Annotated in this window: 51 protein-coding genes (2 of these 51 only partly in view); 26 read left to right on the top strand and 25 right to left on the bottom strand. The window is 66.9% G+C overall.

The features are described 5' to 3' along the window. Positions 1 to 2,029, bottom strand: the 5' portion of a protein-coding gene (locus tag AC06FB_RS06695) for an alpha/beta hydrolase family protein (RefSeq protein WP_065182372.1). It extends 50 nt beyond the left edge of the window; the window shows 2,029 of its 2,079 coding nt (coding positions 1-2,029); its start codon is at positions 2,027 to 2,029; its stop codon lies beyond the left edge, outside the window. A 232-nt stretch (positions 2,030 to 2,261) separates the two neighbouring features. Then, a complete protein-coding gene (locus tag AC06FB_RS06690; RefSeq protein ID WP_053516183.1) occupies positions 2,262 to 4,226 on the bottom strand; it encodes an OPT family oligopeptide transporter in 1,965 nt (654 codons plus the stop codon). Positions 4,227 to 4,426: 200 nt separating this feature from the next. Between AC06FB_RS06690 and AC06FB_RS06685 the strand changes: the two genes are divergently transcribed. Beyond that, positions 4,427 to 5,575 carry an acetyltransferase domain-containing protein gene (locus AC06FB_RS06685; protein ID WP_346480667.1) on the top strand — a complete coding sequence of 383 codons (1,149 nt, stop codon included), beginning with the start codon at positions 4,427 to 4,429 and terminating at the stop codon, positions 5,573 to 5,575. Between the two features lie 88 nt (positions 5,576 to 5,663). Next, positions 5,664 to 7,418 (top strand): peptide MFS transporter, encoded by a 1,755-nt coding sequence (locus tag AC06FB_RS06680; RefSeq protein ID WP_346480666.1) that lies wholly within the window; start codon positions 5,664 to 5,666, stop codon positions 7,416 to 7,418. A gap of 45 nt (positions 7,419 to 7,463) precedes the next feature. Here the strand turns inward: AC06FB_RS06680 and AC06FB_RS06675 are convergent, their stop codons facing one another. Both AC06FB_RS06675 and AC06FB_RS06670 read right to left on the bottom strand, forming a co-directional pair. Further along, a complete protein-coding gene (locus AC06FB_RS06675) occupies positions 7,464 to 9,452 on the bottom strand; it encodes an alpha/beta hydrolase family protein (protein ID WP_478053487.1) in 1,989 nt (662 codons plus the stop codon). Between the two features lie 163 nt (positions 9,453 to 9,615). Continuing rightward, the gene (locus AC06FB_RS06670; RefSeq protein WP_053516190.1) at positions 9,616 to 10,251 is read right to left on the bottom strand and encodes a LysE/ArgO family amino acid transporter; all 636 of its coding nucleotides are present in this window, start codon (positions 10,249 to 10,251) and stop codon (positions 9,616 to 9,618) included. Between the two features lie 138 nt (positions 10,252 to 10,389). On the opposite strand from AC06FB_RS06670, the gene AC06FB_RS06665 reads away from it, so the two are divergent. The 3 genes from AC06FB_RS06665 to AC06FB_RS06655 all read left to right on the top strand — a co-directional run bounded on the left by AC06FB_RS06665 (position 10,390) and on the right by AC06FB_RS06655 (position 12,438). Then, positions 10,390 to 11,295: a LysR family transcriptional regulator ArgP gene (locus AC06FB_RS06665; protein WP_053516191.1), complete on the top strand. Its 906-nt coding sequence runs from the start codon at positions 10,390 to 10,392 to the stop codon at positions 11,293 to 11,295. A 67-nt stretch (positions 11,296 to 11,362) separates the two neighbouring features. Further along, positions 11,363 to 11,947 carry a hypothetical protein gene (locus AC06FB_RS06660; protein ID WP_053516192.1) on the top strand — a complete coding sequence of 195 codons (585 nt, stop codon included), beginning with the start codon at positions 11,363 to 11,365 and terminating at the stop codon, positions 11,945 to 11,947. Between the two features lie 44 nt (positions 11,948 to 11,991). Then, positions 11,992 to 12,438, top strand: a complete 447-nt coding sequence (locus tag AC06FB_RS06655) for a GNAT family N-acetyltransferase (protein WP_065182375.1) — start codon at positions 11,992 to 11,994, stop codon at positions 12,436 to 12,438. Positions 12,439 to 12,465: 27 nt separating this feature from the next. On the opposite strand, the gene AC06FB_RS06650 is transcribed toward AC06FB_RS06655, so the two are convergent. Together AC06FB_RS06650 and AC06FB_RS06645 are read right to left on the bottom strand one after the other, a co-directional pair. Next, entirely contained in the window at positions 12,466 to 12,873 is a 408-nt protein-coding gene (locus tag AC06FB_RS06650; RefSeq protein WP_478053486.1) for a hypothetical protein, read from the bottom strand. Positions 12,874 to 12,938: 65 nt separating this feature from the next. Next, the gene (locus AC06FB_RS06645) at positions 12,939 to 14,054 is read right to left on the bottom strand and encodes a PAAR domain-containing protein (protein ID WP_080375221.1); all 1,116 of its coding nucleotides are present in this window, start codon (positions 14,052 to 14,054) and stop codon (positions 12,939 to 12,941) included. A 214-nt stretch (positions 14,055 to 14,268) separates the two neighbouring features. Between AC06FB_RS06645 and mqo the strand changes: the two genes are divergently transcribed. The 12 genes from mqo (at position 14,269) to AC06FB_RS06585 (ending at position 27,876) form a co-directional block, all read left to right on the top strand. Beyond that, the gene (mqo, locus tag AC06FB_RS06640) at positions 14,269 to 15,966 is read left to right on the top strand and encodes a malate dehydrogenase (quinone) (protein ID WP_478053485.1); all 1,698 of its coding nucleotides are present in this window, start codon (positions 14,269 to 14,271) and stop codon (positions 15,964 to 15,966) included. 266 nt (positions 15,967 to 16,232) lie between these two features. Further along, on the top strand, positions 16,233 to 18,422 hold the full coding sequence (locus AC06FB_RS06635) for a TonB-dependent siderophore receptor (protein WP_053516245.1): 2,190 nt from the start codon (positions 16,233 to 16,235) through the stop codon (positions 18,420 to 18,422). A gap of 131 nt (positions 18,423 to 18,553) precedes the next feature. Beyond that, positions 18,554 to 20,197 (top strand): malonate decarboxylase subunit alpha, encoded by a 1,644-nt coding sequence (mdcA, locus tag AC06FB_RS06630; RefSeq protein WP_065174588.1) that lies wholly within the window; start codon positions 18,554 to 18,556, stop codon positions 20,195 to 20,197. Between the two features lie 10 nt (positions 20,198 to 20,207). Then, positions 20,208 to 20,528, top strand: coding sequence for a malonate decarboxylase acyl carrier protein (mdcC, locus tag AC06FB_RS06625; RefSeq protein ID WP_053516201.1), 321 nt, complete (start codon positions 20,208 to 20,210; stop codon positions 20,526 to 20,528). Next, entirely contained in the window at positions 20,525 to 21,433 is a 909-nt protein-coding gene (locus AC06FB_RS06620) for a biotin-independent malonate decarboxylase subunit beta (protein WP_478053484.1), read from the top strand. Before mdcC ends, AC06FB_RS06620 begins: the two co-directional genes overlap by 4 nt. Then, positions 21,430 to 22,140, top strand: a complete 711-nt coding sequence (mdcE, locus tag AC06FB_RS06615) for a biotin-independent malonate decarboxylase subunit gamma (protein WP_478053483.1) — start codon at positions 21,430 to 21,432, stop codon at positions 22,138 to 22,140. The genes AC06FB_RS06620 and mdcE overlap by 4 nt, the downstream gene beginning before the upstream one ends. Then, on the top strand, positions 22,133 to 22,774 hold the full coding sequence (gene mdcG / locus AC06FB_RS06610; protein ID WP_053516207.1) for a malonate decarboxylase holo-[acyl-carrier-protein] synthase: 642 nt from the start codon (positions 22,133 to 22,135) through the stop codon (positions 22,772 to 22,774). The genes mdcE and mdcG overlap by 8 nt, the downstream gene beginning before the upstream one ends. Continuing rightward, positions 22,771 to 23,628 carry a triphosphoribosyl-dephospho-CoA synthase MdcB gene (gene mdcB / locus AC06FB_RS06605; protein ID WP_478053482.1) on the top strand — a complete coding sequence of 286 codons (858 nt, stop codon included), beginning with the start codon at positions 22,771 to 22,773 and terminating at the stop codon, positions 23,626 to 23,628. The genes mdcG and mdcB overlap by 4 nt, the downstream gene beginning before the upstream one ends. Then, the gene (gene mdcH, locus AC06FB_RS06600) at positions 23,625 to 24,545 is read left to right on the top strand and encodes a malonate decarboxylase subunit epsilon (protein ID WP_065182382.1); all 921 of its coding nucleotides are present in this window, start codon (positions 23,625 to 23,627) and stop codon (positions 24,543 to 24,545) included. The genes mdcB and mdcH overlap by 4 nt, the downstream gene beginning before the upstream one ends. 106 nt (positions 24,546 to 24,651) lie before the next feature. Next, entirely contained in the window at positions 24,652 to 26,007 is a 1,356-nt protein-coding gene (locus tag AC06FB_RS06595; RefSeq protein WP_053516216.1) for an SLC13 family permease, read from the top strand. 59 nt (positions 26,008 to 26,066) lie between these two features. Further along, on the top strand, positions 26,067 to 26,786 hold the full coding sequence (locus AC06FB_RS06590) for a GntR family transcriptional regulator (protein WP_065174583.1): 720 nt from the start codon (positions 26,067 to 26,069) through the stop codon (positions 26,784 to 26,786). A gap of 142 nt (positions 26,787 to 26,928) precedes the next feature. Further along, entirely contained in the window at positions 26,929 to 27,876 is a 948-nt protein-coding gene (locus tag AC06FB_RS06585) for a nucleoside hydrolase (protein ID WP_322522842.1), read from the top strand. A 4-nt stretch (positions 27,877 to 27,880) separates the two neighbouring features. Here the strand turns inward: AC06FB_RS06585 and AC06FB_RS06580 are convergent, their stop codons facing one another. From AC06FB_RS06580 to AC06FB_RS06560, 5 genes are all read right to left on the bottom strand, one after another. Further along, positions 27,881 to 29,161 (bottom strand): MFS transporter, encoded by a 1,281-nt coding sequence (locus AC06FB_RS06580; protein ID WP_065182383.1) that lies wholly within the window; start codon positions 29,159 to 29,161, stop codon positions 27,881 to 27,883. A gap of 115 nt (positions 29,162 to 29,276) precedes the next feature. Further along, positions 29,277 to 30,404, bottom strand: a complete 1,128-nt coding sequence (locus tag AC06FB_RS06575) for a metallophosphoesterase (protein WP_322522843.1) — start codon at positions 30,402 to 30,404, stop codon at positions 29,277 to 29,279. Positions 30,405 to 30,515: 111 nt separating this feature from the next. Then, on the bottom strand, positions 30,516 to 32,054 hold the full coding sequence (locus AC06FB_RS06570) for a TerC family protein (RefSeq protein WP_065174578.1): 1,539 nt from the start codon (positions 32,052 to 32,054) through the stop codon (positions 30,516 to 30,518). Between the two features lie 44 nt (positions 32,055 to 32,098). Beyond that, entirely contained in the window at positions 32,099 to 32,323 is a 225-nt protein-coding gene (locus tag AC06FB_RS06565; RefSeq protein ID WP_053516228.1) for a helix-turn-helix domain-containing protein, read from the bottom strand. A 13-nt stretch (positions 32,324 to 32,336) separates the two neighbouring features. After that, positions 32,337 to 32,804, bottom strand: coding sequence for a DUF2975 domain-containing protein (locus tag AC06FB_RS06560; protein WP_065174736.1), 468 nt, complete (start codon positions 32,802 to 32,804; stop codon positions 32,337 to 32,339). 259 nt (positions 32,805 to 33,063) lie between these two features. Between AC06FB_RS06560 and AC06FB_RS06555 the strand changes: the two genes are divergently transcribed. Together AC06FB_RS06555 and AC06FB_RS06550 are read left to right on the top strand one after the other, a co-directional pair. After that, the gene (locus AC06FB_RS06555) at positions 33,064 to 33,381 is read left to right on the top strand and encodes an ArsR/SmtB family transcription factor (RefSeq protein ID WP_196768758.1); all 318 of its coding nucleotides are present in this window, start codon (positions 33,064 to 33,066) and stop codon (positions 33,379 to 33,381) included. A gap of 11 nt (positions 33,382 to 33,392) precedes the next feature. Further along, complete coding sequence (locus AC06FB_RS06550; protein WP_322522845.1) at positions 33,393 to 34,787, top strand: DUF2867 domain-containing protein; 1,395 nt, start codon at positions 33,393 to 33,395, stop codon at positions 34,785 to 34,787. Positions 34,788 to 34,856: 69 nt separating this feature from the next. On the opposite strand, the gene AC06FB_RS06545 is transcribed toward AC06FB_RS06550, so the two are convergent. The 5 genes from AC06FB_RS06545 to AC06FB_RS06525 all read right to left on the bottom strand — a co-directional run bounded on the left by AC06FB_RS06545 (position 34,857) and on the right by AC06FB_RS06525 (position 39,650). Continuing rightward, the gene (locus tag AC06FB_RS06545; RefSeq protein ID WP_478053481.1) at positions 34,857 to 35,357 is read right to left on the bottom strand and encodes a GNAT family N-acetyltransferase; all 501 of its coding nucleotides are present in this window, start codon (positions 35,355 to 35,357) and stop codon (positions 34,857 to 34,859) included. Positions 35,358 to 35,371: 14 nt separating this feature from the next. Beyond that, positions 35,372 to 35,515 (bottom strand): hypothetical protein, encoded by a 144-nt coding sequence (locus AC06FB_RS06540; protein ID WP_322522847.1) that lies wholly within the window; start codon positions 35,513 to 35,515, stop codon positions 35,372 to 35,374. A gap of 127 nt (positions 35,516 to 35,642) precedes the next feature. Next, positions 35,643 to 37,373 (bottom strand): GGDEF domain-containing protein, encoded by a 1,731-nt coding sequence (locus tag AC06FB_RS06535; RefSeq protein WP_322522848.1) that lies wholly within the window; start codon positions 37,371 to 37,373, stop codon positions 35,643 to 35,645. A gap of 101 nt (positions 37,374 to 37,474) precedes the next feature. Continuing rightward, positions 37,475 to 38,500: an AI-2E family transporter gene (locus AC06FB_RS06530; RefSeq protein WP_322522849.1), complete on the bottom strand. Its 1,026-nt coding sequence runs from the start codon at positions 38,498 to 38,500 to the stop codon at positions 37,475 to 37,477. Between the two features lie 142 nt (positions 38,501 to 38,642). Next, the gene (locus AC06FB_RS06525; RefSeq protein ID WP_164151775.1) at positions 38,643 to 39,650 is read right to left on the bottom strand and encodes a LacI family DNA-binding transcriptional regulator; all 1,008 of its coding nucleotides are present in this window, start codon (positions 39,648 to 39,650) and stop codon (positions 38,643 to 38,645) included. A gap of 95 nt (positions 39,651 to 39,745) precedes the next feature. On the opposite strand from AC06FB_RS06525, the gene AC06FB_RS06520 reads away from it, so the two are divergent. Genes AC06FB_RS06520 through AC06FB_RS06500 form a run of 5 tightly spaced genes read left to right on the top strand, consistent with a single transcriptional unit; the run spans position 39,746 to position 44,381 of the window. Beyond that, positions 39,746 to 40,798, top strand: a complete 1,053-nt coding sequence (locus AC06FB_RS06520; protein WP_478053480.1) for a sugar phosphate isomerase/epimerase family protein — start codon at positions 39,746 to 39,748, stop codon at positions 40,796 to 40,798. Between the two features lie 27 nt (positions 40,799 to 40,825). After that, entirely contained in the window at positions 40,826 to 42,043 is a 1,218-nt protein-coding gene (locus AC06FB_RS06515) for a nucleoside permease (protein ID WP_262100211.1), read from the top strand. A 12-nt stretch (positions 42,044 to 42,055) separates the two neighbouring features. Then, positions 42,056 to 43,180 carry a Gfo/Idh/MocA family protein gene (locus tag AC06FB_RS06510; protein WP_478053479.1) on the top strand — a complete coding sequence of 375 codons (1,125 nt, stop codon included), beginning with the start codon at positions 42,056 to 42,058 and terminating at the stop codon, positions 43,178 to 43,180. 19 nt (positions 43,181 to 43,199) lie between these two features. Further along, positions 43,200 to 44,066: a sugar phosphate isomerase/epimerase family protein gene (locus tag AC06FB_RS06505; RefSeq protein ID WP_065182392.1), complete on the top strand. Its 867-nt coding sequence runs from the start codon at positions 43,200 to 43,202 to the stop codon at positions 44,064 to 44,066. Between the two features lie 18 nt (positions 44,067 to 44,084). Then, positions 44,085 to 44,381 (top strand): c-type cytochrome, encoded by a 297-nt coding sequence (locus AC06FB_RS06500; protein WP_053516691.1) that lies wholly within the window; start codon positions 44,085 to 44,087, stop codon positions 44,379 to 44,381. Positions 44,382 to 44,394: 13 nt separating this feature from the next. Here AC06FB_RS06500 and AC06FB_RS06495 read toward each other — a convergent pair whose 3' ends face one another. From AC06FB_RS06495 to AC06FB_RS06475, 5 genes are all read right to left on the bottom strand, one after another. Continuing rightward, positions 44,395 to 45,138, bottom strand: coding sequence for a 3-keto-disaccharide hydrolase (locus tag AC06FB_RS06495; protein ID WP_065182393.1), 744 nt, complete (start codon positions 45,136 to 45,138; stop codon positions 44,395 to 44,397). Positions 45,139 to 45,181: 43 nt separating this feature from the next. Further along, entirely contained in the window at positions 45,182 to 45,757 is a 576-nt protein-coding gene (locus AC06FB_RS06490) for a gluconate 2-dehydrogenase subunit 3 family protein (protein WP_053516689.1), read from the bottom strand. Further along, on the bottom strand, positions 45,757 to 47,442 hold the full coding sequence (locus AC06FB_RS06485; RefSeq protein ID WP_164151768.1) for a GMC oxidoreductase: 1,686 nt from the start codon (positions 47,440 to 47,442) through the stop codon (positions 45,757 to 45,759). The genes AC06FB_RS06490 and AC06FB_RS06485 overlap by 1 nt, the downstream gene beginning before the upstream one ends. Before the next feature lie 29 nt (positions 47,443 to 47,471). Further along, positions 47,472 to 48,362: a hydroxypyruvate isomerase family protein gene (locus tag AC06FB_RS06480; RefSeq protein ID WP_478053478.1), complete on the bottom strand. Its 891-nt coding sequence runs from the start codon at positions 48,360 to 48,362 to the stop codon at positions 47,472 to 47,474. 201 nt (positions 48,363 to 48,563) lie between these two features. Next, positions 48,564 to 49,103 (bottom strand): single-stranded DNA-binding protein, encoded by a 540-nt coding sequence (locus AC06FB_RS06475; RefSeq protein ID WP_459062744.1) that lies wholly within the window; start codon positions 49,101 to 49,103, stop codon positions 48,564 to 48,566. A gap of 315 nt (positions 49,104 to 49,418) precedes the next feature. Between AC06FB_RS06475 and AC06FB_RS06470 the strand changes: the two genes are divergently transcribed. Then, entirely contained in the window at positions 49,419 to 50,450 is a 1,032-nt protein-coding gene (locus AC06FB_RS06470) for a LacI family DNA-binding transcriptional regulator (protein WP_253118922.1), read from the top strand. Between the two features lie 101 nt (positions 50,451 to 50,551). On the opposite strand, the gene AC06FB_RS06465 is transcribed toward AC06FB_RS06470, so the two are convergent. From AC06FB_RS06465 to AC06FB_RS06450, 4 genes are all read right to left on the bottom strand, one after another. After that, a complete protein-coding gene (locus AC06FB_RS06465) occupies positions 50,552 to 50,938 on the bottom strand; it encodes an SseB family protein (protein WP_164151766.1) in 387 nt (128 codons plus the stop codon). 151 nt (positions 50,939 to 51,089) lie between these two features. Continuing rightward, positions 51,090 to 52,811 carry an alpha-amylase family glycosyl hydrolase gene (locus AC06FB_RS06460; RefSeq protein WP_430542965.1) on the bottom strand — a complete coding sequence of 574 codons (1,722 nt, stop codon included), beginning with the start codon at positions 52,809 to 52,811 and terminating at the stop codon, positions 51,090 to 51,092. Further along, on the bottom strand, positions 52,811 to 54,298 hold the full coding sequence (locus AC06FB_RS06455; RefSeq protein ID WP_164151764.1) for an MFS transporter: 1,488 nt from the start codon (positions 54,296 to 54,298) through the stop codon (positions 52,811 to 52,813). Before AC06FB_RS06455 ends, AC06FB_RS06460 begins: the two co-directional genes overlap by 1 nt. Next, a complete protein-coding gene (locus AC06FB_RS06450; protein WP_478053477.1) occupies positions 54,295 to 56,487 on the bottom strand; it encodes a glucosidase family protein in 2,193 nt (730 codons plus the stop codon). The genes AC06FB_RS06455 and AC06FB_RS06450 overlap by 4 nt, the downstream gene beginning before the upstream one ends. A 237-nt stretch (positions 56,488 to 56,724) precedes the next feature. Here AC06FB_RS06450 and AC06FB_RS06445 point away from each other — a divergent pair, with 237 nt between their 5' ends. Beyond that, positions 56,725 to 56,981 carry the 5' end (the start) of a glycoside hydrolase family 97 protein gene (locus AC06FB_RS06445; RefSeq protein WP_478053476.1) on the top strand. 1,798 nt of this gene lie beyond the right edge of the window, so only the first 257 of its 2,055 coding nucleotides appear in the window; it begins with the start codon at positions 56,725 to 56,727; the stop codon falls past the right edge of the window.

Genomic DNA, 56,981 nt, shown 5'->3' with positions numbered 1-56,981 from the left:
GGATGCTGTTGTGCGGCTTGAGCACCCAGTGGTTCTCGTCCGGGAAGTACAGGAACTTCGACTCGATCCCCTGCCGCTGCGCCGCCGTGAATGCCGCCAGGCCCTGCTCGACCGGAATACGGAAGTCCTGCTGGCCATGGATGATCAGGATCGGCTTCTTCCAGTCCGCCACGTGGTTGACCGGGTTGAACTTCTCGTAGTTCGCCGCCTTCTGGTACGGCGTGCCGCCCTGCTCCCACTCGGTGAACCACAGCTCCTCGGTGGCGTAGCCCATCATGCGCTGGTCGAACACGCCATCGTGGTTGACCAGGCACTTGAACGGGCCGTTCCAGTTGCCGGCGATCCAGTTGACCATGAAGCCGCCATAGCTAGCGCCCAGAGCACAGGCCTTGTCACCGTTGAGGAACGAATACTTCTTCAGTGCCGCGTCCCAGCCCTTCTGCAGGTCTTCCAGCGGACGATCACCCCAGTGCTGGCTGATCGCATCGGTGAATGCCTGACCGTAGCCGGTGGAGCCGTGGAAATCGATCATCACCACCGCGTAGCCCTGGCCCGCATAGGTCTGCGGATTCCAGCGGTAGCTCCAGCCGTTGCCGAAACTGCCCTGCGGACCGCCATGGATCAGGAACGCGACCGGGTAGGACTTGCCTTCCTGGTAGTTGTGCGGCTTGACCACATAGCCGTGCACGGTGTCGTTGTTCCAGCCCTTGAACGAGAACTGCTCGAAATCGCCGAAACTGACGTCCTTCAGCACGTCGCCGGCAGACGGTGTCAGCGCGCGCAGCTCGCCCATCGGCTGGCCGGCGGCTGGCAGCAGGCCGACCAGTACCTGGTCGTTGCTCTTCAGGCTGTTGCGGGTGATCGCCACGCTGGTGCCGGCCACATCGACGGCGGTCACGCTGCCATCGCCGATCAGGCGGGTGGCCTTGCCGGTGGCGACATCGATCTGGAACAGCGGGTGCTCGCCCAGATCATCGGCGGTGGTATAGATGCTGGCGCCATCGGCGGACAGCACGATGCCACCCGCCGAGCGATCCCACTGCGGGGCGATCTCACGGCTCTTGCCGCTGGCCAGATCCATCGCCATCAGGCCGAAGCGATCAGCTTCAAAGCCGGGGCGCTTCATCGCACGGTAGAACAGCGTCTTGCCATCGGCACTGAACACCGGGCCCGCATCCCATGCCGGGTTGGAGGCGGTCAGGTTCACCGGTGCCTGACGGCCGGCAGCATCGAAGCGATAGAGGTCGAAGTTGGTCGACCACGGTTCCTCGCGGCCCGCCACGCGGATGCTGGCGACCACGCTGCTGCCGTCCGGCGACCACACGAAGTCATCATTGCCACCGAATGGCTTGGACGGCGCATCGCCATCGAGGGTGGCGCTCAGCGCGGAAGCCCCCTTGACCGGGCCGGCCTGGGCGCCCGGCAGCGGCGCGACGAACAGGGTGTTGCGACGGCCGTCGTTCCAGGTATCCCAATGGCGCACGAACATCGAATCCCAGACCTGGCCACTGGCCTTGGCGTCCTTCTTCTCTTTCAGCTTCTTCTCGGTGCAGGCCAGGTCCGACGCGCAGGCCTGGAACACGCCGGCGCTGAACAGCACGCGGTCGTCCTGTGGCGAGACGTGGTAGCTGTCCACATCCACCGGGAAATCGGTCAGCTGGCGCGGGGCGCCGCCGCTGATCGCCTGCGCGTACAGCTGCTGGCTGCCGTTCTTGGCACTGAGGAAGTACACCGTCTGGCCGTCCGCCGACAGCGAGGCGGAATTGACGTTCCAGCCGGCCGGGGTGATCTGCTTCGGCGGTGCCGCGTCACGCGTGCGCAGGTTGCGTGCGTACAGGGCGGTGCTGGCCTTGAGGTTGGCGTCGGTGCTGCGCTTGGCGAACACCACGGTGCCGCCATCGGCGCTCAGCACCGGCGCGGAAACGCGATCCATAGCCACCATGTCGCGGATCTCCAGGCCACGGGCAGCGGCGACGCTGGGCAGAGCGGCCAGCAGGCTCAGTGGCAGCAGGGCATGACGCAGTTTCATCGGGATCTCCGCAGGACGGCAAAAAAGCGATGGTAGGCCCCGCAGCCCGGGGCTGCCAAGGCCATCGGTCATGGCCGTGATCGGGCAGCCGCCAGAAACAGCAAACCGCGCCGTAGCGCGGTTTGTGGGTGGACCCGGGGTCGGATCCGATTCCGCAGGAATCGGCTCTGCCCCGGGCGCCGCCGGCGTGGGGTCAGAGCCCTTCCCTTCCGGGAGGGATCCGACCCATCCCTTACGCCTTGGCGTACTTGCCGGTGCGGTAGATCAGCCAGCCCACCAGGAACAGCACGGCCAGGCCGATCCACTGCGCGGCCGGCAGATGGAACGGCACGGCCAGCACGTCGGCGCGGCTGCTGACCACGATCGGAATGGCGATGGCGATGCCCATCAGCGCCTCGCCGGTGATCAGGCCGGCGGCGAACAGCACGCCCGGCTTGTGCACGCGGTCGCGGCCCTCTTCATCATCGGCACGCACCTTGTGGAAGCGCTCGACCAGGTAAGCGATCAGGCCGCCGAGGAAGATCGGCACCATCAGCTCCAGCGGCAGGTAGATGCCGATGGCGGCCGCCAGCACCGGCACCCGGAAGCGCGCGTTGCGCGCCTTCAGCCAGCTGTCGAAGGCAATGATGACGGCGCCGACCACGGCACCGATGCCGATGAAGGTCCACGGCAGCTCGCCACCGAACAGGCCCTTGGCCACCGACGCCATCAGGTTGGCCTGCGGCGCAGCCAGCGCGTTCGGGTGCAGCTCGGTCTTCACGCCGATGCCATAGGCGGTGGCCAGCAGGTTCAGCACCGGGGCCATGATCAGCGCGCAGGAGAACGCACCGATGCCCAGCATCAGCTGCTGCTTCCACGGCGTAGCGCCGACGATGTAACCGGCCTTGAGGTCCTGCAGATTGTCACCACCGACGGCGGCAGCGCAGCACACCACCGCGCCGATCATGATCGCCGCCACCGCACCCAGCGGTGCACCGCCGGTACCGACCGGCTTGAGGCCATCGGCACCCAGCAGCACGACCAGTACCGCCGAGGCGAACAGGATGGTGGAAATGGTGATGCCCGAGACCGGGTTGTTGGACGAACCGATCAGGCCGGCCAGGTAGGCCGAGACCGACACGAACAGGAAGCCGGCGACGATCATGATGATGGTCATCGGGATCGACACGTGCCACTGGCCGACGATGGCCTGGTACAGGGCCAGCAGCGGCAGCACGAAGACCACCAGGGCGACCAGCATCCACTTCATCGGCAGGTCGCGCTCGGTGTGCGCCAGCACCGGTCCGCCGCTCTTGCGGGCGGCGGCAAAACCGCTCTTGACGCCGTTGAGCAGCGACTTGCGCAGCGAAATCAGGGTCCAGATGCCACCGATCAGCATTGCGCCGACACCCAGGTAGCGCATCTTCGCGCCCCAGATGGCGAATGCGGCCTCGGTGGAGGACGCAGCGGCCACCGACGCGGCCAGGGCCGGGTCGGTGTTCATGAAGAACGCCTGGTAGAGCGGGATGGCGATGTGCCAGGTCAGGATCGAACCAGACACCACCACGATGCCGACGTTGAGGCCGACGATGTAGCCCACGCCCAGCAGTGCCGGCGACAGGTTGGTGCCGATGAACGCGGTGACCTTGGAACTGCCCACGTAGGCCGAGGTGGCCCAGGCATCGGGAATCAGGCGCATGCCGCTTTCCGCGGCCAGCTTGACGAAGGCGCCGATCACCGCCGACAGGCCCAGGATCTTCAGGCCCGGACCCGGGTTCTCACCGGCCTTGAGCACTTCCGCCGCCGCCTTGCCTTCCGGGAAGGGCAGAGGATCTTCGACGATCATCGAGCGGCGCAGCGGCACCGAGAACAGCACGCCCAGCAGGCCGCCCAGGCCGGCAATGCCCAGCACCCACCAGTACTTGAAGTCCGGCCAGTAGCCCATGATCACCAGCGCGGGGATGGTGAAGATGACACCGGCGGCGATCGAGGAACCGGCCGAGGCGCCGGTCTGCACGATGTTGTTCTCGAGGATCGAGCCACCGCCCAGCAGGCGCAGCACGCCCATGGAAATGACTGCGGCGGGAATCGCGGTGGCGATGGTCAGGCCTGCGAACAGACCGAGGTAGGCGTTGGCCGCGGACAGCACCACCGCCAGCACGATGGCCAGGGCCACTGCGCGGAAGGTGAGCTGCTTGGGCGCAGCGTCGTGGTTCATGGGAGCCCCTGCTGGCAAAAAATCCCTGCCACGCTAGCGTTCAGGGGGCGGCAAGTCCAGCACACCGCAGCATGACAAGCGCCAGCGGATCAGGCAGGACACGGATCAGGCACAGGCAGCAGACGCATCCGGCACATTCCGGCTGGGCATTCCGCAAACGATATGTTATATCTTTTCGATTGAACGACATCGCCGTCCGCATGCCCTCTCCGCCACCGGCCCGCCTCACCTCCATCGACCAGCTGCGCGGCACCGTCATGCTGTTGATGCTGCTCGACCACGTGCGCGAGACCTTTTTCCTGCAGCACCAGGTCAGCGACCCGATGGACGTATCCACGGTCTCCCCCGCGCTGTTTGCGTGCCGCCTGCTGGCCCACCTGTGCGCACCGGTGTTCGTGCTGCTGACCGGCCTGTCGGCCTGGCTGTATGGCCAGCGCCAGGCGGATCCGCGCCGGGCCACGGCCGCGTTCCTGCTCAAACGCGGGCTGTTCCTGGTGGTGCTGGAACTGACCCTGGTGAATTTCGCCTGGACCTTCCAGCTGCCTCCGGACACCGTATACCTGCAGGTGATCTGGGCGATCGGCCTGAGCATGGTCGCGCTGGCCGGCCTGCTGTGGCTGCCACGCGCGGCGCTGCTGGCGCTGGCGGTACTGCTGTTGGCCGGCCACAACCTGCTCGACGGCGTGCGCGTGGCAGGCGACGGTGTGCTGCCGGTGCTGTGGAAGGTGCTGCACCAGCGGGACTGGATCGAGGCCGGTGCACTCCGGCTGCGCACGTCCTATCCGGTGCTGCCGTGGATCGGGGTGATCGCGCTCGGCTATCTGATGGGGCCCTGGTTCGCGGCGGACCGCATGCCAGCGCAGCGTCACCGCTGGCTGGTGTGGGCTGGGCTGGCAGCGCTGGGCATGTTCGCCCTGCTGCGGTTCGGCAACGGCTATGGCGATACGCCCTGGCAGTTCCAGCAGGGCGCGCTGCGCACCTGGATGAGCGTGTTGAACGTGACCAAGTATCCGCCATCACTGCAGTTCCTGTTGCTGACCCTGGGCGTTGGCCTGCTGTGGCTGCGCCTGTTTGAGTGGCCTGCGATGGCACGGGCGTTGAGGCCGCTGGCAGACATCGGCGCGGCACCGATGTTCTTCTACCTGCTGCATCTGTATCTGCTGAAGCTGCTGTATCTGGCGGCGCTCGGGTTCTGGGGGCCGACCCACGGCAGCCTGTACGCTCTCGATTCGGTCGCCGGCCTGATCCTGGTGGCCTGTGCGTTGGCGGTGGTGCTGTACCCGCCGACGCGGGCATTCGCGCGGTTCAAGGCGCGTCGGCGCGACCTGGGCTGGCTGCGATACCTGTGACCCCGCTCGCCGGGCGCGGCCTGATGCTGCCCGCCACGGGCGCGGCGGCGGGCCTATAATCGCGCCCTTTCCGCAGTGCCCGCCGTCGATGACCGTTGCCGCTCCCGCTTCCGACGACTTCCTTGGCCACCCCAAGGGCGTCTACGTCTGCTTCTTCACCGAAATGTGGGAGCGCTTCTCCTTCTATGGCATGAAGGCGCTGCTGCTGCTGTACCTGACCAAGTACCACCTGTTCGGCGACAAGGCCGGACTGGACCTGCTTGGCGCCTACGGTGGCCTGGTGTACTGCATCCCGGTGTTCGGCGGCATGCTGGCCGACCGCTGGCTGGGCATGCGCCGTGCAGTGCTGTTCGGCGGCATCCTGCTGGTGCTGGGCCATCTCGGCATGGCCTTCGAAGGCCACGCGGCATACCGGGTCAACGGTGAAGTGGTGCGCGACACCTCGGCGCTGGCGGTGACCTATCTGTCGCTGGCGCTGATCATCATGGGCGTGGGCTTCCTCAAGCCGAACATCTCCACCATCGTTGGCAAGCTGTACGCCAAGGACGATCCGCGCCGCGACTCGGGCTTCTCGCTGTTCTATGCCGGCATCAACCTCGGGGCGCTGTTCTCGTCGCTGGTGTGCGGCTTCCTCGGCGAGGCCTATGGCTGGAAGTATGGCTTCGGCGCGGCGGGCATCGGCATGCTGGCCGGGCTGGCGATGTTCCTGTGGGGGCAGCAGTACCTGCACGGGCATGCCGAGCCGCCACAGCCGGCCGCGCTGAAACAGCGGGTGCTGGGCCTGCCGCGTGAATGGCTGATCTATCTGTGCGCGGTGCTCGCGGTGCTGCCACTGGCGTGGCTGATGTGGGCCGCCGGTAACGGTGCGTTCGCTCTGGGCGGTGAAATCAGCCTGGCGTTGATGCTGATGCTGGTGGTGCTGGGGGGCGTGCTGGTCTGGTTCGCCTGGTTCACCGGCAGCCAGTGCACGCCGGTGCAGCGCCAGCAGATGATCGCACTGATGGTGCTGATTTTCCTGGCGCTGGTGTTCTTCACCCTGTACGAGCAGTCCTATGGCTCGTGGGTGACGTTCACCGATCGCCTGCTGACCAAGGACATCGTTCCCTCGCTGGTGATCACCGACGGCACGCCGCTGCCCTGGTCGATCCTGTCGTTGCTGCTGGCGCCGCTGGGCTTCGTGGTCAGCGCGCGCCTGACCGAGCGTCGACCGGGGTCGGCCGCGCCGCGCCGGTTCTTCATTGCCATCGTCGCGCTGATGCTGGTCCTGCTGGTGCGCGACTGCCTGGTGATTCCGCAGACCGCCGGCTCCCTGACCTATCTGGGCGGACTGTTCCTGGTGCTGCTGGCGCCGGCCTTCGCCGCCCTCTGGACCTGGATGGACCGTCGCGGCTGGGAGCCGGGCAAGCCGGTCAAATCCGCCTGGGGCCTGGTGATCGGCGCGCTCTCGTTCGTCCCGCTCGCATTGGCCGCACAGCAGGTCGGCGCCACCGGCGAGATGGCCAGCGTGTGGTGGCTGGTCCTGGCCTACTTCCTGTTGGCCAGTGGTGAGATGTGCCTGTCGCCGGTGGGCCTGTCGGCCGTAACGCAGCTGGCCGTGCCGCGGGTGATGAGCCTGATGATGGGCACCTGGTTCCTGGCCACAGCGTTCTCCGAGACGCTTGCCGCGCTGTTCGGCAAGCTGGCGGCCATCGATGTGCCCGAAGGCGGCACGCTGGACATGGCGGCGGCGGCCGGTGCGTATGCGCACCTGTTCTGGCTGCTGATGTGGATCGGCCTGGGCTGCGCCCTGCTGGCCTTCATCGCCGCGCCGCTGCTGAAGCGGATGATGCACGGGGTCAGGTAACTGCACTGCGCGGCGGCGGATCGTGGATCCGCCGCCACTCTGCGTTTACGGCGCCTTGCCCTTCCCTGCCGGCGCCGATGCCTGGGCGGTCTTGCCTCCCAGGCTGCGCGACAGGAATGCGAGCAGCTTGTCGTAGTACTCGGTGCGATGGGCCAGGGTGTAGAAGCCGTGCCCCTCGGTCTTGTAGTACAGGCTTTCCACCGGCGTCCCGGCACGCTTCAGTGCCGCTTCCATGCGCTCGGTGTGCTGGATCGGCGCACGCTTGTCTTCGCCACCGGCCGCGAGGAACACCGGCACCTTGATCTGCGTGGCCAGGTTCACCGGCGAAACCGCGCCCAGCTTGGCCGGATCACCCAGCCATTCGCGCAGGAAGGTCACGCCAGAGTCGCGCTCCTGCACATCGCCGCGGGCGAACATCAGCGGCAGGTCGTACACGCCGACATAGCCGGCCGCGCACTGGTACAGCCCCTGTTCGCGGGCAGCGCCCATCATCGCGGCGTAGGCCCCGTAACTGGCACCGTAGATGCAGATGCGTCTGGCATCGGCGATCCCCTGCGCGATCGCCCAGCGGGTGGCGTCGGTGACGTCATCCTGCATCGCGGCGCCCCATTGCTGGGCGCCGGCCTGGGCATGCGCACGGCCATAGTTCCCCGAGCCACGGAAGTTGACCTGCAGTACGGCGTAGCCGGCGGCGGCCAATATCTGCGTCTCGCGGTCGTACTGGCCATTGTCGAACACGTGGAACGGCCCACCGTGCGGCATCACCACCATCGGCAGGTTGCGTCCGTCGCTGCCGGAGGGCACGGTGAGGAAGCCGTGCAGCGGCAGTCCGTCGCGCGCCTTGAGTGCCACCGGACGCACCGTTGCACTGCGATCGATGTCGATCCAGTCGCTGCGGCTGATCAGGTGCTCAGCCTTGCGGGCCTCCGTGTCGTACACATAGAAGTCGCCGGGATTGGTGCCTGACCAGGTCTCCACCAGCACCACGCGGCCATCCCGGGTACTGGAGGTGATGTAGACCGGCCCCCCGAAGGCCGCCTCCAGGCTGCGGTACAGGCGAGCCTCCGGCGACTTCTCGTCGAAGAACCGGGTCCGCGGTGTGTCGCCCATGTACAGGGCGCCCACCGGCACATGGGTGCCGGGCCGGTGGATGATGCGGTACGGATTGACCACCTCGTCGCGCAGCACGACAGCGCGCTCACCGGTCTGCGGATTCCAGCTGACGATGGCATCCGGCCCCTGCGTCTGCTCGGCCTGCAGGTACGCCAGGCTGCCATCCGCGGAGAAGCCGATCGCGGTCTCGATGCGCTTGCTCACTGCCTCATCATTGATCATCTTCCAGCTGTCGCCCGATCGCTCGCGGTAGTACAGCTTGTTGACATTGTCGCTGCCAGACCCGTGGACGAACCGGACTTCGCCCTGGCCATCGGTGGTGAACTCACCGCGCCGCACTGGCGAGGAGGCCATGCGCACGCGCCTGCCGCTGGCCACGTCCATGCGTTCGACGCGGGTGAACGGATCCTCCGCGAACGGCCATACCGTCACCAGCACGTTGCGTTCGTCGCCGGGCAGATCATCGGCCAGGAACGCCGCGACCGCCTCGACTTTCTTCGGCTGGATGCGGGTACCCGGGCCCTTGCTTTCGACGCGGTAACCGACCAGCAGCTCGCCGCGATTGCCGTTGGCATCGATGGCGTAGAGCTCGCCGGTGGGATTGGGCTTATCCAGCGCGCCCCACTTCTCGGCCAGGCCGATCAACAGCCGTTCGTTGCTGACCCAGTCGAATTCGTAGGCGTGATTCTTCTGCGGCGGGCGGAAGCTGCCCACGAGCTGCTTGTCGGCCAGCCGCATCACCGCGATCGCGGTGCTGTCCTCCATCGGCACGGTGGCAGCGACATACTCGCCCCCCGGCGATATCTTGATGTCGGTGAAGGTCTCCTGGCGCAGGAACTGCGTCAGATCCACCGCCCATGCGCTGCCCGCGGCAACGCTACCCACGACGACCAGTGCGGCCGTCAACATCGTCCTACGCATCCTTCCCCCTGCTCCGATGGACACCTTGTCCTGTACACGGATTCTAGGCAGGCGCCGTCTGTCCCGCCAGAGCCGGAAAAGACGACGGCACCGTTGCCGGTGCCGTCGTTGCCACTGCCTTGGAGAGAGAGTCAGGACGTGGGTTCGGGGGGCGTGCGCCGGGTCAGTGGACCCCGCGCACCGCCAGGGTGAGGGCCAGGATGCTGAGGATCACCGCGATGGTGCCGTCAAGCACACGCCAGGTGCTGGGCTTGGTGAACAGCGGCGCCAGCAGGCGCGCACCGAGACCCTGCGCGGTCAGCCACAGGCAGCTCGCGGTGACCACGCCGGCCGCAAAGGCCATGCGTGCGTGGCCGAAGTTCTCGGCAATGGAGCCGATGACCATCATGTCCAGCCAGAAGTGCGGGTTGATCAGCGAAAAGCCGACCGCCGCCATCAGCACCGCGCGGCGGCTGCCGTCGTCGCTGTCGGCTTCACCCATGCCACCGCCACCGGCAATGGCGCGGCGCGCCGACTTCATCGCGTACCAGGCCAGAAAAGCCACGCCGGTCCACAGCACGGCCGAGGTCAGCCACGGCAGCGCCGAGGTCAACGTGCGCAGGCCGGCCACGCTGGCGAAGATGAAGAACGCATCGATGGCCGCGCAGGTGGCGACCACCGGCACGATGTGCTTGCGCAGGATGCCCTGGCGCAGGATGAAGGCGCTCTGGGCACCGACCACGGCGAACAGGCCGATGCCGGTGGCTGCACCAGAGAACCAGGCACCGAGGCCGGTGCCGGCGGAGATGACCGAAAACATGGGATTCACTGCCTTGTCTTGCTGGGGGGACGGTGCCTCGCGAAGGCGGACAGCACCGGGTACGGGCGCCATTGTCGCGCCGCAACATAGAAAAGACGAGCTAAACTTCCTAAACCAACATTAGCGGAACTTAATACCATGCGCATCGACCATGCCCAGCTGCGCGCGCTCGCCGCCGTGATCCGCGAAGGCAGCTTTGATCGCGCGGCGCAGTCGCTGAATGTCACCCCCTCGGCCATCTCGCAGCGGGTCAAGGCGCTGGAGGATCGTGTCGGACGCCTTCTGGTGAAGCGTGGCGCCCCCGCCACTGCCACCGCCGAAGGCCAGGTGCTGGTGCAGCTGGCCGAGCAGACGGCCCTGCTCGAGCATGACGCCCTGCACCGGATGGGCCTGGCCGATGAAGATCTGCCCCAGGCCAGCATCCCGGTGGCGGTGAACCACGACAGTCTGGAAACCTGGTTTCCGCAGGCGGCGCAGCAGTTCGCACTGGGTACCGGCACCACGCTCGACCTGCGCGTGGAAGACCAGGACCACACCGTGGAGCTGCTGCGGCAAGGCACGGTGCTCGGCGCGGTGACCACCCTGGACGAGCCGGTGCAGGGCTGCCAGATCCATGCACTCGGCAGCATCCGTTACGCGGCCACCTGCACGCCGGAGTTCCGCGAACGGCACTTCGCCAAGGGCGTGACCGCGCAGGCGCTGGCGCAGGCACCGGTACTGGTGTTCAACCGCAAGGACGAAATGCAGTCGCGCTTTGCCCGGCGCATGGCCGGCGATGACCTGCCCAGCACCGCGCCGACCTGGTGGATTCCCTCCACCCGTGCCTTCGTGCAGGCCAACCTGGGCGGCATGGGCTGGACCATGAACCCCCTGCCGCTGGTCAAGCGGCACCTGGATGCCGGCCGCCTGGTCTACGTGCGACAGCGCGCGTGGGAGGACGTGCCGCTGTACTGGCAGCACTGGAAGGGCGATGTACAGACCATGGCCCTGCTGACCCGCGCGGTGCTGGAGGCGTCCTCGACGCTGGTGCGGCGCAGGCGCTGACGCCATATGCATCCCCTCCACAGCGGGCATGCCTCTACTGTGCGGAATCCGATGACAGGACGGGCCGATGCAGACCGATCCGCTGTTCCTGCATATCCGCGTGGTGATGGGCATCATCCTGGGCCTGTCGATCACGACCCTGCTGAAAGGGATTGCGCAGATCATCGAGCATCCGCAGCGACGCGGCTGCTCGGCACTCCATCTGTGTTGGGTGGCATGGACGCTGGTGTCGCTGGTCACCTTCTGGTGGTGGGAGTTCCGCCTGATTGAAGTCCACCGGTGGACGTTCGAGACCTATCTGTTCGTGATCTGCTACTGCGCGACCTGGTTCCTGCTCTGCGCCCTGTTGTTCCCGGATGACCTGCGCGACTACGGCAGCTACGGCAATTACCTGATGCAGCGCAGACGCTGGATATTCGGCGTGATCGGCGCGCTGACGCTGCTGGATCTGGTGGACACCGCGATCAAGGGCACAAGCCGGTGGCATCTGCTGGGCGCGGCGTATCCGGTCCACACCCTGCTGATGCTGCTGGTGGTCCTGCTGGGCTGGAAACTGCACTCCAGCCGGGCACAGCTGCGACTGGCCGCGGCCACCCTGCTCTACCAGATCGGCTATTTCACCGCCGAATACTTCACAATCGGCAACGATTGAACGAGACGGGCAGTTCCTTCAGCGCCCGGTCACAAGGAGGTGCCATGACCATCCGTTACCGCGATGCCCACCCCGACGATGCCGCCGCCTGCATCGACCTGCGCGGGCGTACCCGCGAGAATGCCTTCAGTGCAGCGCAGCTGGCCGAGCTGGGCATCACGACGCAGAGCTGGGCCGAAGGCATCTGCAACGGAGATTTCATCGGACGCATCGCCTGCGACGGCGAGCGCATGGCCGGCTACGGGTTTGCCGACCGCGAAAGCGGCGAGGTGCTGGTTCTGGCCCTGCTGCCGGAGTACGAGAATCTGGGCATCGGCCGACGTCTGCTGCAGGATGTGGTCAGCCTGGCCCGGGATGCCGGTCACCACCGGCTGTTCCTTGCGTGCTCGGCCGACCCGCGCTCGCGCTCGCATGGCTTCTACCGCCATCTCGGCTGGTGCCCGACGGGCGAGATCGACGAAACCGGCGACGAGATTCTCGAACTGCGTTGACCCCAAGCGGAGTGCCGGCCGCTGCGGTCAGTCGACGTCGACCACGTGCAGCTGCGCCTGGACCACCTGCGCCTCGGCGCCGGTGGAACCGGGTGTCAGATTGATCGAGAACTGCAGGGTCACATCCATCGGGCGCAGGGCGAAGCGTGTCAGCTCCTGCGGCTTGATCGGGAAACCGATGCGCAGGGACTGGCCCGCGCGCAGCTCCTGCGTCTGCTGCCGCAGCGCGGCCGAGGCCATGCCGCTGCGCAACGCCGTGGTCTTCTCGGAGTGGTTGTCCTTCACCCTGACCGACGGGCCACGGCTGCGGATGTACTCCAGCGGCAGCGACACAGGCTCGCTGCCGCTGTTGCGCAGTTCCAGTTCGACGTTGAGGGTGTCACCGCGGAAACGGCACTGGGCATCGTCCACGCAGCGCGCATGAAGTTCGATCATGGGAGGAAGCTCCTTGCTGTGGGCCGGCAGCGCTGCGGCAGCGGCAAAAGTGGCAATCAACGAAATCACTTGACGGTGCATGTTATCTCCCGGCCGATTTCCCGGCTCAGCAGTTCACGTACTTCCCGCGCGATGTTCCAGGCATGACGCGGCCGGGTCACCGCGCAGTCCACGGAATTCATGATGGTCGCCGCCGGATCGGTCAGCTCACGGGAATCCGGAACGGCAACCAGCACCTCCGGATCCAGAGTGCCATCGGGCTGGACGTAACGCACGGTCTCTTCGTCCGGGTCGTTATACGAATACTCGTCCGGCACGCCCAGGGTGTGGGCGAACTCGTGGGCGAAGGTCCAGGCCGTGGTCGACACGGAGACATCGATATCCGGGAATTCCACCTGCTCCCGGTCATAGGTGCGATGAACGATCAGCCTGTAGTCGCTGCCGCCCTGCACCCACCGCACCTCGTAGCGGATCGGGAAGCTGCGGGTGCCGCACGCGGGATCATGGACGTCCAGCGTGAACCGGCCGTTCCAGAACTGATCGATGCCGCGCTCCATGCGCGCCTTGACCGCCGCCACCTCGGCAGCGGTGACGCCGGGCTTGGGCATCACCTGCACCTTGATCGACACCACCACCTCGCCCTGGGCCTGCAGCGGAACATCGATGCGGTAGCTGACCTGGAAAGGATAGTCATGCTTGTCGCCATTGACGTCATAGGCTTCGTAGTAGCGCCCGTCCACGTCACGGTCGATCTGCGCATCATGGTCCGCCACCCAGCACTGCGGCGCGTCCTCGTCGCGCACGGCGGTGCCGGGCGCTGCGAAGGGGGGTGTCTGCAGGGTCGGCTTCAACAACGGCGCGACGATCGCTGCGATCGCCGCCACTCCGGCGCCTGCACCGGCGCGCCCTCCACCGCCGGCCACCACGTGGGCGCGCTGCTGCTTGCCCGATACCAGTGCGCAACCGCAGCTGGCCCTGTCGCCGTCGCGGGCGACCGGCTGGCCATCGATGACCAGGGTGGCATCGCCGGAAACGATCGAACCCGGACCATGGCGTGCACAGATGACACGGTCGCCGACACGCGCCACGGCGCGCCCTTCGATATCGGTATGCGGGGAACCTGTAAGGACCGAACCGCCCGTCTGCAGGGCGTCACCCACCACGATCAGCATCCGTGACATCGTTGCGCGGCCCCTCCGTGGCCGGTGGTCGTTCTGGAATCAGCCGACAAGTCTACCCCGGAGCGACCGCCGGCAGGATGATGCATTGCACAAAAACCGGACCCGTTCCGGGTAGAATCCTCTGCAAGGATGCTGCAAGGCGTTGTTTCTTCACGCCCTTCCCCTGCCCAGCGCGCATCCTGATCTCCTCCCCTCCGCCAACGATCCCGCCCCCATGAAGAAATTTGGCAAGGCCCTGCTCGCCCTGCTCGTGCTGTTCCTGCTGGCTGCCGCCGTGTTCCTGTACTGGCCGCTGACCCAGCGCTCCGTACCCGCCGCCAGCAACGACAAGCCTGTCGACGTTGTGCTGGTCGGCGCCGGCATCATGAGCATCACCCTGGCCACCTACCTGCAGGAACTGCAGCCGGACTGGAACATCCAGGTCTATGAACGCCTCGACGGCGTCGCCGGTGAAAGCTCCGACGGCTGGAACAACGCCGGCACCGGCCACTCGGCATTCGCCGAGCTGAACTACACCCCGGAACTGCCCGACGGCAGCATCGAGACCAAGCGTGCGGTCGGCATCGCCGAATCGTTCGAGGTCTCGCGCCAGTTCTGGTCGCACCAGGTGAAGGAAGGCCGGCTCAGCGAGCCCAGCGACTTCATCAACCCCACGCCGCACATGAGCTTCGTCTGGGGCGATGACAACATCGCCTATCTGCATAAGCGCCAGCAGGCGCTGGTGAAGAACCCGCTGTTCTACGGCATGCAGTACTCGGAAGACCCGGCACAGATCCGGCAGTGGGCTCCGCTGATGATGGAAGGCCGCGATCCGAAGCAGAAGGTCGCTGCGACCTGGATGCCACTGGGTACCGACGTCAACTTCGGCGTGATCACCCGCCAGTTGACCGCCGGCCTGCAGCGCAGTCCGAACTTCAGCCTGCACCTGAACCACGAAGTCTCGGCACTGCGGCAGAACGCGGACAAGAGCTGGAACGTCACGGTGAAGGACCTCAAGGCCGGCACCGAGAGCACCACCCACGCCCGCTTCGTGTTCATCGGTGCCGGCGGCGCCGCGCTGAAGCTGCTGCAGATGTCAGGCATTCCCGAGTCGAAGGACTACGCCGGCTTCCCGGTGGGCGGCCAGTTCCTCGCCTTCCAGGGCCAGGACGTGACCTCGCGCCATGGCGTCAAGGCCTATGGCATGGCCGAGACCGGTTCTCCGCCGATGTCGGTGCCGCACCTGGATGCGCGCAAGCTGGACGGCAAGCCGGTGGTCCTGTTCGGACCGTTCGCGCTGTACAGCACCAAGTTCCTCAAGCACGGCTCGTGGTGGGACCTGTACTCGTCGGTGACCCACAACAACGTTGCGCCGATGCTGGAAGTGGGCAAGGACAACCTGGACCTGGTGCAGTACCTGATGAGCCAGGCGCGGCTGAATGATGCCGACCGCCAGGCCGAACTGGTCAAGTACTTCCCCAATGCCAAGCCGGGCGACTGGAAGCTGGTCACCGCAGGCCAGCGCGTGCAGATCATCAAGCGCGACCCGTTGAAGGGTGCGGTGCTGCAGTTCGGTACCGAGATCGTGACCGACAAGGACCACACCATCGCTGCGCTGCTGGGCGCTTCGCCCGGTGCCTCGACGTCGCCGCCGATCATGCTGGATCTGATGGCCAAGGCCTTCCCCGAGCAGATGAAGGCCGGCTGGGAAGCCCGCCTGCGTGAGATCGTGCCCTCCTACGGGCGCAAGCTCAACGACAGTGCGGCACTGGTCAACGAGATTCGTTCGATGACCAGCCAGACCCTGAAGCTGCCTTACCTGGAAGTGCCGGCCGATGCCACGGCTGCACCGGCCACACCGCCGGCGCCGGCGCCGACGCCGACGCCGGGCAAGGAAAAGCGCAACGCCAACGAGGAACTGCAGGCGCTCTGAGCCCGGGTCTTCGATGACACCTACGGACGGCCACCTTCGGGTGGCCGTCCGCATTCAGGGAGCTCGGCTCTGCCGGGGCTCGCGGTGCGTGTCCCAGGCATCGACCAGCCCGGGCGAATTGTAATGTTGTTAAGAACGATTTACATTTGCGCCTCGCGCGGACCGCCCGCGCTCACCAGACGGACCTGACCCAGCCCGAAGCCGCCGCCCCGGGTACCGCCCGGCTGTTGCCGCCCTTCCGACTCTCCCGCATCGAGCCCACCAAGATGTCCCTGCACTCCCCTACCCGCCCGCTCCGTCGCGCGCTGCTGCCGGCCGCGCTGCTCGCATCCCTGGCCCTGTCGACACCGTCAGCGTTCGCCGCCGGCGATGCCGCAGCCGATGCCAAGACCCTGGACCGCGTCAGCGTGCGCGCCGACCAGGCTGCGCCGCCCTCAAGCAGCACCCGCCTGCCGATCACCCTGCAGGAAACGCCGCAGTCGGCCACGGCCATCAGCCTGCAGCGCCTGCAGGACGAATCGCTGTTCAGCATCAACGACGTGCTGCGCAACGTCACCGGCGTCAGCGTGTCCTTCTATGACACCCAGCGCCCGCTGTACTACGCCCGCGGCTTTGCCATCACGGACTTCCAGGTCGATGGCATTCCGACCTACAGCGGCTCCACCAACCAGGAATACGACACCGCCTTCTATGACCGCATCGAAGTGATCCGCGGTGCCAACGGCCTGCTCAGCGGCGCGGGGGTGCCTTCGGCCACGGTCAACCTGCTGCGCAAGCGCCCCGGCAAGGACTTCGACGCCTCGTTCTCGGTGAGCGCCGGCAGCTGGGACTACCGGCGCATGGAGGCCGACGTCACCGCGCCGCTGACCGCAGATGGCCGGTTCCGCAGCCGCGTGGTCGCCGCCTATACCGATCGTGATTTCTATTACGACCGCTACAAGGAGAACAAGATGGCCGGCATGGCGGTGCTGGAGGGCGACCTGACCGACAGCACCACGGTCACCCTCGGCTACCAGACCCAGGACAACAACCCGGTCGGTTCGACCTGGGGTACCGTGCCGTTCTTCGACAGCCGCGGCGACTTCGCGCACCTGCCGCGCTCAACCAACCTGGCACCGAAATGGAGCTACTGGCAGCGCGAGACCAGCACGGTGTTCGCCAACCTGGAGCAGCGCTTCGGCGAGGACTGGCTGCTGAAGATCAACACCGCCCACACCCGTGGCAATGTGCAGAACATGCGCCTGTACGGCACCGGCAATCCCGATCCGGCCACCGGTGCGGGCATCTACCTGCGCACTGCCGCTGGCGACTCCGAGGACACCCGCCGCAACATCGATGCCTACCTGACCGGCACGTTCCCGCTGTTCGGCCGCGAGCATGACGTCACCCTGGGTGCCCAGTGGTCCGACCTGGAAGGCACCACCCACACCGTTGCCCTGAACTACCCGCGCGACTGGGCCACCTGCGGCCGCGAGCGCTGCTACTACATCCCCAACGTGTACGACTGGAACGGCGACATCTCCGAGGTGACCTACACCCGTACCGGCGCGCGCCGCGTGCAGAAGACCACGCAGAGCGGAGTCTACCTGGCCGCGCGCCTGCGCTTGGCCGATCCGCTGTCGTTGATCGCGGGTGCGCGCCTGAGCCGCTGGGAAACCCTCAGCCGCTCCTACAGCGTGGCCGGTGCGTATACCGGGACCAGCGGGGCCTACAAGGTCAGTGATGAAGTGACCCCGTACGTGGGACTGGTCTACGACGTCACGCCGCAGTTCTCGGTCTATGCCAGCTACACCGAGATCTTCAACCCGCAGAACTTCAAGGACCGCAACGAGAACCTGCTGGCGCCGGTGCAGGGCTCGAATCTGGAAGCGGGCATCAAGACGCAGTGGTTCGATGGGCGACTGACCGCCAACGCCGCTGTGTTCGAGGCCAAGCAGGACAACTATGCCGTGCGCGACATGGGAGTGCCGGAAGGCTCGCTCAGCGATGGCACCTCGGCCTACATCGGCGTCAACGGCACCAAGTCGCGTGGCTGGGAAATGGACGTCAACGGCGAGATCCTGCCGGGCTGGACGGTCAACGCCGGCTTCACCCATGTCAAAGTGACCCGCGCCGCCACCGACCTGCTGTACGCCAACCCGCCCGAAGACCTGCTGCAGCTCAACACGCAGGTGCGCCTGCGCGGTGCGCTGGAACGCCTGAGCCTGGGCGCCGGCGTGCAATGGCAGAGCAAGGTGCAGGGCTACAACATCCCCTACCCGCTGGGCGGCACGGTAACCGTGAACCAGCCGGCCTACACGCTCGTGCAGTTCAACGCCAACTACCGCATCAGCGACAACTGGACGGCAACGCTGAGCGTGCGCAACGCGCTGGACAAGACCTACTGGGCGAACCTGGACTACAACAACTACGGCGAACCGCGCTTCGTCGCCGCCAGCCTGCGCTGGAAGTTCTGAGAACGACCGGCTGAAAGCCTGCAACCTGAATGGGCCCGCCATTGGCGGGCCGTTCTTTTTGCTGCGCTGCAGGTTGCGTCGCCTTTCGTAATTATGGCGTAATTATCTCAACGCCAATCGGAAGCCGGTCGATGAACCCGAGCTGGGACACGCTGGAACGCAGCCGCCAGGCACGTCTGCAGCGGGCTGCGCCCTGGAGCAGAGGCCGTGCAGTGGCCGCCGACGATGTGGGCGAGCTGCTGCACGCCCTGCTTGAACCCGGCGACAAGGTTTGCCTCGAGGGCAACAACCAGAAGCAGGCCGACTTCCTGGCCGAATGCCTTGCCGGGCTGGACCCCGCCCGCGTGCATGATCTGCACATGGTGCAGTCGGTGCTGTCGCTGCCCTCGCATCTGGACGTGTTCGAGCGGGGCATTGCCTCGAAGCTGGACTTTTCCTTCTCAGGCCCGCAATCGGTGCGACTGGCCAACCTGGTGGCCGAAGGGCGGATCCAGATCGGGGCCATCCACACCTACCTGGAACTGTTCGGCCGCTACTTCATCGACCTCACGCCGCGCGTGGCACTGGTCGCAGCGCAGGCCGCCGACCGCGACGGCAACCTCTACACCGGGCCGAACACCGAAGACACGCCGGTGATCGTCGAGGCGACCGCCTTCCGTGGCGGCATCGTCATCGCCCAGGTCAACGAGATCGTCGACACCCTCCCCCGCGTCGATATCCCCGCCGACTGGGTCAACTTCGTCGTGCAGGCACCGCGCCCGAACCACATCGAACCCCTGTTCACCCGCGACCCGGCACAGATCTCCGAGATCCAGGTGCTGATGGCGATGATGGCGATCAAGGGTATCTACGCCGAATACGGTGTGAACCGGCTCAATCACGGCATCGGCTTCGACACGGCCGCGATCGAACTGCTGCTGCCGACCTATGCCGAATCGCTGGGCCTGAAGGGCAAGATCTGCCAGCACTGGGCGCTCAATCCGCATCCGGCGCTGATTCCCGCGATCGAGTCGGGTTTCGTGAAGTCCGTGCACTCGTTCGGTTCGGAACTGGGCATGGAGAAGTACATCGCCGCGCGCGGTGATGTGTTCTTCACCGGCGCCGATGGCTCGATGCGCTCCAACCGCGCGTTCTCGCAGACCGCCGGCCTGTATGCGTGCGACATGTTCATCGGCTCGACGCTGCAGGTCGACCTGCAGGGCAACAGCTCCACCGCCACCCGCGACCGCATCGCCGGCTTCGGTGGCGCGCCGAACATGGGCTCGGATGCGCGCGGCCGCCGTCATGCCAGCGACGCCTGGATCAAGGCCGGCCAGCAGGCCGCACGCCCGGGCGAGATGCCACGCGGGCGCAAGCTGGTGGTACAGATGGTGGAGACCTTCCGCGAACACATGGCACCCGCGTTCGTTGACCGCCTCGATGCGTGGGCGCTGGCCGAACGCGCTGGCATGCCGCTGCCACCGGTGATGATCTACGGCGATGACGTGAGCCATGTGCTGACCGAGGAAGGCATCGCCAACCTGCTGCTGTGCCGCACCGCGGAGGAGCGCGAACAGGCGATCCGCGGCGTGGCCGGTTACACCACGGTCGGTCTGGGCCGCGATCGCGCGATGGTGGAGAACCTGCGCGACCGGGGCGTGATCCGGCGGCCGGAGGATCTCGGCATTTCGGTGCGCGACGCCAGTCGTGACCTGCTGGCCGCGCGCTCGGTGAAAGACCTGGTGCGCTGGTCCGGCGGTCTCTACGACCCGCCCAAGCGCTTCCGCAACTGGTAAGGGGCACGCGATGGAAACCCTCGACTATCGATTCGACGGAAGAACCCCGGTGCGGTTCCCGCACGACGCGGTGCTGGTGGGCGTGCTGGCGTCCGGCAATCTGGAAGTCCTGCTGGAACCTGCCGCGCAGGACGGCGCAATGACCGTACATGTCGTCACCGCCGCGCAGGGCTTCGGCACCATCTGGCAGGCGGTCATCGGTGATTTCGCCCGGCGGCATCCGCTGCGCGACGTGCGCGTATCGATCAACGATGCCGGTGCCACCCCGGCGGTGGTCAGCCTGCGCCTGGACCAGGCGGTGGAGACACTGCTCGCCGGAGAACCGCGATGAATCCGATGCAACGACGCAGCTACCACGAGGCCGATGCCCGTGCCCGTATCGCCGGGCTGGTCGATGCCGGATCGTTCACCGAGTATCTCGGGCCGGCCCGGCGCGCCATGAGCCCGCACCTGGCACAGCTGGACCAACCCGCCGCGTTCGACGATGGCATCGTGGTCGGTGCAGCCTCGCTGCGTGGCAGGCGTGTGCTGATTGCTGCACAGCAGGGCGAATTCATGGGGGGCGGTGTCGGCGAAGTGCATGGCGCCAAGCTGACCGGCCTGCTGCGCCAGGCCGCGCAACACAGGCCCGACGGTGTGCTGCTGCTGCTCGACACCGGCGGCGTGCGCCTGCATGAAGCCAATGCGGGCCTGATCGCCATTTCCGAGATCATGCGCGCGACCCTGGACGCGCGCGCCACCGGCGTGCCGGTGGTGGCCCTCATCGGCAGCGGCAACGGCGCCTTCGGCGGCATGGGCATCGTCGCCCGCTGCTGCACCACGGTGATCATGTCCGAGGAAGGGCGACTGTCGCTGTCCGGGCCGGAAGTGATCGAGACCGTGCGCGGCGTAGAGGAGTTCGACTCGCGTGACCGTGCCCTCGTATGGCGGGTGACAGGCGGCAAGCACCGCTACCTCATCGACCAGGCGCAGGTTCTGGTTCCCGATGCCATCGATGCATTCGCCCAGGCCGCATTCGAGGCGCTGCAGCCAGACGCCGCCAGCGCAGACGCCGATGCCGCGCTGGCCGCGCTGCAGCAGCGACATGCCGCCCTGCAGGCCCGGGCAGAGGCCTGGGGGGACTGCCGCGATGGTCTGGAGATCTGGGCACGCCAGGGAATCGATGATCCCGAGCGCCTGCCGCTGCTGGACACCGACGCGTTCCTCGCCGCCACCGCCCACAGGAAACTGCCATGACCGCGCCGCTGCAGCCCCTGCTTGACGCGCTGTTCCCGCGCGGCCACGACGTAAGCGTGCACGATTCCGTGCTGACGGGAAGCGCCAGTACCGAAGATGGCGAGGTCACGGTCATCGGCACCACTGACAAGCTGGAAGTCGGTGTCGATCATGCGCTGGCACTGGCGGCAACAGTACTCGCCAGCACCGCCGCACATCCGCAGCGACCGATCGTGATGCTGGTGGATACCGCAGGCCAACGCCTTTCGCGCCGCGACGAACTGCTCGGCATCAACGGTTACTTCGCCCACCTCGCGCAATGCCTGGACGTCGCGCGGCGACGCGGCGCACGGCTGGTGACCCTGGCCCATGGCGAGTCGGTCAGCGGTGGCTTCCTCTCGTTCGGCCTGATGGCGGACACGATCCATGCGCTGCCGGATGCCCAGGTTCGGGTGATGGACCTGCGGGCGATGGCTCGCGTAACCAAGCAACCGCTGGAAAAGCTGCAGGCGCTGAGCCTGACTTCGCCGGTGTTCGCACCCGGGGTGGAAAACTACGTGGCGATGGGTGCGGTACGGTCGCTGTGGTCGGGCGAGCTGGCGCAGGCCTTGCTGGATGCCCTGCGCGCGCCGGCCGACGGCGACCATCGTGCCGCACTGGGTGCCGAACGGGGGGGCCGCCTGCAGGCGGCTGCCGTCGCGGGCGCGGTGGCCAACGGCGATGCCTGAGCGTCTGGCCCGCCACACGCTGGTCTGGTTGTCGGCCCACGCCGACTGGCGGGCCGATGTGGCTGCGCAGGAACCGCGGCTCGCCGCATGGTTCGCGCAGGGATTGCCGGCAATGGTCGCGCGACGCGCGGCAGACGACCCCGATTCCCGCCTGCGGCTGGGTGTGCCGTTGCCACCGGGCGAAGGCAAACAGCGGCTTGCACTGCGGGTGCCGCTGCAGGATGTACAGCGTCGGCAGGCGCCGCCGGCACTGAGCGACATCCTGGCGGCAGGCGTATGCCCCGCCTGGCAGGCACCGTTGCACGCTCTCGCCACGCTCGCGCCGGCCCGTGTGTTCGGCGCATTCGCCTGGCAGCACGTTACTGGCCTGCCCTATGTGCATGACCGTTCCGATATCGACCTGCTCTGGGAGGTCCCGGATGCGGCACGGGCCGATGCGCTGGTGACTCGGCTGCGGGCGTGGGAAGCGCAGCATCCGCAGCGGGTCGACGGCGAGCTGTGCCTGGCCCGTGGCGCTGCGGTGAACTGGCGCGAGTACGCCGGCAGCAGCCGTCAACTGCTGGTCAAACGCCTTGACGGCGCAGCCCTGGAAGCACGCCACCGTCTATTCGAGGGCAGCGGGGTGGCCGCATGAACGCCGTCGCGCCGCGCCTTGCCGGCCGCAGCGCCGCACTCGACAGTGCACGCCTCGGCCGCATGGCGATCGCCGCGCTGCATGCCGAACTGGCCTGTGCGCCCAAACCCGGCCTGGTCACGCCGTTCGACAGCGGCAGCCATGACGACATGGACGCTGGTACGTTCCTGCGCAGCCTGTTTGCCCTGCGCCACTATTTCACTGCGGTTGCCCGCGATGGCGCCGCCGAAGCGCCGTTCCATCGGCTGCGCGACCACGGCCTGGCCGCCGAAGCGGCGATGCTGCGCGCCACAGGCGGCGTCAACACCCACCGCGGCGCGATCTTCAGCTTGGGCTTGCTGGTGGCGGCATCGGCCTCGTGCCGCACGCGTCTGGGCCGAGCCGCGACAGGTGAACAGGTATGCCAGGCGGTCTGCCAATGGGCGGACGCCTTCGCCACCTCGCCCCTGGATGTGAACAGTCCGGGGCAGCGCGCGCGCGCGCGTCACGGCGTACCCGGCGTGCGCGAGCAGGCGGCCGCTGGATATCCCCTGCTGCGTGGGCTGGCCCTGCCGGCACTGCGCCATGCGCTGGGCGCAGGGCTGCCACGCGAAGCTGCACTGGCCCATACCCTGATGCATCTGGTCGCAGAGGTCGAGGATCTGAACCTGCTGCATCGGGGCGGTGTTGCCGGACTGCGCTGGGCCCAGCAGCAGGCACGCGGATTCCTCGACGCCGGCGGTGCCTTTGCCGCCGGCTGGCGACCCCGCCTGCAGGACATCGGCGATGCCTTCGTCGCACGCCGGCTCAGCCCGGGTGGCAGCGCCGATCTGCTGGCCTGCAGCGTCTTCCTGCTGTTGCAGGAGCAGGCGTGATGCTGGCCCTGCTCTGTCCGGGACAAGGTGCCCAGCATGCTGCGATGTTCGATCACGTGCGCGGCAACAACGCCGCGCATGGCGTGCTGCTCGCCGCCAGCGAGGTGCTGCAGCGCGACGTGTTCACCGCTGCTGCGGCCGAGGACCGGTTCGACAATGCGCAGGCACAACCGCTGCTGTGCGCGGCCAGTCTGGCGCAGTGGCACGCCCTGCGCGATGCATTGCCGGTGCCGACCGTGGTGGCCGGCTACAGCATCGGCGAACTGGCGGCGCATGCCATTGCCGGCACCTTCGACGCTGGCAGCTGCCTGGCCCTGTCGGCACAGCGCGCGCATCTGATGGACGGTGCCAGCGCGGCAGGCGCCGGCATGCTGGCGGTGCTGGGCCTGGATCGTACGACGTTGCAAGCGCTGTGCGATGCGCAGGGTACCCACATCGCCATCGTCAACGGCGAGGATCACTTCATTGTGGGAGGCATCCGGCACACCCTGCAGCCGCTGGCCGATGCGGCGCACGCGCTCGGTGCGCAGGTGCGTCCGTTGCCGGTCCACGTCGCTGCCCACACGCCCCTGCTGGCGGCTGCGGTGGCGCCCTTCGCCGCCGCGCTGGAGCGCTCGGGCATGCGGGCACCCCGCCTGCCGCTGCTGGCGGGCGTCGATGCACGGCCCGTGCGCGATGCCGCAACGGCGGTGCACAGCCTGTCGGCACAGCTGGCACAGACCATCGAGTGGGCACAGGTGATGCGGCAGGCCTTCGAGCGCGGCGCGCGAGTGTTCCTGCAGCTGGGCCCGGGCAATGCGCTCGCACGCATGGTCGCGCCGTCCTATCCCTGCTGCGAGTTCCGCGCGGTGGAAGAGTTCCAGAGCCTGCATGGCGCTGCGGCATGGGTCCGCAGTGCGCTGCAGCGCCTGCAGTAACGGGTTCGAGCAGTACGTATCACGCAACACTGCAGTACGTCGCCTTACCCCGGGGATGGCGGGTCTCCATCCGCGCTGTACGTGAGCCACGTGTCTGGGAGGGCGCATGAGTCCACAAATCGCAACGATCATCGGTCTGGTGATCATGTTCATCGTCGCCACCGCACTGCCGATCAACATGGGCGCAGTGGCCTTCGCACTGGCCTTCATCATCGGTGGTGTCTGGGTAGGCATGGGTGGCAAGGAAGTCCTCGCCGGCTTTCCCGGCGATCTGTTCCTGACCCTGGTCGGCATCACCTACCTGTTCGCCATCGCGCAGAAGAACGGCACCATCGACCTGCTGGTGCACTGGGCGGTACGCGCGGTGCGCGGCCACATCGTGGCCATTCCGTGGGTGATGTTCGTGGTCACCGCGGTGCTGACCGCCTTCGGCGCCCTCGGCCCGGCAGCGGTGGCGATCATCGGTCCGGTCGCGCTGCGCTTCGCCAAGCAGTACAACATCAACCCGTTGATGATGGGCCTGCTGGTCATCCACGGTGCGCAGGCCGGCGGCTTCTCGCCGATCAGCGTGTACGGCAGCATCACCAATGGCGTGGTGCAGAAGGCCGGGCTGGAGGTCACCGAGATGGCAGTGTTCCTGACCAGCCTCGGCTTCAACTTCATGATGGCGATCATCTGCTTCCTCGCCTTCGGCGGCATCGCGCTGATGCGACGTGGCTCGATTACCGCGGGCGGTGCGGAACTGGCAATGGCCGGTGGTCCGCAGGCGTCGTCGCGGCAGTTCGCCATCGAAGGCCATGGCGCGCTGGTGGCGGCCGGCGGCGGCACCCTGAGCAACGATCCGGCGGCGCTGGATGCAGTGGGTCTGACCCGGGAGCGGTTGTTCACCCTGGTCGGCCTGCTCGGCCTGGGCGTGGCGGCACTGATCTACAACCTCAACGTCGGCCTGGTGTCGATCACCGTCGCAGTGGCGCTGGCACTGCTCTCGCCGCAGAGCCAGAAGGGTGCGGTGGATGGCATCAGCTGGTCGACCGTTCTGTTGATCTGTGGCGTGGTGACCTATATCGGCGTGCTGGAGCATGCGGGCGCGGTCGACTTCATCGGCAACGGGGTCTCCAACATCGGCATTCCGCTGCTGGGCGCTCTGCTGGTGTGCTACGTCGGCGGTATCGTCTCCGCATTCGCATCGTCCGCGGCGGTGCTCGGCGCAACGATTCCACTGGCGGTGCCGTTCCTGATGCAGGGGCACCTGGGTGCAGCCGGCGTGATCTGCGCACTGGCAGTGTCGTCCACCATCGTCGATGTCAGCCCCTTCTCCACCAACGGTGCACTGGTCGTGGCATCGGCGGCGAAGGAAGAACGCGAGACGCTGTTCCGTCGCTTCCTGGTCTACAGCGGCTTGGTGGTGGCATTGGGGCCGCTGCTGGCCTGGCTGGTGTTCGTGGTGCCGGGCTGGATGTAGGCGATGACCGGTCGTGCCGGCTGACGGCCGGCACTACCGCCAGCGGGTACACTCTGCCAATGGCCATCGCCCCTGCTCCACGGTCCCCGAAGAAGCGCGCCCCTCTGTACGAGGAGGTCGCCGAACATGTGCGTGAGCGCATCTATGACTATCGCCTGCCCCCCGGCGAATGGATCGACGAGCCTGCGCTGTGCAGTGAACTGGGCATCAGCCGCACCCCGCTGCGCGAGGCGTTGAAGCTGCTGGCAGCCGAAGGCCTGGTGCAGATCGACGCCGGGCGCGGCAGCCGGGTAACCCGGCTGACGCTGGAGGACCTCAACCAGCTGTTCCCGGTGATGGCCATGCTGGAGGGCCGCTGCGCGCATGAGGCGGTCAGGCATATCGATGATGCGGGCGTGGCCCAGCTGGAATCCCTGCATGCCGCGATGGAAGCGGCGGCGGCTGACGGCAACATCGCCGAGTACTACCGCAACAACTACCTCATCCACGAAACCGTGCAGCACTATGCCGGCAATCCGTGGCTGATCCGCATCACCCACGACCTGCACCGCATCCTGAAGATGCATCGCGGCCGGCAGCTGCTGACGCCCGGACGCACTGCGCAGTCGCTGGCCGAGCACCGCGAGCTGATGGAGTGCTTCCGTCGCCGTGATGCCGACGCGGCAGAGCGCACGATGGAACGGCACCTGCTCAGCCAGGGCCAGGCACTGGCCGCCTACGTGGCGGCCGGGGGCCTGCTGAACGTACCGGCGCCGCTGCCGACCGAAGGCGGTGCCTGAGCGAGCTGTCGCCCCGCCGGGCGTGGCCCGCCGCCCCGCCAATGGCCCTGCCTGTCATGAAGATGGGACAATGTAGCGCGCGCCGGCCTGCCTCTTGGCCGCCGGGGCCCCCCGCACCACACGGAAGAAGAAGAACAACAACATGCTGAAAGTCATTTTCGATACCGACCCGGGCGTCGACGACGCCCTGGCCCTGCTGTACCTGCACAAGCATCCGCAGATCGACCTGATCGGCGTTACCACCACCTTCGGCAACGCCTCGGTGGAGTCCACCACCCACAACGCGCTGTACCTGAAGCAGGCCTGGGCGCTGACTGCGCCGGTCGCGCGTGGCGCGGCGGGCCCCCTGCAGCCCGATGCCACGCCGGAAGCCTGGCCGGTGCACATCCACGGCCACAATGGCCTGGGCAATCACCCGGTGCCTGCCCAGCTGGACGTGACCGCCGACGCTCGTCCTGCGCACCAGCTGATCATCGATCTGGTGCGGGCCCATCCAGGCGAGGTCACGCTGGTCGCGGTCGGCCGCATGACCAACCTGGCCCTGGCCCTGCAGCAGGCGCCGGACATCGCCGGCCTGGTGCGTGGCGTGGTCATCATGGGGGGTGCCTTCCACGTCAACGGCAACATCACCCCGGCCGCCGAGGCCAATATCTGGGGCGATGCGGAAGCCGCCGACGTGGTGTTCACCGCACAGTGGCCGGTCACCGCGATCGGCCTGGATGTCACCACCCGCGTCGAGATGAACCGTGACGGCCTGGACAAACTGGCTGCGGTCGGGGGTGCCGATGCCGAACTGGTGCGTGCGCTGTCGCAGGATTACGTGGACTTCTACCTGCAGGCCGGCCACAAGGGCATGGTCGTGCACGATTGCTGCGCCTGCATCGCGCTCACCCGCCCGGAGCTGTTCCGCTTCGAGCGCGCAAGCGTGCGCGTGGCCACCGACGGCGTCGCCCGTGGCATGACCATTCCCAAGCCTGAAGGCCTGGCATTCGGCCCCAGCGTATGGGACGGCCACGTGGTGCAGTCGATTGCCATTGGCGTGGATGCCGCCGCCGTGCTGGCCGACATCGAGCAGACGCTGAAGGTGTGACCGGCTAGGATCCGCCCTGCTTGCCAGGGCGGGTCTTCCGCGTCGATGCCGTTTCCGGCAGCGTCCACAGCACCGGCAACACCAGCAATGCGACCAGCGCGATCATCGCGCCCGGTGCCGCCGCCCAGCCGCTGCGCTCCACCCACCACTGCGCCAGCCACGGTGTCGCACCGCCGAAGACCGCCGTGGCCATGGTCACGCCCAGTGCCAGCCCGCTTACCCGGCCCTCGCCCGGAAACTGCTCGGCCGTGGCCGGTGCCGCGACCGCGCTCACGCCACCGGCCACGCAGGCCAGCAGCACCGCAGCCACGGCGATACCCAACGGCGTGGTATGCGCCATCCAGCCGAACAACGACAGCGGCAGCAACGCCGCCAGTACCGTCAGGCCCAACAGCAGCGGGCGCCGGCCGAAGCGATCGGACAACGCACCGCACAAGGGAGTGATGGCGATCACGGCCACCGCCGCGATCGTCGACAGCCACAGGGCGTCGCCCTCGTCGTGCCCCTGTGCGTGCAGGAACGCGGGCACATAGGTGATGCCGACGTAGTAGGTGATCGAGCCCAGCGCGGAAATGGCGAAGGTGCGCGCTACCGCCTGCGGATGGTGGCGCAGCACGTGGCGCAGCGGCGTGGCAGGAATGCTGCCCTCGCGACGCTGCCGCTCGAACTCCGGCGATTCATGCATGCCCGAACGCGCGATCAGGATGACCAGCGCCAGTGCAGCACCGACGAAGAACGGAATGCGCCATCCCCAGCTGTCCAGTTGTACCTGCGGCAGCAGCGCGACCGTCAGTGCGGAGATCGCCACCGCCAGCAGCGCGCCCACTTCGCTGGCCGCCGAGGCCAACGAGGTCACCAGTCCACGCCGGCGTGCCGGAGCGCTTTCCAGCAGATAGGCGACTACGCCCGTGTATTCACCGCCCACCGAGAATGCCATCACGCACCGCAGCACCAGCAGCAGCACACCCGCCGTCGTGCCCGCCGTCGCGGCGGTAGGCAGCAGCGCGGTGGCCAGCATGGCTGCAGCCATCAGCGCCATCGAGGCCAGCAGCATCCAGCGCCGCCCCAAGCGGTCACCGAGGTGACCGAAGCACAGCGCGCCGAGTGGGCGCATCAGGTAGGACACGGCAAATCCCGCAAGGGTGACCAGCATCGCCTGTTCGCCGCCGCCGAAAAACACCCGCGACAGCACCGTGGCGAAATAGAGGTACAGGGTAAAGTCGTACCACTCCACCACGGTGGACAGGCCGGCGACCCACATCGAGCGCTGCTGTGTCGCACTCATCGCCTGTTCGCCTTCGCCACCATCGTTTCCCTGTCTGCGGTCCGTGCGCAGGGTGCCACCACGCGGGTGACGGCACGGTGGACCCGCTGCACGACGGGCGCGGACCGCAGACGGCTCAGGGTGCGCGGCGCAGGGTGATCAGGGTGATCTCCGAGGGCACGCCGATGCGTGCCGGGAAGCCGGCCCACAGTCCCGCACCGTTGCTCACATACAGCGTCATGTCATCGACGCGGTACCGTCCGGAGACGAAACCGCCGTTGGCACGCTTCACCAGCTGGTCCATGCCGAGGATCTGGCCGCCATGGGTATGGCCGGACAGCTGCAGCTTGACCCCGCGTGCGGCCGCGTCCTTCGCATTGCGTGGGCGGTGGTCGAGCAGAATCACCGGGGCGGCCGGATCCGCACCCGCCAGCGCCGCCTCCAGATCGGGCAGCGGCAGGCCATAGCGCGCGGCCACCGGATCGGTAACACCGGCGATCGTCATCGCTGCATCCCCCCGCCGCACCTGCACGTGGCTGTTCTCCAGCACCTGCATGTGCAGCGCACGGAACGCCTGCATCCATTCGCTGTACTGGGCGTAGTACTCGTGATTGCCGGTGATGGCGATCACCCCGTCCGGCGCCCTCAGTTCACCCAGGGGCCGGAAGTCATTGCGCCGTGCCTGCACGGTGCCATCGATCAGGTCGCCGGTGATGACGACCAGGTCGGGCGTCAGGGCATTGCTTTCGGCCACGACCTGACGCACCCAGTCGCCGGTCAGCAGGCGGCTGGCGTGGATGTCGGTAAGCTGCAGTACGCGGTAACCCTCGAACGCGGCAGGCAGGCCGGCAATGGCCACCTCGATCTGTCGGGTCTTGGGCACCGCCATGCCCTGGCTCACGCCCCAGGCACTGACCAGCAGAGCCAGCAGGCCTGCGCCCGGGCGCAGCCACGGCGCGCGCAGCGCTGCGGTCACACGGGGCCTGCGCAGAGCCCACGCGCCAAGCAGGCCCACGTCCATTACCAGCATCACCAGTGCCAGCAGCAGTACCGCAGTGGAGCCGGTGGCGAGCACGGCGATGGCCAGCTTGGGGATTTCCGGCGAGGCCATCGTGCCCCAGAACGTGGCCACGATCCGCAGCTGGACGGCGATGGCGACCAGCAGCAGGGACAGCAGTACCTTCAACCACACGGGCAGGCGCAGCGGCCAGAACAGGCGAAGGGCCACATACACGCCCATCAGCAAACCAATCGTACTCAGCACTGCGACGTTCCTGGACGAAGACAAGAGCCCGCCATGGTGACGGCTGCGGACAGCGTTGTGTAGAGCCGGGCCATGCCCGGCTGCTCAGTTCGCAGTCGAGCACGCTCGACGCTACGGAAGCCCGAGGCGCTCCACCCGCAGGCGGACAATGCGCCGCTTCTCCATGGCCAGTACGGTGATGCGGGCATCCGCTACTTCGACCGCATCGCCCACATCCGGCAGGCGGCCAAGCTGGTCCAGCACCAGGCCGGAGATGGTCATGTAGTCGGCACTGCGGGGCAGCGACACGCCGGCCAGCCGTTGCAGGTCATCCAGCGTCAACGCGCCGTCGGCCTCCCATTGGCCCTCGTCCAGCGCCACTACGCCGTAACGCTCGTCCTGGGTATCGACCAGATCGCCCGCGATCGCCGCCAGCAGGTCATTGGCGGTCACCAGGCCTTCCACACTGCCGTACTCGTCCACCGCTACCGCCAGCGGTACCGGGTGCAGGCGGATCAGTTCAAGCGCCTGCAACGCGCTGGCGCTGGACAGCACGTACTGCGGCTGGCGCAGGTTGGCTTCCAGCTGCAGCGGCCTGCCCTGCAGCAGGTCGGCCAGCAGGTCGCGGCTCTGCACCACACCACGCAGGCTGTCCAGATCACCCTCGCCCACGAGCAGGCGCGTGTGCGGCGACGCCACCAGGCGCGCCACCACGTCGTCCTGGCCGCGCGCCAGATCGATCCACTGCACGTCGGCGCGCACGGTCATCACACTGGACACAGGCCGGTCAGCCAGGCCCAGCACGCTGCGGATCATCTCGTGCTCGGCCGGCTGCAGGCGTTCCTCCGGATCACCGTGGTCTTCTTCGCTGGCATCGTCGTGGCCATTGGCCGGACGGGCGCCCAGCAGGCGCAGCACGGCATCGGCAGTGCGCTGACGGAACGGCTGGCGACGCTCGTTGCGCTCGCGGTTGAAGCGCACCCACTGGTTGAAGGCTTCCACCAGGATCGAGAACGCGATCGCCGCGTACAGGTAGCCCTTTGGAATCTTGTAACCCAGCCCCTCGGCGACCAGGCTGAAGCCGATCATCAACAGGAAGCCCAGGCACAGCACCACCACCGTGGGATGCTTGTTGACGAAGCGGGTCAGCGGCTTGCTGGCCACCAGCATCAGTGCCATCGCGATGGTCACCGCGGCATACATCACGCCCAGGTTGTCGACCATGCCCACGGCAGTGATCACCGAGTCCAGCGAGAACACGGCGTCCAGCACTACGATCTGTGCCACCACCATGGCAAAACTGGCGTAGACCTTCTTGCCGTCTTCCTGGTGACTGCGGCCCTCCAGCCGCTCATGCAGCTCCATGGTGCCCTTGAACAGCAGGAACAGGCCACCGCCCAGCAGGATCAGGTCGCGTCCGGAGAAGCTGTGACCGAACAGCGTGACCAGCGGCTCGGTCAGCTTCATGATCCACGCCAGCGCGGCCAGCAGCACCAGCCGCATCAGCAGCGCCAGGGTCAGGCCGATCACCCGCGCACGGTCGCGCTGGTGCGGCGGCAGTTTGTCGGCAAGGATCGCGATGAACACCAGGTTGTCGATGCCGAGCACGATCTCCAGCACCACCAGGGTTGCAAGTCCCATCCATATCGAGGGGTCAGCCAACCATTCCATTTCGGGTCCGTTTCGTCAGTAGGTCAGGGGGAAAAACAAAAGCTTCAGTCGCCATCGTGCGCCTGCGTCGGGTCGTAGCCGAGCAGGTCGCCGGGTGTGCATTGCAGCTCCCGGCAGATGGCATCCAGCGTGGAAAAGCGGATGGCGCGGGCCTTGCCGGTTTTCAGGATGGACAGATTGGCCAGCGTGATGTCGATGCGCCCCGCCAGCTCGGACAGGGTCATGCCACGCGCCTGCAGCATGCGGTCCAACGTGATCACTACGGCCATCAGGTCAGGTCCATCAGATCAGGCCATCCAGGTCATCGCGCATCGCCGCGCCGACCGCGAACACGCGCGCCAGCACGAACAGCATCAGTACCGCGACCAGACCGGTGATGGACATGCCTCCGCCCACCTCCATCCAGGCGAAATCAGGCCCCATCCAGGCAGCGTAGAGGCCGATCACGATCGACAGCAGTTCCATCGCCAGCATCAACCAGGCCATGCGCTGCAGACGCCGGGCATTGGCATGGGTGAAGGGGCGTTCGCGGGCAGCGGACCTCAGCATCCGCGCGAGGTGTCGGAGGAACACCAGGCACAGCACCAGCAGGGCAACGATGGTGCCCAGGCCGATGCAGAAGTGCAGGAACAGATCGCCTCCGTGGGCGGCGGCAGTGCGTGCATCATGCACGGCATCCAGCAGCCAGCGGCGGTCGTAGGCGACCAGCGGCACGGCCAGCAGTGCGGCCAGGATTCCCAGCCAGCACATGGCCCGCACGGCCTGCACGGCGGTCTGGGCCAGGGTGAACAAGCCTCGCGCGGGTCTGGCGCGGGCGGGACGAGCGGTCAAGCGGCCTCCGGTATTGGGGTGGCCCTGCCGCCCCGGGGTGGATTTATCGATAAACGATATACCACATCCCGAAGTGAAAGGCTGAACGTCGGCGCTGTTGCACGCGAGCTTCGAACCCGCCTCCGCACTTGACACCCCAGTGACGATTTGATTATTAATTAACCAATTGGTTAATCATATTCTCATGGATCGCATCTTCGAAGCACTCGCCTCAACCGCCCGGCGGCAGGTCCTGGCCTATCTCAGCGCCGGTGAACTCAGTGCGGGCGAACTGTCCGAGCGCTTCGATTTCAGCAAGCCGGCACTGTCCAACCATCTGCGCATCCTTGAAGAGGCAGGTCTGATCGAACGCGAGAAGCGTGGCCAGTACGTGTACTTCCGACAGGTGCCCGACCGGCTTGCCAACACCTTGTTCTCGTGGGCTGCCGAGGTCTGCCCGGTGGGCGGCCCACTCAAGCGCGAAGCGCGCGCACGCCGCAAGTCGCCCGCCCCCTGAGGAGCCGCCCGATGCCTGGACCGACCCACGACAGCCGCTCGTTTCCAGGTGTACAGCTTGCGGCTCAGGAGGGCGGCAGCCCCGTTGAAGTCACACTGATCGCACAGCTCGGCATCGGTGCCGGAGACGCACTGGTGGCTGATGCCAGCCAGCGTCAGCGCCACCACCCCGCCTTCATCGATGCACTCGATGAGCCCTCTGCGCGGCTCGGTGGCATGCATCTGCAGTACGGCGATGCGTCCTCGCTGTACAGTTTCATGGTCGGCGAAGGCGGACATCCGTTCCATCGCCACGCCGGCCCACGCATGTTCACCGCCATCGCCGGCAGCGCAGGCGCTGAGCTGCGTTTCGCGATGGCCTCCGATGCACAGCTCGCAACCGATCCCGTCGCGCTCCCGCGCTCGCTGCGTCGCGTCCAGATCCCACCGGACTGCCTTTTCACCGTTCGATTTGGCGGAGGTACCTGGCACCAGTTTGTATCGAACCATCCTGGGCACCCTGCCCTGTTCGCACTGTCTTGCCACAGCAACGAACTGGCCGGTGCGATGAGCGCTGAAACAAGAGCGCAGGTGCAACGCAACGGTGCTGATATTCCCAGCTTGACTGAGGTGCTTCCCGAGGTGCACTGGCCCACCATGGCCACGCTGGCGGCCACCCCGCTGCTGCGTCTCTCGCTGCAGGCCGCACCTCCCAGCCTGTGCGCGTCCCTGTGCGCCCGTACCCGGGCGTTTCTCGGCCCGCTGCGACGGATCAATCTGCGTCCACTGCGTGGCTTCGTCGAACGTGCCCCCCTTCCATTTACCATCGAGTCCCGCGCGCCCAGCGATGACGGACTGCTGGGCAAAGCACTGCAGTCCAGCAACTACCATGATCTGACGGTGCTCCGGCTGGACGGTGCTCAATTGCAGCAGCCACCTGTTTCGCAGTTGCTGGCAAACGTGCTGGAAGGCTTCCTGTGCAACCCACCGGGCGGCGTCAGCCAGCTGATGGCGGTGCGCAACTGGCTGGTGGCTCCCTTGGGGCTGCGCACCGCGCGGCTGGGCTGCCCGGTCTCGTCGCTGGCATGCAGCGATCACACGCAGCTCTTTGCGGGCCGCTATCCCGTGTTGGATTCACAGGTCGATGCACATGGCCGCTATGCCGAAGTACTGCTGGGCGCCGACGATCGCCACCTGCGCTTCCGCAGCAGTGTCCGCGTGCAGCGGCATACCGACGGCCGCATCGATATCAGCCTTGGCACGCGTGTGCAGACCCGCAACATCTTCGGGCGTGTCTACATGGCGTTGATCGATGGCGTGCACCGGCATTACATCGCCCCTGCACTGCTGCGGCGCGCAGTCGAACATGCGCTCGCGCCCGAACTGGCGGTTCCCGGTGCCTGGACCGGTGAAGCCTCGCTTCGCTGAGTCCATAGAAGGCGGGATGAAACGCCATTGTCGTGTTCCGCAAACTGCCGAGGGGTTTACTGTCCGAACTCAACGCGCGTAGCGGAACACCAGATCGTCCGGATCGTTGCGCAGCGCGTCCGCATCCAGCACACCGCCCAGCCGCCGGGCCACGGCCTGCGACGCGAGGTTGTCCGGCGCCATGTAGCTCACCGGCGTCGGCAACTGCAGCGATGTGAACGCCCAGTCGCGCAGGGCGGCCGCGGCCTCGCTGGCGAAGCCCTGCCCTTCGTGGCCGTCGTACAACAGCCAGCCCAGTTCCTTTTCCGGAAACAACGGGCCGTGATTGATGCCGACCTGTCCAATGCAGGCGCCGCTGTCGCTCCGTTCGATCATCAGCGCGCCGTGGCCGAACAAGGGCCAGCTGGCCAGGTCGTGACAGAACTGTCCCCAGGCCGCGACCTCACCAAATGGACCGCCCATGCCGCGCGCACGGGGCGATGCAAGAAAGCTCGCATAGGTGTTGAAATCATCCAGCCGCTGCGGGCGCAGGCGCAACCGTGCGGTATGCAGCGTGGGAATCTCCAGCATCGCCACGGCCGATCTCACTGCACAGCCACACGACCATCACCGCGGCGCCGCAGCGACGGAGGGCGTGGCGCATCGGCGTCGGTGCGCGCCCCCGCCGCGGTACGGACGGCCAGCAGGGACGCGGGCTGCGCGCTGGCCGAGGCGGGATCGACGGACATGGCGGGCTCCTGCAGTGTCAGGCTGCAAGTCTAGGCCGCGCCCTGTGCGATGCAGATGAAGTGCGGCGCAAGGGGGCATGCTGCCCCTGATGTACCGCCCTAACCGGCGTCGCCAGCGCCGTGGCACTCAGCGTGCACCGGCAATCCGTACCTGGTCGCGTCCCTGTGCCTTGGCCCGATACATGGCGGCATCGGCAGCACGCAGCAGGGAACGCCAGCCCAGTGCATCGGTACTGCCCTCGGCCACACCGAAACTAGCAGTGACACGCAACACGTTGCCATTGCCCAGCACGATATCCGACTGCTGCAGTGCGACGCGCAGCGATTCGGCCAACCGGCCACCCGCGCCGAGATCCCCATCCGCCAGCAGCACAAGGAACTCCTCGCCACCGTAGCGGGCGATGCTGTCGGTGTGCCGCAGGTACCTGCGCAGCAGCTGCGCAACCTGCACCAGTACCTCGTCGCCTGCGGCGTGGCCATGGCCGTCGTTGATTGCCTTGAAATGATCGACGTCGAGCAGGATCACCACCGCCATGCCGTTGCCTGCGGCGTGCCGCTGCTGCACGTGTTCGTCCAGCGCGCGCCGATTGAGCAACCCGGTCAGCGCATCGGTGCCGGCCAGCTGGCGCAGTTCGCTGGTCAGTGCGGAACGCTCACGTGAGGTCTCGCGCAGCACTTCAATCGCGTCGAACAGCCGCTGCATCTCTGCCAATGGATGAGTGACGTGCTGCGCGGGGCCCGGCGCGTCGGACGCGATCTGCACCACCTGTTCCTGTGCCTGCAGCAGCGGCCTGAGGATCTGCCGGTGGGCGATGCGCAGGGCCACGCCCAGCACCGCCAGCGTGCCCAGCGCGGTGGCCCACAACACGGCCAACCGTGTCGCCTCACGATTCCGTGCCTGTTCGAAGCGACCGATGGACATGCTCAGGTAGCCGTCGCGCAGCGCCTCCAGTGACTGCAGCGTCGGAACGTAGCGCGCAGTGAATTCCGCGGTGCTCCACGGCGGAGGCCGTCCACGGCGACCGTCCTCGATCAGCTGTTCGATCATCGGCAGCGACTCGGCGAAGAACTGCCGGCGTGCCATGTCCCAGTGCCACGACAGCTCGGGATCACTGCGAAACACCGACTCGTGGCTGGCTGCCAGCCGCCACAGCTCGAGCAGGCGGCCCTCGGTCTGCTGCGCCGCGCGTACCTGCCGGACGTGCCAGGCCCCGGGAACCGCCACCGGGGCCATCACATTCGACGCCAGTCGGCCGCCATGCTCGCGCAGGTCCATCAGGATCTGGCCCTGGATCGCCGGAATCGCCGCTTCGCGGCCGGTGGCCACCAGCACGTTGATCTGCGCCGAACCCAGGCGATGCAGGCGATCGGTCACCATGAACATGCTGTTGATCGCATGCTCCACGTCGTCGACCGTCCGCGCGTCTGCCGGCTTGGCCACGACCCGGTCCACCGCCGCGCGCGCCTGACGGAGCTGATGCTGGGCCTCGAACAGGGTGCGGCGCTCGTCAGGCAGGGAGGGCCCGGACAGGATCACGGCATCCATCTGCGTCATCGCCACATCGACCCGCTTTCGCGCCTGTGCCAGCCCCGCCGCGAGCCGCGCGCGTTCGCCGGCATCGGCGCAATCGCTGCCGAGCAGGCTGTTGGCAGGCCCGCGCTCGGCCGAGGCCAGATTGGCCAGATCAAAGGTCTGTCGCAACCGGTGCAGGCTGACGAGGTTGTCCTCCGCTGCGGTGTAGCGCAGCGTGCCCTGGACCAGGGCGATGACCATCAAGGGCAGCGTGCAGACCACGAACAGCCCGGCCAGGATCCAGACCCAGGTCCGTAACCCGATCGGCGACACCTTGCGGGCCATTCACCATTCCCCTGAAGTGCGGGTCACTGTAGCTGCCGGCTGGCGGCACCCACAAGCGTCCACCGTGGCGCTGCAGTGGCGCCCGCTGGCACCGGCAACCGTCAGATCCAGCGCTGGTCCACCAGTTCCCGTTTCACATAGGCATAGAACACCGGCGCAGCGACCAGCCCCGGCAGGCCGAAGGCGGCTTCCATCACCAGCATCGACAGCAGCAGTTCCCACGCACGGGCCTGGATCTCGCCACCGACGATGCGGGCATTGAGGAAGTACTCGAGTTTGTGGATCACCACCAGGTACAGCAGCGCCACCACCGCAACGTAGAACGATACCGACAGGGCAACGATGGTGATGACGGTATTGGAGATGATGTTGCCCACCACGGGCAGCAGGCCGGCGATGAACGTGATCAGTACCAGCGTCTTCGACAGCGGCAGGTGCACGCCGAACAGCGGCAGCACCCCCAGCAGGAAAATCGCGGTGAACACGGTATTGAGCAGGGAGATCTTCACCTGCGCGAACACCACCTGGCGGAATGCGGTCGCCAGGCGGCCGGTACGGCCGATCAGTTCGTGCGCCAGCGGCCCCATCGTCGGCAACGGAAGCTCGTCGTACAGCGCGATCATCGCCCCGAGCACCATGCCGATCAGCACGCGCACGCCGATCTGCACCGCCGATGTGCCGGCGACGCCCAGCTGCCGCTGGTGCTCTGCCGCCCACTCGTTCAATGCCGCACGCAGTGCCGGCATGTCCTCGGGAATATAGGGCTGCAGCAGCGCCGGCACCTGGTGGCGCGAGGTGTTGAGGATGTCCATCAGGCGCGCCAGCAGCGCATCCGGCCCGCCGGTTTCGGTGCGGAAGAAGGACGCCACGCCGATGCCGGCCAGCACGAGCACGCCGATGATGACGGCCGAAAGCACGATCACCGCGATCGCACGCGCGCGCCCGGGCGGCAGGCGCCCCTCCACTGTCGACGCCAGCAGGTGGGTCAACTGGAACACCAGCAGGCCCGACAGCAGCGTCACCACCAGGCCCAGCTTCAGTACCAGCCACATCCCCAGCAGCATCAATGACCAGGCCGCGATCCTTGCAACGGGAGGCCGGGGCTGGGCAACGAGGGCGTCTTGCATGGCATGGGTCCGGGCGGGGTGGCCCATGGTAGTGGAACGCTCCGGACACCGAAATGAATGGAGTTGGGGCCAGCGCTTGCGATCACAGGCAATGAAACATCCCCGGCAGCCGCAGGCCTGCCGGGGTTCCTGCCTGCTGCCTTCACCTGTGCCCTGGCGACGCTGTCGAGCCACGCAGCATCAGACTGAAGTCCAGCGTCTGCTGAAGCGGGACATCGACGCCTTCGATGATGGCGAGCAGCAGTTTGACTGCGCGGTCGCCGATCTCCCGCATGGGCTGCCGGATGGTCGTCAGCGGCGGCGTGAGGTAACGCGACGACGCCAGGTCGTCGAAACCGACGATGGACAGTTCCTCGGGCACGCGGACGCCCAGTTCCCGGCAAGCCGCCAGGGTTCCCAGCGCCATCTGGTCACTGAAGCAGAAGATCGCGGTCGGCGCCGATGCGGCGGCCAGCAGTGCCGTCGCCGCCGCATGGCCGGATTCGACGGAGAAGTCACCCGGCACGACACTCAACTGGCGCAGTCGGCCGCGCGCCCTGCCCGCCGCCCGTGCCCCTTCCAGCCGCTGCTGGTGCAGGGGGTTGTCGGGGGGGCCGCCCACCAAGGCGATCCGCTCATGTCCCAGTCCGTACAGGTGCTCCATCACCGCACGCGCGGCGGCAGCGTTGTCGATGTGAACACTGGGGAGGCCCAGCGCAGGGTCGAATTCACAGCCGTTGACCACCGGCGCGGCGGCGCCCTGCTGCTCGACGATCGCGCGCGCGGTAGGCGGCAGGCGATGGCCCAGCACGATCAGGCCATCGGCCTCGTTGCGACGGAGCATCTGCGCATAGCGCTCCTCGCGGTCGGGTCGATGCTGGGTGTCGCCCAGCAGGACGGCGTAGCCGACGGCCTGGGCCGCGTCTTCGGCACCCTGCAGGATCTGTGCGAAGAACGGGTTGGCAATGTCCGGCACGGTCACCAGGATCTTGCCGCTGCGCTGCGTCTTCAGCGTGCGGGCGACCGTGTTGGGCACATAGCCCAGCGCGGCGGCGGCCTGTTCGATGCGCGTGCGCGTCGCCGGCAGCACCTTGTCCGGCCGGGACAGCGCCCGCGACACCGTACCGGCGGAGACGCCGACGTGCTTGGCGATGTCGTAGATGGTGGCCATGGCGTCAGTTCTTGTTTCCGCTGTGCAGTGCACAACAGGGTTTGCGGGAGACCCTGCTAGGGTAATGCAATCGATTGCATCGCGGGCGAACCACGTTGAAGACGCTCAAGGGTCCGGCGCTGTTCCTGGCGCAGTTCATCAGCGAAACACCTCCTTTTGATCGGCTGGACACGCTGGCCGGCTGGGCTGCGGGCCTGGGCTATTGTGGCGTACAAGTGCCGACGAACGCGCCGCATCTGTTCGATCTGGCCGAGGCCGCGCGCAGCCAGGCGTACTGCGACGACATCAGCGGCATGCTGGCCGACCATGGCCTGCAGATCACCGAGCTGTCTACCCATCTGCAGGGACAGCTGGTCGCCGTCCACCCCGCCTACGACAGCCTGTTCGACGGCTTCGCGCCGGTGGACAAGCGCGGCAACCCCGCCGCGCGCCAAGTGTGGGCGGTGGAACAGTTGAAGCTGGCCGCCCGCGCCAGCCAACGCCTGGGATTGACCGCGCATGCCACGTTCTCCGGCGCGCTGGCCTGGCCCTACTTCTATCCCTGGCCGCAACGCCCACCGGGACTGGTGGAAGAAGCCTTCGCCGAACTCGGCCGGCGCTGGCGTCCCATCCTGGAGGCGTTCGACGCCAGCGGCGTGGACCTGTGCTTCGAGATCCACCCGGGTGAGGATCTGCACGACGGTGCCACCTTCGAGCGCTTCCTCGATGTGGTGGACCACCACCCACGCGCGAAGATGCTGTACGACCCCAGCCACCTGCTGCTGCAGCAGATCGACTACCTGGGCTTCATCGACCGGTATCACGATCGCATCGGCATCTTCCACGTCAAGGACGCGGAATTCCGGCCCAGCGCGCGCAGCGGCGTCTATGGCGGTTACCAGGACTGGATCGACCGGCCGGGGCGCTTCCGCTCGCTCGGCGACGGCCAGATCGACTTCAAGGCGATCTTCTCCCGGTTCGCGCAGTACGATTTCCCGGGCTGGGCGGTCGTGGAGTGGGAGTGCTGCCTGAAGCACCCGGAGGACGGCGCACGCGAGGGAGCCGCCTTCGTCCGTGACCACATCATCCGCGTGACCGAACATGCCTTCGACGACTTCGCCGGCAGCGGCACGCCGCCGGAATCACTGCGCCGCATGCTGGGACTCTGAGCCACTACCGCCCCGGGAGGGCAAGCCATGACGCACGCCATGTCGCGCTTGGGCGCGATGATGTTCCTGCAGTTCTTCATCTGGGGCGCGTGGTTCGTGACCCTGGGGACGTATCTGGTGCAGGGCCCGCTGCAGGCCAGCGCCAGCCAGGTGGCCACCGCCTTCCTCAGCCAGTCCATCGGTGCCATCGTCGCCCCGTTCCTGGTCGGCCTGATAGCCGATCGCTACTTTGCGGCGCAGCGCATTCTCGGAGTGCTGCACCTGGCCGGTGCGGTGCTGATGTGGTTCGCATCCACGGCGACGGACTTCAACACGTTCTTCGCTTGTGTCATGGGTTACATGCTGCTTTTCATGCCGACGCTGGCCCTGGCCAACAGCGTGGCGATGCGCCATATGCAGTCGCCTGAGAAGCAGTTCCCGCTGGTGCGCGTGGCCGGCAGTGTCGGCTGGATCGTGGCCGGCGTGCTGATCGGCTGGCTGGGCTGGGAGCAGGCGCATCGGCTCGAACTGACCTTCCGCATGGCGGCGATGGCGTCGCTGGCCCTGGGTCTGTATGCCTTCACCCTGCCGCACACACCGCCGCTGGCCAGGCAGCGCGATGCGGGACTGGGGCAGATCCTGGGCCTGGACTCGCTGCGGCTGCTGAAATCGCGCTCCTACCTGGTGTTCTTCCTCGCCTCCATCGCCATCTGCATTCCGTTGGCGTTCTACTACAACTTCACCAATCCGTATCTCAACGACCTCGGCGTGCGCGGCGCGGCCGGCCTGCAGTCGCTGGGCCAGGTCTCGGAAGTGCTGCTGATGCTGGCCATGCCGTTCCTGTTCGTCCGCCTGGGGGTCAAGACGATGCTGGCGGTGGGCATGGCCGCGTGGGTGGTGCGCTATGTCATGTTCGCCTTCGGCGATGCGGGCGGTGCGTTCTCCCTGCTGGTGATCGGCATCGTGCTGCACGGCATCTGCTACGACTTCTTCTTCGTCACCGGCCAGATCTATACCGACGCACACGCGGGCCCCGACGCGCGCAGCAGCGCGCAGGGCTTCATCACCCTGGCGACGTACGGCGTAGGCATGCTGATCGGCACGTTCCTGTCCGGTGCGGTGGTGGAGCACTTCACCACGGCGGCGGGTCCGGACTGGCAGCAGATCTGGCTGTTCCCGGCCGGCGTCGCACTGGTGGTGCTGATCGCCTTCCTGCTGCTGTTCCGCGACCGCCCCGCTGTCGCGGCCGCTCCCACCGCACCCTGAGGATCCCATCGGATGTCCAAGCTTGGAATCGCCATCATCGGCACAGGCATGATCGGTGCGGTGCATCGCCGCGCGGCACTGCTGGCCGGGGCCGAGGTCCGCGGCGTGGCGGCCTCTTCCCCGCAGCGCGCACAGGAGGTGGCGCAGGCGTGGAACGTCGCGCATGCCTACCGCGATATCGAGGAGGTGGTCAGCGATCCGCAGGTGCAGGTCGTGCATGTGTGCACGCCCAACCATCTGCACCGCGCCATGGCGCAGGCCGCGCTGGAAGCCGGCAAGCACGTGATCTGCGAGAAGCCACTGGCCACCACCCTGGACGACGCCCAGGCATTGGCCGCGTTGGCCGCCAGGACCGGTCTGGTCGCTACGGTCCCCTTCGTCTACCGCTATCACCCGGTGGTCCGCGAGGCACGCGCACGCATCGCGCAGGGCGAGCTGGGGCCACTGCACCTGATCCACGGCAGCTACCTGCAGGACTGGCTGCTGGATCCGGCCAGCAACAACTGGCGTGTCGACCCCTCGCTGGGCGGCACCTCGCGCGTGTTCGCCGATATCGGCTCGCACTGGTGCGACCTTGTGGAATGGGTCAGCGGCGAACGCTTCGCCGAGGTCAGTGCCGCGTTCGCCACCGTCATCGCCGAGCGCGGCGCGGTCACCGGGCAGAGCTTCACCACGCCGGCCGCCGGCGGCACGACGCAGGCTGTTTCCAGCGAGGATGTGGCCACGGCGATGTTGCGCACGAGTGCGGGTACGCTCGCCTCGTTGACGGTCAGCCAGGTTTCGGCCGGACGCCACAACCGGCTGTGGTTCGAGATTGACGGCGCCAGGGCCAGCGTGGCCTTCAACCAGGAAGATGCCGAGCGGCTGTGGATCGGCCGGCCCGACCAGCGCGAGGATAGCTTCGTGCGCGGGCCCGGTGCCGGCAGCGCCGAACAACGCAGATTGTCGGTCTTGCCGGCCGGACACGCGCAGGGCTATGGCAACTGCTTCGAAGCGTTTGTCGCCGACACCTACCGTGCCATTGCAGGCGAGCAGCCGGAGGGCCTGCCCACCTTCGATGACGGCCTGCGCTCGGCGCGGATCGTCACACGTGTCATCGCATCCGCCAGGTCACGTGCCTGGATGGCCATCGATTGAATTCCCGGAGGACTGCCTGATGAACATCCGTATCCGCAGGACCGCAAGCCTTGCACTGCTGCTGCTCGTTGCCCTGCCCGCCTTCGCGCGCGATGCCACCGACCTGCACACGCCCATCGCGGTGCAGATGTACACGTTGCGCAATGCCGGCTCGCTCGACCAGCAGCTGAAGATCGTCCACGACGCCGGCGTGCGCGCCGTGGAAACAGTCGGTACGCAGAATGTCAGCGCTGCCGAACTCAAGCAGCTGCTCGACAAGTATTCGATCAAGGCGATTTCCTCGCACACGCAGCTGGCCGATCTGCGCAGTGACCTGGATGGCGTGGTCGCCTTCAACCGGGCCATCGGCAACACCACGCTGGTGGTGCCCTATCTGGCCGAGAAAGACCGCCCCACCGACGCTGCCGGCTGGACGGCGCTGGGCAAGGAACTGGGCCAGCTCTCGAAGCAGGCCCGTGCCAAGGGCATGCGCCTGGCCTATCACAACCACGACTTCGAGCTGGTCGACTTCAATGGCACGACCGGACTGGAACTGCTGTTCGCCGCGGCCGGCCCCGATCTGCAGACCGAGCTGGACCTGGCCTGGGTCGCACGGGCCGGCCATGACCCGGTGGTGATGCTGGGCAGATTCAAAGGCCGCCTGTTCGCGGTGCACGCCAAGGACAATGCCCCGAAGGGCCAGGCTGAGGATGAAGGCGGCTTCGCCGCCGTGGGCCAGGGCGTCCTGGACTGGAAAGCGATCCTGCCCGCCGCCGCCACGGCCGGCGTGCAGTGGTACATCCTCGAGCATGACCAACCCCGCGATCCAGCCACCGTCATCCGCACCGGTGCGGACTATCTGCGTGAACACCTGACTGCCCGCGTGCCTGCCGGTGCACAGCGCTAGCCCGCGAAGGAGCCCAGCTTGAAAACGATTCTGAAAGTGACTGTCGCGCTGTGCGGCACCCTGCTGGCCGCTGCGGCGTGGTGCAAGGAAGACCCTGCTGCCGGAGCGCAGCTCTACGCAACGCACTGCGTGGCCTGCCACGGTGCGGAGCGCGCCGGCGTGCCACCGACGTTCCCTGCGCTCACCGACGTCAGCAAACGGCTTCAGCCTGCGCAGATCAAGGACAAGATCAAGCAGGGCGGCGGCTTGATGCCCCCCTTCCCGCAGCTGTCGCAGCAGGAGATCGACAACATCGCCAGCTACCTGGCGAAGTAGGCATGAGGGTGCGCTACAGCTCGCGCACCCAGATGTTGCGGTAGCTCACCCTGGCGTCGTGCTCCTGCAGGTACAGCGGCGCACAGGCATGTGGCGCGTAGGAAGGCGCGCCGATGTACTCGGTCTTGCCCGCCAGCACCGTGTCGTCCTGCACCAGCACACCGTTGTGCAGCACGGTGATGCGGGCCGGCGAGGTGAGCCCGCCGCCTGCCGAGAAGCGCGGGGCCTTCCAGATGATGTCGTAGGCCTGCCACTCGCCGGGCGCACGCGAGGCATTCACCAACGGAATGGCCTGCTTGTACATCGATCCGGCCTGGCCGTTGGCATAGGTCGGGTTGTTGTAACTGTCGAGCACCTGCAGTTCGTACACCTCCTGCAGGAAGATGCCACTGTTGCCGCGGTGCTGACCGTCGAATCCGGCGGTCGCGGTGGGCGTGCGCCACTCGACATGCAGCTGGACATCGCAGAAGCGCTGCCTGGTGCGGATGCCCTTGCTGCCGGGCACCACGGTCAGCGCGCCATCGGCAACGGTCCAGGGCACGGGTCCGCCCTGCTCCGACTCCCAGCGCGACAGATCCTTGCCATCGAACAGCACGATCGCATCGGAGGGCGCGCGGCCTGGCGGCGTCGCTACGACCGCGGGAACCGGCGTCCACACTTCGGTCTTCGCCGGATCGCGCGCAGGGTCGCCGCCGTCCTGCGCGAACACGGGTGCGGTGCCCAGCAGGCAGGCCACTGTCAGGAGAGGTCGGTTCATCGTGCTTCCGGATCAAGGTGGGGGGTCGAGGCGTGGAGGCCCATCAGCTGGTCCCCCACGCCGGCGTGCCGGGCGTATAGGCAAGATCGCCGTCATAGCGACCCGGCACCGCAACGTACTTCAGCACTTCGGTCGCACCGACCTTCGAGGTGAAGAAGCCGAAGATGACCAGCTGCTTGATCATCGTGAAGTAGTGCGGCGCTGCCTCCCCCTCTTCCGCGGCACCGGTCTCGGTGACCTCGACGACGTGCGCCCGGGCTTCCGCATCCAGGGTGCGCAACAGTTCGCTGCGGGCCTGCGAGGGGAGCGACACGAAGCGGCCACCGGCACGCTTGTCGATATCGACCAGGCCGGCGCGGAATATCGCCTGCTGCCGGGGGGTGTAGCAATCGGTGACGAACAGCGCCATGAACGGGCCCGCGCCGGCATCCTTCGCGCCCGGCGTTGTGGTTCGCGGCAGGATGGTTTCAGCGATCTCGTCCAGCATGCTGATGTCAGCGGCAGAGAACGCGGCCTTCGATCCTGTCGTCGCGCTCTGCCCTGCGGCCAGTGCGGGCAGGCCCACCATGGCCGCGCCGGTGGCGGCGACGATCATCTTCAACAGTTCGCGACGGTCCATCACAGGTTCCCCGCTTTCAGTTCGCGTACGGCATGGTCGGCGGCCCGTGCCGTCAGCGCCATGTACGTCAGCGATGGATTCACGCACGCGCTGGAGGTCATGCAGGCGCCATCAGTCACATAGACATTCGGCGCATCCCAGACCTGATTGTGCTGGTTGAGCACGGAGCTTCTGCGATCGCGGCCCATGCGGGCCGTGCCCATTTCATGGATGCCCTTGCCCGGGGCGTAGTCGTTGTCGTGCATCTCCACGTCCTTGACGCCGGCTGCCTCCAGCATCTCGGCAGCATCGGCCGCCATGTCCTTGCGCATCGCCAGTTCGTTCGAGCGCATCGAAACGTCCATCGCCAGCACCGGCAGCCCCCACTTGTCCTTGCGCTGCGGATCCAGGCGGATCGTGTTGTCGTGGTGCGGCAGCATCTCGCCGAATCCGGTCATGCCGATGCGCCAGTCGCCCGGCAGCGTCAGCGCCTCCTTCAGGTCGGCACCGATGTTCAGCTCGGCGATCTCGCGCGACCACCCGGTGCGGCTGGCACCGCCCTGGTAGCCGAATCCGCGCAGGTAGCTGCGCTTGTCCGCAGCGACGTTGCGGAAGCGTGGAATGTAGAAGCCGCAGGGGCGGCGACCGAAGTAGTACTTGTCGTCGTAACCCTCGACCCGGCCGGAGGCACCGGCACCAAAATGATGGTCCATCACGTTGTGCCCCAGCTCGCCGGATGACGACCCCAGACCGCCCTCCCAGACATCGGTGGCCGAGTTCATCAGCATCCAGGTCGAGTTGAAGGAGGATGCGTTGAGGAAAATGACCTTGGCGGTGTACTGATAGGTCAACCCGGTCTCGGCATCGATGACCTCCACACCGCGCGCGCGCTTGCGGTCCTTGTCGTACAGCACTTCCTTGACGATCGAGAAGGGCCGCAATGTCAGATTGCCCGTTTTCATCGCCGCCGGCAGCGTCGCCGCCTGGGTCGAGAAGTAAGCACCGAAGGGACAGCCCAGGATGCACTTGTTGCGGTACTGGCAGTTGACGCGCCCCTGCTCGGGCATGGGCTGGGTGATGTTGGCGGTACGCGAGTGGATCATGTGCCGCGTTCCGCCAAACGCCTTCCTGATCCGCGCGGCCACATCCTTCTCGACGATGTTCAGCGGGATCGGCGGCAGAAATTCACCGTCCGGCAGCACGTCCAGTCCCTCGCGCGTACCGGCGATGCCGGCGAACTTCTCCACATGGTCGTACCAGGGTGCGATGTCGGCGTAGCGGATCGGCCAGTCAGTAGCGATGCCGTCCTTGAGGTTGGCTTCGAAATCCAGATCGGAGAAGCGGTAGCTCTGCCGCCCCCACATCAGCGAACGGCCGCCTACGTGGTAGCCACGGAACCAGTCGAAGCGCTTGGTCTCGGTGTACGGTGACTCCTGCTCATTGGCCCACATCCCTTCCAGGTTCTCGGCCAGGCCGTAGTCGCGCATCAATACGGGGAAGGCGGCCTTCATCGCCTGTGTCGGCCGGTTGCGGTGCGGGAAATCCCACGCCTCCTTCATCGCATTGACGTAGTCCTTGACGTGCTCGATGTTGCGCCCGCGTTCCAGCATCAGGACCTTCAGGCCCTTCTCGGTCAGTTCCTTCGCCGCCCAACCGCCACTGATTCCCGAGCCAACAACGATGGCGTCGTAATGATTGTCTGCCATGGGTCTACTTCACCTGGGTGGATATCGTTTCAGACGTCGCAGAGGCGGATCGCCTCGCGCAGCGAGCCGACGGGATCGGGTGCCGCAGGCATGAACTCCTGCGCCAGATACCCCTCGAAGCCGGTGTCGCGGATCGCGCGACAGATGGCCGGATAATGCAGTTCCTGCTGGTCACCGATCTCGTGCCGGCCTGGCACACCTGCGGTGTGGTAGTGCTTGAAGAAGCGGTGATGCCTGCCGATGGTGGCGATGATGTCGCCCTCCATGATCTGCATGTGATAGATGTCGTACAGCAGGCCGAAATTGTCCGATCCGAGCCGCTGGCACAGCTCGACGCCCCATGCGGAGTGATCGCACAGGTAATCGGGATGATCGACCCTGGAGTTCAGCAGCTCCATCACCAGCACGACACCACGCTTCTCGGCATGGCCGAGGATGCGCTTCAGCCCGGCTTCGGCATTCTCCAGGCCTTCCCGCGGATCCATGCCGTCACGATTGCCGGAGAAGCAGATGAGGTTGCGGTAGCCGGCATCGGCCACCAGATCGATGTGCCGCGCGTAGCGCTCCACCAGTGCATCGTGATACTGGCGGCCGGCAAAGCCTTTGGTCAGGCTGATCTCGGCGCCGTTGCACATGGAGCTGTAGACGCCATGCGCCTTCAGTGTGGGCCAGTCCGCCGGTCCCACCAGATCGATGGCGGCGCAGCCGATATCCTTCACCGTCTGGCAGAGCTGGGCGACCGACTGCTGCGGGAACGTCCAGCGGGCGACGGAATGCTTCAGGTTGCCCTTGAGTGGGGCCTGGGCGGCGAACGAGGGCAGCGCGGCTGCCGCAGCCAGGCCAAGGCCGCCAGCGAACGCCATGCGCAACGCATCGCGCCGCGTAAGCCCCGATGCCGGTCCGATCGAATGGATGGACATCCATCTGCCGGCCTCCCAACCGGTATCAAACGCAACGATTCACAGCAATGCAATCGATTGCACCATAAGGGAGGAATTCTTTTTTTTGCAAGACGCGGTGCACGAAAAATCCATGCTGCGCGGCACAACGCCGGCCTGCCGTGGAAAAAAGAAAAGCCCCGCATCGGCGGGGCTTTCTGTTTCCTGCGGACGCGCGTCCGATCAGAACGGAATGTCGTCGTCAGCAAAATCGTCCATCGGCGGCGCCGACTGCTGCGGCTGCGGGCGCTGGTTGCCGCCCTGGTTGCCATAGCCACCGCCCTGTCCACCACGCTGGCCACCACCACCGCCGTACTCCTGGCGCGGTGCCTGCTGGCGCTGCGGACGATCACCGCCGTAGTTGCCGCCACCACCGCCACCGCCTTCACCGCGGCCGCCCAGCATCTGCATCTCATCGGCGACGATATCGGTGGAGTACTTCTCCACGCCGTCCTGGCCGGTGTACTTGTCGTAACGCAGGCTGCCTTCGACGTAGACCGAGCTGCCCTTGCGCAGGTACTCGCCGGCGATCTCGCCGAGCTTGCCGAAGAACACCACGCGGTGCCATTCGGTGCGTTCCTGCTGGTTGCCATCCTTGTCCTTGCGGACGCTGGTGGTGGCCAGGCTGATGCGGGTGATCGCCATGCCGCTCTGGGTGTACTTCACGTCCGGGTCGTTGCCGAGATTGCCGACCAGGATGACTTTATTGATGCCGCGCGCCATAGGTACCTTCGTCCGTTGTCCAGGGGCAGTCGACCAGTGATAGCACAGCCCCGGCCGGGGGTGCAGGACACTGGGCCGCCCCCGATGAATTTGGGGGAATGCAAGAACACCGCATCTTAGCACTGCCGCCGCTCCGTGCCCGGCCAGAAGCGACGAAAGACACCGAAAGATCCTACTGAAATCCTTGTAAGGCAATGACTTAGCCGTCCGGGCCGGACACCCCGGCGCGGCTGGCCGCAGTGACGGCCGGCGCTGCGATGGCGCCCCCATGGCATCATGCCGGGGCATCTACTCATTCGTTCGCGCGCTTCCCCCATGACCATCAAAGGCAAAGCCACCTCCCTGGACATCGCCCATCTGGCCGGCGTCTCCCAGCCGACGGTGTCGCGGGCCCTGCGCGGCAGCCCGATGGTCAATGCGGAGACCCGAGAACGCATCCTGCGCATCGCCCGCGAGCTGAACTACAAGGTGGACAAGAACGCCTCCAGCCTGCGCCTGCGCAATGCCGGCACGCTGGCCCTGCTGTTCTTCGAGGACCCGACCAACGACGATTCGCTGATCAACCCGTTCTTCCACTCGATGCTGGGTTCGATCACCCGCGCCTGCGCGCTGCACGGGCAGGATCTGCTGGTGTCGTTCCAGCAGCTGTCGACCGACTGGCAGGCCGACTACGAGGACAGCAACAAGGCCGACGGCATCATCCTGCTGGGCTATGGCGACTACCACGAATCGCGCGACCGCCTGCAGCGGCTGGTCGAACAGGGCACCCACTTCGTGCGCTGGGGTGCGGCCCTGCCCGGCCAGCCCGGGGTATCGATCGGCAGCGACAACTTCCAGGGCGGGCACGACATCACCACCCATCTTCTGCAGCAGGGCTGTCGGCGCATTGCCTTCCTCGGCCACGCCTCCAGCCATTACCCGGAATTCGAGGAGCGCTATCGCGGTCACGTGGCAGCCCTGCGCGATCACGGGCTGCATGCCGAACCGGCCCTGCAGCACGATGCCATCACCACCGAAGCGTCCGGCCAGGAAGCCTGCCAGGCGCTGCTCGCGCGAGGCGAACACATCGATGCGATCTGCGCCGCCAGCGACCTGATCGCCATCGGTGCGATCCGTGCACTGCGCGAGGCCGGGCTGCGGGTGCCGCAGGACGTGGCGGTCACCGGGTTCGATGACATCCCGCTGGCCGCATCTGTATCGCCGGCATTGACCACCGTGCAGCAGGACACCAAGCAGGCCGGGCAGCTGCTGGTGGAACGGCTGCTGGCCTCGATCAGCCGGCAGCCGGTGGAGAGCCAGAGCATCCCGGTGAAGCTGGTGGTGCGGGAATCATCGCTGCGCGGCTGAAACAGCGGACGTGATCGGACGGGACTACGCAGTGAACCCGGCCTGCGGGCACCGGACCGGGTGCCGCAAGGCCCGCAGGTGGACGGCCCCGTCGGGTGGCCTCAGCCCTGGGCGAAGTCCTTCAGGATCTCGCCGACGCCACTGGGCGAAATCTCGAAGCCCAGCGAGGTACCCGGGTTGATCACCACGCCGTAGCCCCCCGGCACGCGGCGCAGCACGTCCAGCATCAGCCAGCGGATCTGGTGTTCGGCCTGCTGGCTGTAGATGCCCACCCGCGATGGATCGGTGAACACGGCCACGTGCAGCGTGCCCTGCTTGTCGAACAGCAGTGGGTCGAAGCCGCTGCCGTCGGGGGTGACCAGGCTGCCGGTCAGCAGCAGCACCTCGGAGGCGACGAAGGCCTCCATGAAGGCGCGGATCGGCACCGCCCCGTCCATGGCCGCCTTCAGCAGGGTTTCGATCGGGGTCTGCGGGGCGAGGTCGGACATGGCGGTACGGCGCGGCGTGAGGGGTGCCTATTGTAGGGTCGAGCCTGCTCGAAGAGCGTGCCAACCAAGGTTGGCACCTACCAGAGCGGGAGTGCCAACCGAGGTTGGCACCCACCAGAGCGGTAGCGCCGGGCCACGCCCGGCGGCGCCCTCACCGTCCCAGACGCTGGTCCCGAGCCTTCTGGTCGGCCATCGCCCTGTCCAGCTCTGCCTGCAGCGCTGGCTGCTGCACGGAGGCATCCAGCACGTACACCTTCACGCCATGCGCGGGCACTTCGGCCTTCAGGGAGGCATCCACCTGCAACAAACCGCCGTCCAGCGCGTCGCGCCAGCGGCCCGCCTGCAGGTAGCGCTCCACCTGGAAAACCGTCGCCTTGTCGCCCTTGTTCAACAGCACCAATGCGGTCTGTGCCACATCCCCCTGCTGCAGCACACGGAAGAACACCGCCTCATTGCCACGCAGGCGCTCGTTCACCTGCAGGCCGCGCTGCAGCGCCGGGGTGGCCTGGCGCAGCTGGGCGATGCGCCGCAGTGGCGCGAAGATCGGGCTCTGCGGTGCGGCATCCACCCGCGCCTGGCCGAAGTAGGCACGGTTGCCGGCATGCTCGGCACGGCCCCGCATGAAGCCGGTTTCCGAGCCGTAGTAGACCACCGGGATACCACGGGCGGTGAACAGCCAGTTGTGCGCGTCGATGAAACCGTTGTCGCTGGCCTGCAGGCGTGGCATGTCGTGGTTGTCGTAGAAGCTCATCAGCTCGTACGGATTGGCATAGGGGCCGCCGGTCAGGTGCAGCGGCTCGGCCAGCGTCTCGAAGCCCTTGCCGGCGGTACCGAAGGTCTGTTCCAGCGCGCCACGCAGCGGGAAGTCGAGCACGCTCACATTGGCGTTGCGCGGCCAGGTGTGCTCGGCAATCCTGCTGGCGTCGTAATCGAAGGCCTCGCCGAACATGAACATGTTCGGATGCTCGGCGCGGATGCGGTTCACGAACTCGTGCCACCACGGGTGCGGCAGCCAGCCGATGGTATCGATGCGCAGTGCGTCCACGCCCTGCGCGGTCCACTGCAGGTACGCGCCGACGAGGTAGTCCATCACCGCCGGGTTGTTCTGGTTGAAGTCGGACAGCTCGGCCAGGTTGCCATCGAAGATCGAGCCTTCCTTGCTGTCGACCGGGCCGATGGTGTTGTAGAACGCGTGCAGCGGGTTGTGCTTTGGATCCAGCTTCTGCGGGGGCAGGTTCTGGTGGTCGGCGATCAGCTTTCCATCCTTGTCGAAGATCTGGCCGAACTGCGGCTGCCGCGTCGGCATGGTCCAGGCCGGCGAACCGTGGTTGCCGACGATGTCCAGCACCACCTTCAGGCCGGCACCATGCAGGCCCTTGGTCAGGCCTGCAAAGTCCAGGTCCTTGCTGGGCAGGTGCTCGTCGAGTTTGTAGAAGTTGATGCCCCAGTAACCGTGGTAGCCGGTCTTGCCGCGGTCGGTCAGCGTGCTGGTGCAGCTGATCGGCTTGCTGCCGGTGAACGCCTCATCCGGATTGTCGACGATCGGCGTGATCCACACCGCACCGAAGCCGAGCTGACGGATGTAGTCGGCGTTGTCGAGCACGCCCCTGAAGTCGCCGCCGAGGTAGCCGATGTTGCCGTCCACCTTGTCCGGGCAGGGCACTGGAATGTCGAACGTGCGGTGGCTGCCCCCCTGATCGCGATGATCGTTGGACGGATCACCGTTGACGAAACGATCGGTCACCACGAAGTACACGGCATCGCTGGCGAACGGTTCGAGCGTGCCCACGTAGTCCGGGCGCGATGCGGCCTGTACCGCCGTGGCGAGCAGGGCCAGCGACAGCCCCAGCGACATTCTGGAATACACATGCATCACGCACTCTCCTGATGGGCCGGCACGCGAAGCACGCACAGCCCGGCAATGAACAGACTCACTCCACCCAGCACCAGCACGTGCAGGGGATTTCCGCCCAGCCACTCGCGCAGTGCGAAGCCCAGCGCGCTGGCCGCGACCAGCTGCGGAATGACGATGAAGAAATTGAACAGGCCCATGTAGATGCCCATCTTCGCCGCCGGCACGCTGTCGGACAGCAGGGCGTACGGCAGCGACAGGATCGAGGCCCAGGCGAAGCCAACGCCAGCCATGGACAGCAGCAGCCAGGTGGGATCCTTGATGAACATCAGCGAGATCAGACCCAGCCCGCCGAGCCAGAGGTTCACCAGGTGGCTCCAGCGCAAGCCGATGGCGCGCACCATCGGCGGGATCAGCAAGGCGGCCAGTGCGGCGAAGCCGTTATAGGCGCCGAACAGCACACCGACCCAGTTGGCACCCTCGTTGTACGCCGCCGACTGCGGGTCGGTGGAACCGAAATGCGTGCCGGCCACCGCTGCGGTGGTGTAGATCCACATCGCAAACAACGCAAACCACGAGAAGAACTGCACCCAGGCCAACCGGCGCATGGTCACCGGCATCGCCCGCAGATCACCCACGATCGCCGCCAGCATGTGCGCCCGCGGCAGCGTACGGGCCAGCGCAAGAAGCACACCATAGCCCGCGCAGAGACCCGCCAGCACGTAGAGCATCCTGTCGCCCTGGCGCGCGGCGATCACAGCGGCCAGCAGCACGCCCGCCCCCAGCCACAACGCCACCTGCGCCCACGGCGCGGGGCCACTCGCAGCGGCGGCGGCATGGTGCGCCGGCGGCTCGGCGTCTTCGAACCCGGCCAGTTCTGCCGGTGAATACTCGCGGGTACTGACCACGGTCCAGGTGATCGCCGCCAGCAGCACTGCCGCACCGAAATAGAACGCGTAGCGCACCGTATCCGGCACCTCGCCGGCAGCGGCTGTGTTGGCCACGCCGAAGTGGGCCAGGATGAATGGCAGGAAGCTGGCGACGATGGCACCGACACCGATGAAGAAGCTCTGCATCGCGTAACCGGCCGGTCGCTGGCGCGGTGCCAGCTGGTCGCCCACGAAGGCCCGGAACGGCTCCATTGATACGTTGATCGAAGCATCCAGCACCCACAGCGTGCCCGCCGCGATCCACAAGGCAGGTGAGTTGGGCATCACCAGCAGGGCCAGCGTGGTCAGCACCGCGCCGATCATGAAGAACGGGCGACGCCGGCCCCAGCGCGTCCACGTGCGGTCGGAGAGATAACCGATCACCGGTTGCACCAGCAGGCCGGTCAACGGTGCGGCGATCCACAGCCCGGGCACCGACTCCATGTCCGCGCCAAGCGTCTCGAAGATGCGGCTGGCGTTGGCGTTCTGCAGGGCAAAACCGAACTGGATGCCGAGGAAGCCGAAACACATGTTCCAGATCTGCCAGAACGACAGCTGCGGTTTGGCAGGGCGGTTCATCGTGCGTCCTCCGCCGTGGCGACCGGCGCCAGCGTCAGCGCCTTCACCTGCGCCTGGTTGAGCACGCCTTCGCGCCCACCCTTTCCGCCGGTGTAGTGCGCGAAATGCTGCAGCGCGCTCATGTTGAAGCCTTCTTCAAGCGCGACCGTGCACGGCCCCTTGGGCACAGCGAACGTTGCCGAGGTCGAGTCCTGCACGGCCACGCTGTGCGGCATCGCAACCGTATGCCGCTGCAATGGCTGGCCCGGGCACTGCAGCACCAGCTGCTTGACCGCAGCCGTGACACCGGTGTTGATCGGCCCGTTCGGGTTGCGGTACTGCAGGCGCAGGCGCACCTGCCCGGCCTTGGCCGAGGTGAACTGCCAGCGTTCCTCGCCCTTCAGCACCTGCTGCGGACCGACGCAGAGCATCGGGCTGTGCAGCGATTCCAACGTGCCTTCGCGCCGGGTCAGGCTGAGGCAATGCTGTAGGCCATCGTCGCTGATGCGCGCCACGCCGTTGCTGTCGGTGACCGCCTTGCCGTCCTTCCACAGCACCTGATCGGCTGCCACCGGAACGTTCCAGCCCGCGCCCCTGCGCAGGGCCTGCGGCGCAACCGGCGTGGCCGGTGCACGCATGTTGGCATCCGCAGTCGTGGCAGCGAAACCGGTTGCTGCCGGGGCGGCGACCAGCTGCACCGTCGTGGTGCTGCCACGCGTGGTGGTTCTGCCGGCCACCAGCAGGCCATCGCCCACGTTCTGCGGGCGCTCCAGCACATAGCGCTTGCCGTTGGCTTCCAACGTGATACGGGGATGTGTGCCGAACAGTTCCGGCACCAGCGCGGCCGGCAGCTTGGGCTGCACGCGGCCATCGTCCTGCACGCCGAACACGCCTTCGGTGACCATGGCCAGATAGCCGGCCACCGACCACAGCTGGCGCTCTGAATTGACCACCGGCCCGCTCAGCGCGCCTTCGTCCACATGCACGGCCTGGCTGACCAGCTCGTAGTTTTCCATGTTGGAACCAGCCAGTGCCGCCCCCTGCATCAGCGAGCGGATCTCGGCGGCGATGCGCGGCGCGTCGTCCAGCTGTCGCGCAGCACGCAGCGAATACGCACTGACGAACGGCCAGATCGCACGGTTGTGGTAGATCGGCTGCTGGGCTTCCTGTGGCCACACCACCGGGCTGCCGGCCGGCCCCATCGGGTAGTTCGCCAGCGCGCGGCGCGCCCGCGCCTCGGGCAGCACGTCGGCCAGGATGCCCAGCGACAGGCCCAGCAGGTCGACCTTGGCGTAGGGCACCGGATGCGCCGCCTCACCGATGTAGCTCATGTACTGGCCCATGTCGTCGCGCCAGAAGCGCGCATCGATCCGTACCGCCAGTTCATCGGCCCACGCCTTGTACTGCGCACGGCGATCATCGCCCCGCTGCGCGGCCATCTGCTCTGCCAGCCGCAGTGCCTGGTAGTGCAGGACGTTGGTGGACAGCGCGTAGGAATCACCGATGAAGCGTACGTTCTCCCGGGTCCAGTCCGGATACGTCTGTTCACGCCAGTCGAGGAACGAGGTTTCGCCGCGATAGAGGCCCATCTGTGGGTCGAACACCATCGCCCGGTCCTGCGCCAGCGTGCCCTGCAGCGCCTGCCAGACCTGTTCGGCAAAAGCAGGATCATCCAGCAGGTGGCGTGCGGCCAGGAACCACACCACACGGTCGCTGCTGATCGGCCAGCTGCCGCCGGAGCCGGTATCCTGCGCGACGAACAGGCCGGGCGTGCGCCCATCGCGGGCAGCCGACAACTTGAACTGCAACGACTGACGCGTGCGCTGCGGATCCAGCCGCGCCAACGCCAGGTCGGCGGCGAAGCTGACATCGCGGGTCCACACGTAGGGCCAGCGGGCGCCGGTCTGGAAGCAGTCGCATGGCACCGGCCGCCCTTCGTCAAAGGCGGGGTCGCGGATCGCATCGACCCGGTCCTGCGCCATCTCCTGCTGGGCCAGCGCGAACAGCGCGTCGAACATCACGCTTCCGGTCTGGCTGCGCATCGGCGCGGCGGCAATCGGCACAGCGCCGTTCGGCGTGTGCAGCACGAAGCTGCCCTTGGCAGCCGCTTCGGCACGCGCATGGCGGCCGTCGAATTCCAGGTCGGCCGCATGCGCGGTCGTCCCCAGCGCTGCCCCCAGGGCAGCGGTCAGGCAAATGATCTTCAGCATCGAAGCGGCAGACCGGCTTGCGCCCGTCGACCTCCCTCCCTCTCTGCACCGTTTATAGGTCCGCGCAGCCGTGACCGGCGCGCGGGCGCGGCGCCTCCCTCAAGGTGCCTTGGGCCCATGGTAGACGCGGGGCTGTCGCCTGCGTCCAGCTGCATACGTATTCATGCACCGACGCGGCAGTACGCCCGCCGGGCTGGCTTATGGTCCGGGTCTGCCAACGGCGCCTTGGGAGGGGAAATGCCGATGTCATCCAGTGTTGTACGTGCGGTGTTCGCGCGAATCATGGGCGTTGCGCTGCTGGGCCTGGCCACGCTGGCGCAGGCCGCCCCGCAGATCACCAGCGTCCAATCGCCCGGCGACGTGCTCAAGGTCAGCCTGGTGCTGGACGGCGGCACCGCCCGCTACCGTGTGGAGCGCTTCGGTGAAGCCGTGGTGGAGGATTCCAGGCTTGGCTTCGAACTGCGCGATGGCCGCCTGGACCGGGATTTCATCCT

Source organism: Stenotrophomonas sp. Steno-C15 (genome assembly GCF_056393265.1).
Note: the sequence above shows the minus strand (reverse complement) of the source record. Positions and strands in the feature narration are given on the sequence as shown.

Bases quoted from the DNA above. Each gene is read 5' to 3' on its own strand.
- AC06FB_RS06565 (WP_053516228.1), bottom strand. From the start codon at position 32,323: ATGGCCGTAGTGATCACGTTGGACCGCATGCTGCAGGCGCGTGGCATG.
- AC06FB_RS06490 (WP_053516689.1), bottom strand. From the start codon at position 45,757: ATGGACCGTCGCGAACTGTTGAAGATGATCGTCGCCGCCACCGGCGCG.
- AC06FB_RS06505 (WP_065182392.1), top strand. From the start codon at position 43,200: ATGAACATCCGTATCCGCAGGACCGCAAGCCTTGCACTGCTGCTGCTC.
- AC06FB_RS06620 (WP_478053484.1), top strand. From the start codon at position 20,525: ATGAATCCGATGCAACGACGCAGCTACCACGAGGCCGATGCCCGTGCC.
- AC06FB_RS06635 (WP_053516245.1), top strand. From the start codon at position 16,233: ATGTCCCTGCACTCCCCTACCCGCCCGCTCCGTCGCGCGCTGCTGCCG.
- AC06FB_RS06465 (WP_164151766.1), bottom strand. From the start codon at position 50,938: ATGTCCGACCTCGCCCCGCAGACCCCGATCGAAACCCTGCTGAAGGCG.
- AC06FB_RS06650 (WP_478053486.1), bottom strand. From the start codon at position 12,873: ATGATCGAACTTCATGCGCGCTGCGTGGACGATGCCCAGTGCCGTTTC.
- mdcB (WP_478053482.1), top strand. From the start codon at position 22,771: ATGAACGCCGTCGCGCCGCGCCTTGCCGGCCGCAGCGCCGCACTCGAC.
- mqo (WP_478053485.1), top strand. From the start codon at position 14,269: ATGAAGAAATTTGGCAAGGCCCTGCTCGCCCTGCTCGTGCTGTTCCTG.
- AC06FB_RS06670 (WP_053516190.1), bottom strand. From the start codon at position 10,251: ATGTTTTCGGTCATCTCCGCCGGCACCGGCCTCGGTGCCTGGTTCTCT.
- AC06FB_RS06645 (WP_080375221.1), bottom strand. From the start codon at position 14,054: ATGTCACGGATGCTGATCGTGGTGGGTGACGCCCTGCAGACGGGCGGT.
- AC06FB_RS06580 (WP_065182383.1), bottom strand. From the start codon at position 29,161: ATGAGTGCGACACAGCAGCGCTCGATGTGGGTCGCCGGCCTGTCCACC.
- AC06FB_RS06655 (WP_065182375.1), top strand. From the start codon at position 11,992: ATGACCATCCGTTACCGCGATGCCCACCCCGACGATGCCGCCGCCTGC.
- AC06FB_RS06485 (WP_164151768.1), bottom strand. From the start codon at position 47,442: ATGGCAGACAATCATTACGACGCCATCGTTGTTGGCTCGGGAATCAGT.
- AC06FB_RS06675 (WP_478053487.1), bottom strand. From the start codon at position 9,452: ATGCGTAGGACGATGTTGACGGCCGCACTGGTCGTCGTGGGTAGCGTT.
- mdcC (WP_053516201.1), top strand. From the start codon at position 20,208: ATGGAAACCCTCGACTATCGATTCGACGGAAGAACCCCGGTGCGGTTC.
- AC06FB_RS06685 (WP_346480667.1), top strand. From the start codon at position 4,427: ATGCCCTCTCCGCCACCGGCCCGCCTCACCTCCATCGACCAGCTGCGC.
- AC06FB_RS06550 (WP_322522845.1), top strand. From the start codon at position 33,393: ATGCCTGGACCGACCCACGACAGCCGCTCGTTTCCAGGTGTACAGCTT.
- AC06FB_RS06540 (WP_322522847.1), bottom strand. From the start codon at position 35,515: ATGTCCGTCGATCCCGCCTCGGCCAGCGCGCAGCCCGCGTCCCTGCTG.
- AC06FB_RS06665 (WP_053516191.1), top strand. From the start codon at position 10,390: ATGCGCATCGACCATGCCCAGCTGCGCGCGCTCGCCGCCGTGATCCGC.
- AC06FB_RS06660 (WP_053516192.1), top strand. From the start codon at position 11,363: ATGCAGACCGATCCGCTGTTCCTGCATATCCGCGTGGTGATGGGCATC.
- AC06FB_RS06585 (WP_322522842.1), top strand. From the start codon at position 26,929: ATGCTGAAAGTCATTTTCGATACCGACCCGGGCGTCGACGACGCCCTG.
- AC06FB_RS06515 (WP_262100211.1), top strand. From the start codon at position 40,826: ATGACGCACGCCATGTCGCGCTTGGGCGCGATGATGTTCCTGCAGTTC.
- AC06FB_RS06455 (WP_164151764.1), bottom strand. From the start codon at position 54,298: ATGAACCGCCCTGCCAAACCGCAGCTGTCGTTCTGGCAGATCTGGAAC.
- AC06FB_RS06460 (WP_430542965.1), bottom strand. From the start codon at position 52,811: ATGCATGTGTATTCCAGAATGTCGCTGGGGCTGTCGCTGGCCCTGCTC.
- AC06FB_RS06590 (WP_065174583.1), top strand. From the start codon at position 26,067: ATGGCCATCGCCCCTGCTCCACGGTCCCCGAAGAAGCGCGCCCCTCTG.
- AC06FB_RS06570 (WP_065174578.1), bottom strand. From the start codon at position 32,054: ATGGAATGGTTGGCTGACCCCTCGATATGGATGGGACTTGCAACCCTG.
- AC06FB_RS06560 (WP_065174736.1), bottom strand. From the start codon at position 32,804: ATGTGCTGGCTGGGAATCCTGGCCGCACTGCTGGCCGTGCCGCTGGTC.
- AC06FB_RS06475 (WP_459062744.1), bottom strand. From the start codon at position 49,103: ATGGCGCGCGGCATCAATAAAGTCATCCTGGTCGGCAATCTCGGCAAC.
- mdcA (WP_065174588.1), top strand. From the start codon at position 18,554: ATGAACCCGAGCTGGGACACGCTGGAACGCAGCCGCCAGGCACGTCTG.
- AC06FB_RS06530 (WP_322522849.1), bottom strand. From the start codon at position 38,500: ATGCAAGACGCCCTCGTTGCCCAGCCCCGGCCTCCCGTTGCAAGGATC.
- AC06FB_RS06510 (WP_478053479.1), top strand. From the start codon at position 42,056: ATGTCCAAGCTTGGAATCGCCATCATCGGCACAGGCATGATCGGTGCG.
- AC06FB_RS06450 (WP_478053477.1), bottom strand. From the start codon at position 56,487: ATGCTGAAGATCATTTGCCTGACCGCTGCCCTGGGGGCAGCGCTGGGG.
- AC06FB_RS06680 (WP_346480666.1), top strand. From the start codon at position 5,664: ATGACCGTTGCCGCTCCCGCTTCCGACGACTTCCTTGGCCACCCCAAG.
- AC06FB_RS06595 (WP_053516216.1), top strand. From the start codon at position 24,652: ATGAGTCCACAAATCGCAACGATCATCGGTCTGGTGATCATGTTCATC.
- mdcE (WP_478053483.1), top strand. From the start codon at position 21,430: ATGACCGCGCCGCTGCAGCCCCTGCTTGACGCGCTGTTCCCGCGCGGC.
- AC06FB_RS06495 (WP_065182393.1), bottom strand. From the start codon at position 45,138: ATGAACCGACCTCTCCTGACAGTGGCCTGCCTGCTGGGCACCGCACCC.
- AC06FB_RS06480 (WP_478053478.1), bottom strand. From the start codon at position 48,362: ATGTCCATCCATTCGATCGGACCGGCATCGGGGCTTACGCGGCGCGAT.
- AC06FB_RS06525 (WP_164151775.1), bottom strand. From the start codon at position 39,650: ATGGCCACCATCTACGACATCGCCAAGCACGTCGGCGTCTCCGCCGGT.
- mdcG (WP_053516207.1), top strand. From the start codon at position 22,133: ATGCCTGAGCGTCTGGCCCGCCACACGCTGGTCTGGTTGTCGGCCCAC.
- AC06FB_RS06690 (WP_053516183.1), bottom strand. From the start codon at position 4,226: ATGAACCACGACGCTGCGCCCAAGCAGCTCACCTTCCGCGCAGTGGCC.
- AC06FB_RS06535 (WP_322522848.1), bottom strand. From the start codon at position 37,373: ATGGCCCGCAAGGTGTCGCCGATCGGGTTACGGACCTGGGTCTGGATC.
- AC06FB_RS06545 (WP_478053481.1), bottom strand. From the start codon at position 35,357: ATGCTGGAGATTCCCACGCTGCATACCGCACGGTTGCGCCTGCGCCCG.
- AC06FB_RS06470 (WP_253118922.1), top strand. From the start codon at position 49,419: ATGACCATCAAAGGCAAAGCCACCTCCCTGGACATCGCCCATCTGGCC.